Here is a 46,582-nt window from a genome sequence, read left to right as displayed (position 1 = left end):
ACATCGTTGGGTTTTACAACAACGAACGGCTGCACTCGAAACTGGGATATCTGCCACCGACCGTTTACGAGCGGGCGATGGCGTCAAAACCACCTATCGAGGTGTCCGGAATTAGTTGACCACTGCAGTACGCCGACGTGAAATATCGAGTCGAATTCAGATTCTGAAACAGATCAAAAGCCCCTCACCCTAGCCTTCTCCCTGAGGGAGAGGGGACTGACCGAGGTGTTTGGGAGAGCTACGCCGACGTGAAAGACCGAGTCGAATTCAGACTCTAAAACAGATCAAAAGCCCCTCACCCGCTCCTAACCACTCAACAGGATGAGCGTTAGCTCGGCTGCAGCTTTTGATCTGCTGGCCCCTTCGGCAGGCTGAGTGGAGGGATTTATCCGGGGGTGGGAGCGCAGCGACCGTTTGGCGAAGCCAAACACATCGAGAGGAGGTGCAGCGAAGCAAACCGTAGGCGATGCCCCCCGGATAGATCCCGGAACGAAGGAACCCGAGCCACGGCGAGGGCCGAACGCCGGGGCCCAGCCTTTTGGTTACTTTTTGGCGTCTGAAAAAGTGACCCGCCGTAAGGGCGGAACCGCCAGCCGCAACACCCAAAAAAACGGATATACACACCAAACCCCAAGAACCTGGTCGGCCCACAGGCCGCCAAGTCAATGCGCCGTAACCCTCTGCCGCGCAGCAGAAGCACTCGGCGACAAAGCCAGAGCCAACTGCGTCCGATTATGCATATGCGTCAACCGCAACACCTGCGAAACATAAAGCTTCACCGTGTTCTCGGTAATCCCCAACTCACAGGCAATCTGATAATTGGTCTGCCCCTTGCCCACCAACCGCGCCACATCCAATTGCCGCGGCGACAACTGATTGAAAATCGCCGGCATCTCCTGCGCCTCAGCCTCAGCAGACTCACCACCCAATCCATCGCGAACCACCGACGAAGGACTACGCCGTACCTTGTCCAGATCCTGATAAAGGTCATCAATCGACTCAGACAGATACTGCAACTTCTGATTCAAATGCCCCAGTTGCAGATTCTTCTGCCGTTCCTGCAGAGCCGCCTCCTGTCGCCGCACACCTTCGAGCAATTCATCCAGATCAATCGGCTTCTGATAGTAATCAGCAATCCCGGCACGCAACGCCTTGATCACATCCTGCTTGTCGGCACGCCCGGTGAGCATGATCGCCTCAAAAGCCCGATGCTTGCCCGCCAGTCGCTGCAACGCCTGAATCAACTGAATGCCATCCATGTCCGGCATGTGCAGATCACTCAGCACCAGACCGATTTCCGCGTCCTCAGTGAAACGCTCGATCGCCTGCAGACTCGATTCGCACGGCACACAGCGATAACCGCTACTTTCAAGAAACTCGCACAGCTCCTCAACAATCAACGGCTGATCGTCGACCACGAGGACTTTTACCGCAGACGTAAGCTTGTTCACGTGCTACTCCATGTGCCAGGCCAAAGCTGACCATTCCTGTACTGCCAGCCTTTGGCTGTATAACCAGTTCCTTTGAAAGTAGACGTACTTTCCGACTATGTACATAGGACTAGTGGCGCTTGGCGACTAGTGGATCCAAAGCATGACAAACACGGCCCCCACCAACACGAACGGTGCAAATGGCAGCTTTTTTGACTTATCTGGCGCCAGATATCGCAGACGATCTCTAAGCCCTTGACTCATATGGAGCCAGACTCTTGGCGCCAGCAGCAGCCAGACCACACTGGCAAACCCTGCGCCAATAAACACGCCAAGAATGAACAGACCGTCCGTCGCAAGGCCCAGAGCTGTCATTAATTTCACATCGCCGGCACCCATCCGGCCCATGAAAAAACCCGGAAGGGTCAGCGCCAGAGCGATTAGGCAAGCCCAACCGCCCTGCCCCGCATCAGCGCCCAGCCAAGTGCTGCCGGTCCACAGCAGCCAGATCAGCGCCAGCGCGGCGACGCCGAAGGTCAGCCCATTGGCGATGCGTCGCTGGCGGGCGTCTTGCGCCGCGCACAGCCCCAGCCAGATCAAGAGGACAAAACTGTACATCGGGTAAAAACCGTCCATTTTTGCGGAATGATTCTATGCTGATACTACGCAGTGACAGTCAGGGTAGACGCACTCATGAAAACCGGCTTTCGGAAGTCGCAAAAAGGTGCGGTGGCGATCGAGTTCGCCTTGGTGTTCATCATCTTTTTCGCCGTGTTCTACGGTCTGGTCAGCTACAGCCTGCCGTTGGTGATGATGCAATCGTTCAATCAGGCCACGTCCGAAGCGGTACGCCGCAGTGTCGCGGTCGACCCCAACACGCCCAACTATCCAACGGTCGTGCTTAACACCGCGAATGCCACGCTGACCCAGCAATTGTCCTGGATTCCGCCGGTCTTCAACCTGGTGGTCGGCGTTGATACCAGCAGCCAATACAGCGCGTCAGGCCTGCTGACGGTGCGAGTGGATTATCCAGTCAGCAAGTTGAATCAGGTCATGCCGTTTCTGGTGCTTCCGGTCGTTGGCACAGTGCCTAGTCTGCCCACCTATCTGACCGCCAAATCGAGTCTGCAATTTTGACGTCGGGGGACAAACTGTTCGGGCGCTTGCTCAAACGCACACCACCCGCCGCCCATGAGTTGCCCGACCCTCTCGGCTCACCCGCAACAGGCTTGCACCTGTACCTGAACGATGACGGTGGCGTGCTGCAAATGGCTGGGCCGTTGCGGCATCTGCTGGCGCAGTTCAAGCCTCACGATCACCCTTTACCGCTGAGCACCTACCTGCTGCCGCACAGCACACTGGCCATCGAAGGTCGACCAAGGGAATGGCAGGGGCTGCTGCTTGATCTCGACTTCTTCGGTCTGGGCGAGCAGACCGTGCACCTGCGTGGCTGGGTGCAGCCGCAGGGCGAAGGCTGGCTGATGCAGTTGATCGATATCGCCGACTTGCTGCTCGAACGTCAACAATCGCGTCAGCGGGATGCCTGCCAATTGATTGCCGGGCAGATCAGCGAACAGTTACGCGCGTGCAGCCAGTTGCGTTTGCCAGTGATCGTCAGCGAACAATTGCAACTGATCGCCCAGCGCTGGCATATCCCTTGTGTGGCCCTGGCTTTGCTCGATGACGAGCAACAGGGTTGGCAAATCTATCGCCAGTATCGCGCTCACGATGCGCCGAATCTGTGGCATGACCAGCAGCGTCTGGGCACGCCGCTGGACAGCCTGAACGGTGTCGCGCCACAGCGTGTCGGCGCACACCATGGCCTCGACGAACACTCGCGGGTGCAAGTCCTGTTCGGCAATGCCGAAGGTTTCGCGGTGCCGTATAGCGATGAACGCGGCGTGGTGGCTTGGCTGCTCTGCGGTTTTTACTCCGTGGACAGCGCCGCGCCGTACCTGACCGAGCGCGACTGGATCGCACTGGTCGGTGCACTGGCCGGGCCTTTACTGGGGCGTTTGCGTGAACAGCAACATCACCTGCAACTGGAACGCATCGAAGCGCTGCAAACCCTGCTGGGCACCGGCTGGTGGGAGATCCTTGCAGGCGACAACAACATTCAATTGGCGCCTGCGCTGGCCGCAGCCCTGAAGGTGAACCCTGGCGGATTATCGCTGGAAGACTGGCTGAGGCAAATCCATCCCGCCGACCGTGAAGAGCTGCGCAGCCGTCTGCAAGCCTTGCAGCAACAGGGCGAAGCCCTGACGCTTTCGGTGCGTCTGAGCAGCGATGATCCCGCGCAGGCACCCCTGTGGTATCGCGTGCAGGGCCAAGTGATTGGCAGCGGCGAGTACCGCCGGTTGGTCGGTTTCATGCTCGATATCAGCGACATTCAGAACCAGCACCAACGAGCCGCTGCCGCACATGCACGGCTCGACAATCTGATCGCCAGTTCGCCCGCAGTAATTTACGTCCAGCAGTACCACGAAGGTGCACTGATTCCGGCGTTCTTCAGTGCCAGCCTGCAGCCGTTGCTGGGCTGGAGCCTTGATGATTGCGGGAACGGGGCCTTGGTCGAAATGATCCACCCCGAAGACCGTGACCTGTATTTCGCCCGCAGTCGCCAGCTGTTGCGCGAAGGTTCAGTGCGCGCGCGTTATCGGCTGCGCGATCGTCACGGTGAATATCACTGGCTGCTTGATGAAGCCAAGTTGCTGCGCAATGACCTGGGCCTGCCCGTGGAAGCAGTCGGTCTGTGGCTGGACGTCACCGAGGCGACCCTGGCGGCCGAGCAGGTGAAAAAGAGCGAAGAGCGCTATCGGATTCTGGTGGAGGACTCGCCAGCGATGATCTGTCGTTATCGCCCGGACCTAATCCTGACTTTCGGCAACCGGCCGCTGGCGAGGTATCTGGAATGCACGCCGGAGCAACTGCCGGGGGTCGATCTAGGCAGTTGGATGTCCGAGGAACAACGCGCCGCATTCGTCCAGCGTCTCGGATCACTGACGGCGGAGCAGCCGGTGAGCACCGCAGAAATCAGCCTGCAACTGCCCGGCCGCGAACACGCCTGGTGGGTCTGGTCCGATCGCGGTGTATTCGATGAACACGGCCAATTGATCGAAGTGCAAGCGGTGGGCCGCGACAACACCGAGGTGCGCCGCTCGCAGCAGCAACTCACGCAAAGCGCGAAAATGGCCACCCTTGGCGAAATGGCCACCGGCCTGGCCCATGAAATCAATCAGCCGCTGAACGTCATGCGCATGGCCATCGTCAACGTGCTCAAGCGTCTGGGCAACGGCGATGTGCAGGTCGACTACCTGACCGACAAACTCAACCGCATCGACGCGCAGGTGCAGCGTGCGGCGAAAGTGGTCGATCACATGCGCGTATTCGGCCGGCGCTCGGAGATCGAGCAGCAACTGTTCAACCCGGCCTCGGCCATCGAAGGCACGCTGTCGCTGCTGGCCGAGGGCATGCGCGGCAAAGGCGTGGATTTGCGCATCAGCGAGACCGGGTTCGAGGTCCAGGTGCGCGGCTACGTCGATCAGCTTGAACAGGTGTTGATCAATCTGATGGTCAATGCGCGCGACGCGTTGCTGAGCAAACGCGAGAAGGACTCAAGCTTCAAACCGTGGATCTCAATCTATGCCGAACGCGATGAACAGTGCGTGCGGCTGTGGGTCGAGGACAACGGTGGCGGCATCGATCCGCGTTTGCTGGAGCGGATTTTCGAGCCGTTTTTCACCACCAAACCGATCGGCGTCGGCACCGGGCTGGGGCTGTCGGTGAGCTACGGCATCATCGACAACATGGGTGGCCGGTTGAGCGTGCGCAACTCGGTGGAGGGTGCACGGTTCTGCATCGAGTTGCCGGTTGCCGTGGACGCCTAGATCACCAGATAGGCCTTGCCGGTCTGGCCGCAGGTCATGTTGGCGCCGACGTCGACGTCCATCAGATTGATGCCCAGACCTTTGAGCAGGTTGTTCAGCAGCGGGTCGAGCAATGGGCTGACCAGATTGGTCACCACTGGCAGTAACTTGCTGGTGACATCACTGATCAACGAGGCAACGCCGGTAACAACGGCACCCAATGGATTACTGCCCTGGGGTTTGTAGACGATCAGGTTGATGCCGGCGAGGGTGTTCGACAGGCTGCCAACGATGTTGTTGGTGGGTGCGGCTGACTGAATGCTTGGGGGCAATTTGAGGTTGGCCGGGGTGGCGAATGGCGTGGCGCTGGAGAAGACCAGATCCTGAGTGTTTTGCGCGACGCTGGTGTCGAGCATGATGCCGATGCCTCCCGCGCCGAAAGGGACATGGGTGGCAGGATCACAGGTGCCGAGCAGCAGGATTTTGTGACAGGTGACGATCCCCAGATCGATCAGCGCCAAGGGCGCCACCGTGGGTTCGGCCGCCGAAGAGAAGGCATTGGTCGGATCGATCTTGCCGAGTTTCAAATCAGCGATGGACGTGATGGTATGCGCGGTCAGGCTCTTGGTGCCGGTGGTGCCCGTCGGACAGCTGTAATCGGTGACATAACTCTTGGCGCCACCGGCATCCAGACTGATGTCGATTTGCGGTGATGGCAGCAATTGTGGATCAAGTTGCTCACAACCGGCGCCCAACAGACACAGGACTGAATTGAGCGTACTGACCAGATTCAGACTCAGTAGTGCATTGAGGGTCGGGGTCAAGCCACCGACCAGCCCCAGCACGGCATTGGTCAGCCCGGTGACGCCGCTGAGCACCGGCAGACTGACTGACACCAATGTGCGCACCTGCGCCGTACGCACATAAATCCGGTCCGCCCCGGTCGGGTTGACCTTGGCCCGCGCCGGATCGCCAATCGCAGAAAACTGCGGCGGTTCGATCACTTTCACCCGCACCGTGACATTCGCCAGCCCGAGCACGCTGATCGGCAATGTCGCCGCCACCGCACTCTTGCTATTGGCCAGTTGCACCACGCCCTGAATCAGTTGCAGCAGTTGCAGATTGGCGTCCAGCCCTGCCGCCGTGGTGCCAGTCTGCAGTTGCAGGATGTCGCCGAGTTTGACCGGCGCGGCATTGATTGCCGCGACCTGCAATTGGCCCAGTGCAGTGATCACCTGGGCGGTCGCGCCATTGAGCTGCACCACCGTCGCCGCCGCCTGAATCAGTTGCGTCACGGTCGCCTGGGTGTTGAGCAACTGCGTGTAATTGCCGGCCGCGACGTTGAGATTTATCGCCAGTTGATCAAGGTATTTGAGCAAGTTGATGTCGGTGTTCAGCAGGCCATCCCAGCCCAGAGCCGTGAGATTGACGTTACCGCCCAATAATCCGGAAAACAGTGGATTGAGGATGTTCGACTGCGCCGTATCGATGCTGGCCAGGGTGCTGCGAATATTCAACTGGGCCACCGTCGGCTGCGGTTTGGCGGCCACCGCCGAGGCATTGAGCGTGGTATTGAGACTGACCGGTGTGCCGCTGAACAAGGCCTGTACGCCACCGGCAAAACTGCTGGTCACCGTGCGACTGGCGACGACTTTGACCGCTGCCGCTTGCGTGGCATCCACTGCGAACGTGCGCAGGCCGGTGGCGGCCGTCACCAAGGTGCCGCATGTGGTGGCGAGGGTGTTGCTGGCATCGACGAGGTAGCCATTGCGCACGGCGCTTTGCCCGGCATAACTGGCGGCGCTCAGGCCCGGCAGGCAATTACCGCCACGGCTGACGGCTTCGAGGGCGGCGTTGTCGACCACGCGCTGCAATTTGCGTTGTTCCATGTACAGGCGACCGGTGTCGACCACCAACAGCAGCATCACCACCGCCAGACTGAGGGTGGCCGCCGCCATCAAGCCAATCGCCCCGCGCTGCCGGGCCGGGCTGTTGAATCGCGAACGAGGCGACATGGCGCACTCCTTTGCCGCTAGCTCCATTGGTGCAACTGAGTGTAGACGCGCAATCCCCGGTAGGAGCTGCCGCAGGCTGCGATCTTTTGATCTTGGCCTCTAAAAAGCAAAATCAAAAGATCGCAGCCTTCGGCAGCTCCTACAGGGGTTCGTCGCAGGGCAAAAAATGGGAGCTCAAGAGCTCCCGCTTTTCCTGAACGGATTCAGCGCGGTGGATAGTTGACCAGAATCCGCCCGACCGTCTCGCGGATGGCATTGCTGCGATCCTGCGGATTAGGCTTGCTGGCGAGCATCTGCTCATCACTGCCGCGCCACACCAGTTTGCCGTCCTTGCCGTCGAGCAGGTCGATCTGGATGGTCGCGACCTTGTAGGTGATGTTGCGCGTTTCGTTGTACATCGGTGCGCCCCAGTAGCCGTTCCACGGGCCACCCCAACCGCCGCCGTAGTTGGTTGTTACTTGCTGCTGACGATCCTCGACGATCAAGTAGGTCTGCACACTCAAGTCACCCCTGGCGCCCGCAGCCGCCGGGCGCAAGCCACGCTGATCGAGTTGGTCGGCGACTGCCTGGCGGATGCGCTGTTCGGTCAGGTCGCTTTTGATTCGCGGATCATCGGGGCGATATTGCAGGGCGGGGTCTTTCCAGCTCCAACTGCGATAGGCGGCAAAGTCGCGGCTGGCATCGAAGTCGTGATTGACCTGGTTGGCGGCGCAGGCGGTGAGCAGCGCGGCCATGGCCAGTAGAACGAGACGGCGGAACATGGTTTTTCTCCGGTTGAAGACATGAACCTGCGGCAGCTTCTGATTGGCAGGAAGCTAACCGGGAGGATACGCCGACATGGCCTTTTCCACAGCCTCGCGGATCGAATCGGTGCGATCGATTTCGCTACCCTTGTTCGCGGTTTCAGCACTGGCGCTCCACACCGGTTGCCCCGTGCCGGCATCGAACAGATCGACTTGCACCACCACGACTTGCTCGGAATACGTGCGTACGATCGGCACCGTGTTGTACATGCCATAACCGCGACCATATCGATCATAGCCGCCGTATCCGCCGCCGTAATAACCGTAGTCGTCCTGGACCTGACGCAAGCGGGTTTCCAGACGCAGATTGGCGCTGACCAACAAGTCGGCCGGGCGCTTGTCGTGCAGCGGGCGCAAACCGCGCTGATCGAGGGCATTGCTCACCGCCTCGGCCACTTGCGCCGAATCGGCCCACGCCGTACCCGGCGGCAATTGCCCATTGAGCCAGGCCCAACTGCGATAGCGTCCGTAGTCACGCGGCGGCGCCGGGTACGCGCTGCGGTCGAAGGTGGCGGCGGCCTGGGGCGGTGCAGGCGGCAAGGGCCGCGATTGCGCCACGTACGGGTTGCTGCTTTGGCAGGCAGCCAACCCCAGACAGATCAGCAATAACCCGGATTGAGCTTTCATGTCGCGCTCCGATCAGATCGGCCGGCAGATCCAGTGCAAGTAGCGCCCAAGCCCGGCGAAGCTTGGGTGACGGCGGTGAGCGAGTTCCATCTCGAGCAAATCCGCGAGTTCGGCGCGGGCCTGGAACTCCACCGGCATGTAGTCGTGGAAAACGCGAATCCCGCTCTGGGTTTCGACCTGCCACAGGCCGTCGAGTTGCGTTGCCAATTCCCGTGGGTCCAGCGGTTGTTGCGGGGTCAGGCTCTGCTTTTCCCCGGCCATGCTGTTCTTGCGCATTTTCTTGAAATGGCCTTTGAGCAGGTTGCGGTAGATCAGCGCATCACGGTTGTAGAACGCCAGCGACAACCAGCCACCAGACTTGGTCAACTGATGCAGCACCGGCAGGATCGCGTGGGGTTCGGCGAGCCATTCCAGCACGGCGTGGCAGATCACCAGATCGTACGGTTCAGTAAGTTGCCCGAGCAGTTCCTGCCATGGCGCCTGAATGAACGTCGCGGTTTGCCCGGCTTCAGCGAAACGCTGGCGCGCGCCTTCGAGCATCGGTGCGGCCGGCTCGGTGAAGGTCACATCGTGACCGCGTTCAGCCAGCCACAGCGACATGTGGCCAAGGCCGCCGCCAATGTCGAGCACCCGCAACGGACGACCCGGCAATGCCTCGATAAGATCGGCCTGCAACACCGCGAGGCGAATCGCGCCTTTGGCGCCGCCATAGATTTTTTCGGCGAACCGCGTCGCCAACTGATCGAAATGCCGGTCGCTCATCAGCTGAACCGCCGTTCGCTGTCGGCGAGCTTGGCGCGCACCACTTCATTCATGTCCAACCCCAATTCGCTGCACAGCAGCAACAGATACAGCACGATATCGCCGACTTCCTGCCCGGCGTGGGCGAGTTTGTCCGCCGGCAACTGGCGCGACTGGTCTTCCGTCAGCCACTGGAAGATTTCCACCAGTTCAGACATCTCGACACTGGCCGCCATGGCCAGATTTTTCGGGCTGTGAAATTGCCGCCAGTCATTGCGGTCGCGAATGGCGTGCAGGCGTTCGGTCAGTTCAACAAGGTTCATCGGGCTCTCCTGAAGGCGTATAGCTTCGGGGGGATACCCACCAAAGGCAAGCGGCGCAGGTGATCTGATGTGGGAGCGAGCCTGCTCGCGAATACGGTGTGTCATTCAACCCATCAGTTATCTGATCCACCGTATTCGCGAGCAGGCTCGCTCCCACACAGAATGGGTGCAAACCTTCTATCATGCAGGGAACTCGGCCACCTGCGTTGTGGCCCAAGGCTCAGCTCTTTCATCAGGATGCACACATGCAGGTAGAAAGCTTTTTCGAATGGCTCGGCCAGGCGCTCGGTTCGGTCATCCGCTTTATCGTCGACGGCCTCAGTGGCTTGTTCAACATTCTGAGCAATGCCGGCGGCAACTTTGTCGACGGGCTCGCCAAAACCCTGGGCATGGACACCTCGATCATCAGCATCATCGCGTTGATTGTCGGGTTGATGCTGTTGTGGTCGGCGATCCGCGCGTTCATGAATGCCTCGATCATTGCCGGGATTATCTGGTTGTTGCTGGGGTTGTGGCTATTGAGCTGGATTATTCATTGATCCTGTAAAAGCCCCCTCATATCAGGGGGCTGATCAAATAAAGGATCAATCAATTCAAAGCTGGCAGCACTCAGCTCCCGGATTCTTCGGGCCTGGCTTCTACGGTGTAATGAATATCGATGTCCTCATGTGCGTGAATAACAATTGGAGCGGTGCTGGAATAGGCAAGCAGGCTGTCTCTGAGTATCAGATCGTAAGTCTTGGCATCACGACCGCATTGCAGTCGCTGTGTAGTCAGTTCATAGGGTTTATCGATCTTGTAATAACCCTCCGGAATCGCCTCCAGATCACCGAAAAACAGATTGCCCCCCATTCCGCAGTCTGTCCAAAGATTGCATTCTCCAATAACGGTGATCCTGGCCTGAATCCGTACGACCAGCGTTTGCGCGTCGTCGCGCCTCGGCAGCCAGAAAACATGTTTCCGATCAGGGGCTTTTATCCGGATATTCTCCGGGCGTTCGGAATAGTCCCTGTCGCGCAAAGTTTCCTGAGACACAGGTTCGTGGATGATGTTTCGCTCGTTTTCCATTTCGTTTCCTTACAGCCTGATCATTAGTAAACACAGGCCAATTCAATCCATTAATGTTCCGGACATGCGCCGCAGCGAAATACCCGGCGGTTTTTTTGTTCAACAACCGCTCAACCGCTAATCGCCGCGCGCTTTTTTTCAATCGCGTACGAAATATCAATATGCTCGTGCGCATGAATAACAATGGGTTGTCTGCTCGAATAATCGAACGTGTTATCCGTGAGCACTAACGACACCGTTTCTTCGTGGGTGACCGGGCATCCCTTTCTTGTCGACAGGGTAATCGGCAAATCAAGTCGAAAATATCCCAGCGACTCTTTGTGAAGTCTGCCTGGCAATGTAGTCGTAACGTTGCAATCAACGCTTCTTGTTATCTCAGCCTTGATGAGGACCTCAAGGGATGCTTCATCGCTGCGCTTTTTCAGCCAGATAATGTGCTTGCGATAGGGGGCGCTGACTATCGAGTTCTCTGCGCTTTCGAAAAAACCGGTGGAACGAAGCGCCGTCACAACGGCGTTGACGATGCCAGAGATGATGCTTTCAGAGTGATCCATTGCGCCTTCCAGTAATTTGTTTGACTGCTTGAGGGCGATTGAACCCCGTGTGCAAATCTGGTGTGCGGTACATAGATATACGCGGCATGTTTTTGAGCTGGGCGCATAACCCGATGTGTCGTCGGGGAGCGCCATTGCCGCCCGACGCAGATTTCGGGTGCGGTAAATCCGCGGTGCATCGCTACAATGTCCGCTTCCCCAAGGAGCCTGCATGCCCACTCTGATCGCCGACTGGCGCGACCGCCCGACGCACCGCAAGGTCTGGGCACTCGCCGCGCCCATGATTCTGTCGAATATTTCCGTACCGCTGGTGGCGCTGGTCGACAGCACCGTCATCGGCCACCTGCCCCACGCCCATCAATTGGGCGCGGTGGCAGTCGGCGCCAGCCTCTACACTTTTCTCGCTTGGGCCATGGGTTTTCTGCGCATGGGCACCACCGGGTTTGCCGCACAGGCTGCCGGGCGCAGCGACGGTGCGGCATTACGGCAGATTCTGTTGCAGGGCCTGCTGCTGGCGATGGGACTGGCACTCGTGCTTGGCACGTTGGGTGTGCCGCTGAGCGGCGTCGCGCTGCACTTCATGCAACCGTCGGCGGAGCTGGATCAGCTCACTCGGGACTTTTTCCACACGCGGCTGTTCGGCTTGCCGGCGGCGCTGGCCAGTTATGCGCTGGTCGGCTGGTTCCTCGGCACGCAAAACGCCCGGGCGCCGCTGGCGATTCTGCTGAGCACCAACCTGATCAACATCGTTCTCAATTTGTGGTTCGTCATCGGCCTGGACTGGGGCGTGGTCGGTTCGGCGCGGGCCTCGGTGATCGCCGAGTGGAGCGGCGCCCTGCTCGGCCTGCTGCTGACACGCAAGGCATTGCGGGCGTATCCGGGGCACATTGTCTGGGCGGCGCTGAAGGTCTGGCAGAGCTGGCGCCCGTTGCTGGCGGTCAACCGCGACATCTTCATCCGCAGCCTGGCGCTGCAATCGGTGTTTTTCATGATCACCGTGCAAGGCGCGCGACTGGGTGATTCGACGGTGGCCGCCAACGCGCTGCTGCTCAATGGCTTGCTGTTGACCGCACATGCGCTGGACGGTCTGGCCCATGCCGTCGAAGCTTTGTGCGGACACGCCATCGGCGCCCGTGATCGCCTGGCCCTGCGTCGATCGCTGGTGGTTGCCGGCGGCTGGTCACTGATCGCCAGCCTCGCCTTCGCCACGTTGTTTCTGCTGGCCGGGCACCTGTTCATTGAGATGCAGACCGACATCCAGAGCGTGCGCGACACGGCCTTCGTCTACCTGCCCTACCTCGCAGTGCTGCCGCTGATTGCAGTCTGGAGCTACCTGCTCGACGGCTTGTTCATCGGCGCTACCCGCGCGCGGGAAATGCGCAACGGCATGTTGATCACTGTGGTGCTGTTGATGCCGTTCGCCTGGGCGTTGCAAGGTCTGGGCAATCACGGGCTGTGGATATCTTTTCTGCTGTTCATGGTGTTGCGCAGCCTGACGCTCGGCGCACAAGCCTGGTGGCTCAAACGCAACGATGGCTGGTTCAGTGGCGGCGTTCACTGAGCTGGCGTGTGGGCGATAAACCCGACCACCTGATCGAGCACCGGCGCCAGTTGCCGCAACGGTCGTGACAAGGTCGCAACCAACGTAATGTGATTGGGCCGCGAGTAATACAAGTCCTGCACAGGCCCCCCTGCCTCGCGCAGTTTGCTCGCAAGCCCGCCGGTGTTGCGCGTCGGGTTGACCAGATCATCCTCGGTCGCGGCAATCAGCAGCGCGGGCGGTGCGCCGGGACTGACATGGTTGATCGGCTGCGATTGCGGCGGTGAGTCCGGCCAGAAGAACACCGGGCGCACCTCGGGATTCTTGATCGGCAGAAAGTCGTAAGGCCCGGCGAGACCGATCCAGCCGCGCAAATCCTTGGGCGACATGCCCACCGCCGCGAGCCACTCACCATCCAGCGCAAGCATCGCTGCGTTGTATCCGCCAGAGCTGTGACCCATCACATACAAGCGCTGCGGGTTGCCGGCAAACTCGCGGATATGCGCTTTGGTCCACGCCACCGCCCGCGCGCCGTCCTGCAGAAACAGTGGATAGCGCACCTGTGGATACAAACGGTAATCCGCCACCACCGTGACTATCCCCCGGGACGCCAGCGCTTCACCGACAAAGCGGTAGTCAACGCGCGAGCCACTGTTCCAGCTGCCGCCATAGAAAAACACCACCACCGGCGCGCCCGCCATCGGCTGATGCGGCACATACACATCGAGCTTCTGCCGAGGGTCGTCGCCATACGCGATGCCCATGGTTTTGTCGTAGGTGCTGTCCGGTGTCAGCGCGTTGAGCAACTGCACGGGCGAGCAACCGCTCAGCGCCAGCAGCAACACACTGCCGATCACAGCGCCCACCCCTTGCCGGAAAAACCGTGTCATACGCGCCGAACCTCGCCTCAGGACTGATCGCCGCGCCACTGGCGTCGTACATGGTCAAGCCGCTGCTGTTGGGTCAAACCCACCGGCGGTGGCACCAGCACGGCACGCGGATGCAGCAAGCGTAGCCATAACCAGCCATCGAGCACGGTGCGGTCGCTGAATCCTAGCGCCAGGCCTTGTTGAACATGGGAGGACATCGTCGCGTAATCGGTTCCCAACGATTGGCACCAGCGCCAGATGTGCTGTTCCAGCAAGCAGGTTTGCAAGCGTTCGCGCTGGCGCCGGGTCAGGCTTTCTTCGATGCTCAGCGGTTCGACGGCAAGCCCCGGATTGCGCAACTGCTGCCAGCCCTGGCTGCCAATCGCGCGGTCGGCCCAAGTGCCGCCGAACCAGCGCATCTGACGGATCGGCCCGAGCCAGCGGCTCAATTCAGAGGCGTCGCAAGCGTCGAAAAAATAGCTCGCGGTCTGCCGGTTGTAATAGCTGAGCAACGCCCGATGACTCAATCCGAACGACACTGTGAGCATGCGCTGCAAGTGCCTCAGCAACTGTTGCGCCGAGACCTCACTGCCCAGCAACAGCCCACGCCAGGTGTCCGGATCGCGGTGACACAACGCGGCCAATGCCGGGCAATCGCGCAACTCGATCAACACCGGGCCATGCTCGCTGACCGGTTCAAACTCGGTGCCATCGAACAGCTTGAAGCACCGCACATCGGCAAAGGCCTGGCGCAATACCAGCAAGGCCTGCGGTGCATCCGGGCCATCGAGCAACAGCCACTGCGCCATGGGCTCAAGCGCCGCGCCAGTCATGTTGTGCCGCTCTGTTCAAGGGCGGTGACCAGTCGACAACTGCACACCGGCTCTGCGCAGTGACTGAAACTGCCGCCGCCGGGGATCAGGCACAACAGCAGCAACGGCTCGCCGGACGCCAGCAGTTGCTGCAGGCCTTCACTCACCAAGCTGTCGGGCAGTGGCGGGGCATCGTCAGGCTCGGCGACGGCAAGTGGCGGTTGCAGTACACCGCTGATCATCGGCTGATCCGGATCGCCCTCGAAAAAGCTCACCACCACCTCGACGCCATCGCTCAGCGCCGCAATTGGCGTTTGCGCCACGGATGGCGCGAGCGGTAGCCAACAGTGACTCGGCGCGGCGCCTTCGCCTTGATAGAGCCAATCGAATTGCACCGCCACCGGGCGCTGGCAATCAGGCTGCGGTTCGTCCACCGTCACCACCCACGCCCGTTGCAGGCTGTGCATGCGCGAGGGCGCAGTGGCTGATGCACACGGCACCTGCAACGCACCAAACAAGCGATTGGCATAAGGACGTTCGAGGGAGGGATCGGCGCGATGTTCAATGCGTGTGAGCAACCATGGGCGATTGCATTCGGCGAAAGGATGACCGGCCAATCGCAGCCAATGACCGCTGCGCAACGCCGCCAGCTCACTTTGTCCTTCGGCCTGTTGCTGGCCCGATGAGCTGGCCTGCACGGTCTCTTGCAACTGCCATTGGTGCAAGGTGCGAGAAGCGTTATGCCCATTGTCCTCGCGCTGATACCGCGCGGCACCGGCCAAGGGCAACTGCGCCGGATCATCGGCAAAAACCAGACAATGCCGGTCACGGTCGTGTTCAAAGTAATAGTGAATCCGCGCCTGCGCGCACAAGCGCTGGAGCAGTTGCAGATCGGACTCGCGGTATTGGGTGCAGAACGTCCGGGGCGCGTACTCCCCGCGTAACTCGAAGCGGCGCTGGGCACCGACGATGCCGTGCTCTCTGAGCACCTGTTCGATGATCTGCGGCACCGAACGGCCACTGAAGATTCGTTGGCTGAAGCGCAGCGCGAGGCAACCCAGTTTCGGCCCCAGACGGATCCGGCTCAACCGCAAACCCTGTCCATGATCATGCTCATGCTGGACAAGGCTCTGCAATTGCCCGTGCACACCCTCCCCCGACGGCCCGAAACAGAGGAACGCCGAACGGTAAAGCAGACCGGCGAGATCCAGGTGCGGATCGTCGATCAACACATCGATCTCGAACGCAAAGGATTCGCTGAGGGCTTCGCTACCGGTAAAGGCCAGGACTTCGAAGGGGTCGGACAGGCCCGCTACATCGAGACGAAACGACGACTCGTTGACTGGTTCGAACATGGGCGGATCTCTACAGGAGGGGCGGTCGGGGATTCTCGCCGAGAGCCATGGCCGAGTAGAGAGCTGAAGTACAACTTAGGAAATGACCTACGTGAAAAGCAGACCGGATGACTTTGCTGGCCGGGGATGCCAAGCATTTCGCGAAGATTTTGGGAGATATCCCACCGGGTCATGCGAATTTTCCACCACTTTCGGAAAAAATTCGGACAACCCGGCGAGATCGCCACCTGGCGTCAGGAGGACAGGTAGGAGGAACGGGTCAGGCCCAGACGCAAGGCATCGAGAAATTGCGTGCGCTCGCTGGCACTGATGCGGGCACTGGCGCACTTGTCGCGGTAGTGAGTCATCAGTTCTTCCGGCGACAAGTGCACGTAACGCAGCATGTCTTCGATGGTGTCGTGGGTCTCGATGCCAGCGTGGTACACGCTGCCATCGGCGTTCTGGTAGATGTTCACCGAGTCGGTGTCACCGAACAGGTTGTGCATGTCGCCAAGGATTTCCTGATAGGCGCCAACCAGGAATACGCCCAGCAGGTAGTCTTCGCCTTCATTCAAACCGTGGACCGGCAGGCTGGTTTCGATGCTCTGCTCGTCGACGTACTGGTTGATCTTGCCGTCGGAATCGCAGGTCAGATCCTGCAACACCGCGCGGCGCAGCGGCTCTTCGTCGAGACGGTGCAGCGGGATGATCGGCAGGACCTGATCGATCGCCCAGGTGTCCGGCAGGCTCTGGAATACCGAGAAGTTGCAGATGTACTTGTCGGCCAGTTTGTCGTTGAGTTCGTCGAGCACCTGACGGTGCGAACGCTGACGCGCTTTCAGCGAGTTGTGCAGGCGACGGCAGACAGCGAAGTAGCACTGCTCGGCCAGGGCTTTTTCAGCCAGGGTCAGTTTGCCGTCGGCGTACTGCGCAGCCACATCGCTCATGTAGTGCGTGGCACGCCAGTAGGTTTCGGTGACCATTTCGATGTCGGTCGGGCCGAGCAGATCAACCAGCCACTGCACGGTTTCCGGCAGCGCTTCCTTGTTTTCGATCTGCGGGATTTCGTCGTTGTGCTTCTCGACGTCGGTGACCTGCACGACCAGCATCGCGTGGTGCGCGGTCAGCGAGCGGCCGCTCTCGGAGAAGATGTGCGGGTGCGGCAACGCCTGCGCGTCGCAGAACTCCTTGAGCATGCCGACCACGACACCGGCGTAATCGTCCATGTCGTAGTTGATCGAGCTGGCGTTGCGCGAGTGCGTGCCGTCGTAGTCGACACCGAGACCACCACCGACGTCGATGTGATCAACCGGCAGACCGAGGTTGCGCAGCTCGCCGTAGTAACGGATCGCTTCCTTGAAGCCGTGCTGGTAGTCGGCCAGGTTGGCGATCTGCGAACCCATGTGGAAGTGCAGCAGACGGATGCCCTGATCGAGACCGGCCGCGCGGAAACGCTCGACCACCGACAGCAGTTGCGCCGCCGACAGACCGAACTTGGATTTTTCGCCACCGGTGTCCGCCCACTTCGACGACGCCAGCGACGACAGACGCACGCGCAGGCCGACCTGTGGCTTGACCTTCAGCGAGGCAGCTTCTTCGATCACCAGACCGACTTCGGATTCTTTCTCGATGACGATGAACACGTTGTGACCGAGCTTCTGACCCATCAGCGCCAGACGGATGAACTCACGATCCTTGTAACCGTTGCAGACGATGGTGCCGCCCTTCGGCGCCAGCGCCAGCACGGCCAGCAGCTCAGGCTTGGAGCCGGCTTCCAGGCCGATGGACACGTCCTGGGTGGCAATGATGTTCTCGATCACCGCTTCTTGCTGGTTAACCTTGATCGGGTACAGCGCGGTGTACTTGCTCTGGTATTCCAGACGCTCGATGTTGGCATCGAAGGCGCCGGTCAACTGGCGGACACGGTCTTGCAGGATGTCGGGAAAACGGACCAGCAACGGCAAAGACAAACCGCTCTTGCGCAGTTGGTCGACTTGCTCGAACAGGTCGATAGGCGAGCTGCTCGGGCCGTTCGGACGAACTTCGACGCGACCGGCGTCATTGATCGCGAAATACCCGGCCCCCCAATGGCGAATCCCGTAAACACTGCGGCTGTCCGCAACTGTCCATTGGCTGCCATCGTCTTTGCGTGTGCGTCGTACGGACATCGAAGTCCCCTATAAAGAAGTCATAGTGCGTCGCCTGATCGCAGGCCGGCGCAGTCTAAAGTATGAAAATGACGGTTCGTCAGCGCGGCGGTAGACCTCACTGACTGCGTGGAGTTTAGAAACCGGTCATGAACAGGCTCTGTGAAAACCATGGAGACGACGCCGGATCTGAAGTGTTTCAGCGCCGGATCAAGCCGCAGATGGATTTCACAGAGGCTGCTAGCCGCCGGACTTCTTCGCTTTGAAACCGTGCTTGATCAGCTCAGCCAAGAGTAGCTCGACATGATCGCCCTGGATTTCGATGATGCCGTCTTTCAACGCCCCGCCAGTGCCGCAACGTTTCTTCAACGTTGTCGCCAACTCTTTGAGCGCGTCTTCGGCCAGTGGCACACCGGTGATGGTGGTCACCGTCTTGCCGCCACGGCCCTTGCTCTCGCGACGCACGCGGGCAATGCCGTCACCGGCCGGGATCACGGTTTGTTTGCAGATACAGGCGTCTACCGGCTTACTGCATTCCGGGCAATGACGACCTGCGTCGGTGGAAAATACCAGGCCACCAAGGGCGGCGAAGGATGCGGCTTTTTTGGCCACCGGCAATCCTCTTGGGAGGACAAAGACTGATCGCGACCTTGGGCAAGGTCATCGACCGCGAAGCCCCACTCAGGCAGGGGCAGCGCTACTGCACCGATAAAGCGCCAAATGTAGGAGCTGTCGAGTGAAACGAGGCTGCGATCTTTTGATTTCGACGCCAAAACAAAAAATCAAAAGATCGCAGCCTGCGGCAGCTCCTACAAAAAGCACTCGCGGCGCAGCTTGAAAAGGTCGCGCAGTGTAACGGCAAAAATCCCGATTGCTAAGTGCCAATCGGCGCCAATTTATGTGTTCTTTGCGACGTCGCTTTGCTGCGCCTTCAGATAGCGCTTCAAAGCGGCCAGAGAGTCCGGGCAATAAGGCTTCTGCTCGATTTCCCGCATGACCTGATCGACTGGAATAAAGCGCGCTTCCAGCACTTCTTCAGGTTGCAGGTTCAACGGGCCGTCCCACACCGCAGAAAACGCCGAACACCACAGACGATTGCCAGTGTCTTCGAAGTAGAAATGGTCATGGGCCGTCAACTCTACGCCGCTGACACCCAATTCTTCTTCCAGCTCACGGGCCGCCGACTCGGCGTAGGTCTCGTCCGCCTGCACCATGCCGCCCGCCGCGACATCCCAGTAGCCGGGATAAATCGCCTTGCTCAAGGTGCGCCGGTGCACGCAAAGCTCACCGGCAGAATTGAACAACATGATGTAGGTGCCTCGACCAATCAGCCCACGCTCGCGCAGATCGGCACGGACGAGCGCGCCGAGCAGGTTGTCCTGCTCGTCGACCCAGGCGATCTGTTCGGCATCCGAGGCGGCGCGATGGGCCGCCTCTTTGGCGTTCTGACTCATGAATCAGCCCTGATTGAGCAGTTGACGCAAATCGATCACAGCGGCGTTGGCACGGGAAATATAGTTGGCCATGACCAGCGAGTGGTTGGCCAGCACGCCGAAGCCGCTTCCGTTAAGAATCATAGGACTCCAGACCGGTTCCTGCGAGGCTTCCAGTTCACGGATGATCTGACGCACGCTGACCGTGGCATTCTTCTTCGCCAGCACATCGGCGAAGTCGACCTCGATGGCGCGCAGCAGGTGCGACAGCGCCCAGGCCTGACCACGCGCTTCGTAGAACACGTTGTCGATCTGCATCCACGGAGTCTCGACGACTTCTTCGTCAACCTGTGGTACTTCGCCGATCGCCGGCACTTCGGTTTTCAGCGCGGTATTGAGTTTGACCCGGCCAACGCTGGCCGACAGGCGTTGCGACAACGAACCGAGACGGGTGCCGACATCGCCCAGCCAGTTGTTCAGGTTGTCGGCGCGGGCATAGAACAGCGCGTTTTTCTGGGTTGGATCAGACAGGCGAGCCTGATAGCGGCTCAGCGAGTTGATGCCTTCCTGATATTCCGACTCACTCGACGGCAGGATCCAGCTTTTGTTGTCGAAGTTGAAACGCGGCTCGGCCTTGGCCAGATCGGCATCTTCCGCCGACTGCGATTGCGAACGGGCAAAGTCTTTACGCAGAGCCCGGGTCAGGTCACGCACCTGCACCAGAACGCCGTATTCCCAGCTTGGCGTGTTGTCCATCCACAGGCCCGGCGGGAAGCGGTCGTTGGAAATGTAGCCGCCCGGCTTGTTGAGCAAGGTGCCGGCAACGGTCTTCAGGGTTTCGACGGTGGTGTAGCCGATCACCATCTGCTTGCCTTCTTTCTCGGCCGCCACTTGAGCGTTTTGCGCGACCGGAAACAGCGCCGGCTCCTGGCTCCAGTACCAGCCCAGGCCAATGGTCACCAGCAGATAGAGGCCGATCAGCGTGGCCAAAGCTCGGCTGAACAGCACCCCACCGACATAGCTGCGGGCGGCCGACTTGGGCTCGGCGGCACGTTCAGGCGCGCTGCCCGCGCGGTTTTTCCAGTCCAGCATGGCGATATCCTTTCAATCACTTGGGTTCAACGGTTCGACCACAACCATACAACAACGTGCCAAGGCCGGGCACCCGCGCGTAAAGATAAGCCGCAATTCGTATGGGCGAATGACGCTTCGACGATGACTAAGGGAATCCCCGATGCCCACGCTTCAGCCCATTGGCTTGAAAACCATCGCAAAGGTCACTCAGCGCTCGGGTAAAAGCACGACAGCGTGGTCATCCTGATCACCCTGTTTAGTCAGGGAGTGCCCGGTCTACGGGGACTTGTCAGACGCCAAGGTCAAAAACAAAACCGTCCGGTCAGAAACTGAATAGTGACGCATTGCAGATTATTGACGTACGACACTCGTGTAAGGGAAAAGAGGTGCTAGCATAGAGCCACCAGTCGATCTCAGCATGCAGCCTAACTAGTAGTCAGGATATGACCGAGCCAGAAGACCCCAGCCGTGAGCGTCTCAAGCACCACTTTGCCCAGCGGGTAATTCATCAGGCACGTCAGATACTTGAGATATGGCAGCGCCTGCAACGCAGTGAGTGGTCCACTGTCGACCTCGCCGAACTGAGCGAGGCCAACCTGCGCCTGCTGCGTTTTGCCGAGCGCTTCGAACAGCCCGAACACACTCAACTGGCGCGGCACATCAGCCAGTCGCTGGAAGCGGTGGACGCCAACCGCGGACGCCTCAGCAGCGGCCTGATCACCGACCTCAATCGCTTGATGCAGCGCTTGTCGCGTACCGGCCTGCGCCATGGCGACCAACTCGACCAGACTTTTTTGCCGCCTCTGCGCAAACCGATCTACGTAATGCTGCAGGACTACGACCGCGCCGAGCGTCTGGCCAAGCAACTGGAATTTTTCGGCCTGAGCGCGCAGGCGCTGGACAGTGTTTCAGCCTTTCGCTCCTCAATGGTCGAACGTCTGCCAGCAGCGATCGTCATGGACGTGGACTTCAGCGGCGCCGGCATCGGTCTGAAGCTCGCCGCCGAAGCCCAGGTCGGGCTGGAAGAGCCGCTACCGCTGCTGTTCTTCAGCCTGCACGAAACCGACACGCCGACGCGTCTCGCCGCCGTGCGTGCCGGTGGCCAGGAGTTCCTCACCGGCACTCTCGAAGCATCGAGTCTGCTGGAAAAAATTGAGGTCCTCACCTGCGTCGCCCAGTACGAACCTTATAAAGTGTTGATCATCGACGACTCACGCGCGCAAGCCCTGCACACCGAACGCCTGCTCAACAGCGCCGGGATCGTCACGCGCACCTTGATCGAACCGATTCAGGCGATGGCCGAGCTGGCCGATTTCCAGCCGGACCTGATCATCCTCGACATGTACATGCCGGCCTGCACCGGCACCGAACTGGCCAAAGTGATTCGCCACAATGATCGCTACGTCAGCGTGCCGATCATTTATCTGTCGGCCGAAGACGATCTGGACAAGCAACTCGACGCCATGAGCGAAGGCGGCGATGACTTCCTGACCAAACCGATCAAGCCGCGCCACCTGATCACTACCGTGCGCAACCGCGCCGCCCGCGCGCGCAATCTGAAAGCACGGATGGTCCGCGACAGCCTTACCGGCCTGTACAACCACACGCATATTCTGCAACTGCTCGAGGATTGCTCATTCCGCGCCCGCCGCGAGAACAAGCCGCTGAGCTTTGCCATGCTCGACATCGACCACTTCAAACGGGTCAACGACAGTCACGGCCACCCGATGGGCGACCGTGTGATCAAGAGCCTCGCGCTGTTTCTGAAGCAGCGTTTGCGCAAAACCGATTTCATTGGCCGATACGGCGGCGAAGAATTCGCCATCGTCATGCCCGACACTGATATAGAAGCCGCGCACAAAGTGCTCGACGAAATCCGCCAGCGCTTCGCCGAAATCCATTATCCGGCGCAGCCGCAGGATTTGTGGTGCACCTTCAGTGCCGGCGTGGTGGAAATGCACGATGACTGCGACAGCCTGATGATGGCCAGTCAGGCCGACGAAGCGCTGTACCGGGCCAAGGGGGCCGGGCGCAACCGGGTGCAGACCGCGCGCGACTCAAAGCAAAGTGCCACTTTTTCATCAGATTCCACTGATTCGGTCATAACCCTGTAACAGAACCGCAATAAATTCAGGCGCTTACCATTTCTGCCGTTGGTAGCCGTCATGCGCCTGAAGTTGCTCACCAATCTCAATACGCTGCTGCTGGTCGCCGTGTGCCTGGCACTCGGCGCTACGCTGTGGTGGTCGCAAAAAGCCCTCGAACGCCCGTATCTGTTGATGGAGCGTTATCTTGGGCTGTCGCAACAATTTCAGAACGAGGTGGCACGCAACGTTGAGGACTACCTCGGCAGCGGTGATGCCCTGCGCCTGAGCAGCGCCAGCCAGGCCATCGATAGCCTGCGCAAAGAACTCGATGAGTTGCCGCCGGCGCTGGCTGAAACGCTGCGCCCGAGCCTGTCGGGCCTGGATGAGTTCAGCAAAACCGACTTGCTCGCGGCCGGCAAACTGGCGGGTGATCCGCAGGCGTTGCTATTGCAGGCCGAGCGCGAATTGAGCGCCAGCCTCGATCAGTTCAGCACCTACGCCAACGGTAATCCGGCTTATCTGGCGCCGTTGCTCATCGCCTCTCAGCACTTGGGCAAACTGTCACTGGCGCGGGGCAAACTGGTCAGCAGCGGGCGCAGCGAACTGGCGGCCGATGTTGAGCGCGAAGTCACCAGTATTCGCTCGCAGGCTCAAGCGCTTGATGCCCTGCCGCTGCTCGGCGTCGTCGCCAACAATGAATCGGGCAGCGACGACTTCGCGGCGATGATGGGCATCGAGAACAGTGAAAAAACCGTCGCCGAAGATGCCGGGGTCGGCCTCAAGCGTGAACTCAACAGTTTGTTGGCCCGCTACCCGGCGGAGCTTGCGCGCACTCGCGACCAGATCCAGAAACGCGCCGACCTCAGCGCCGCCACTCACCAGAAAATCGCCGCCGTACAGCAAGCCATCGCCGGACTAGAGCCGGTGGTACGCGCCCAGCACGGCCAGATCCAGGGCGAAGTGCGCTTGATGCAAGGCGTGATGATCGGCCTGATTCTGCTGATCGCGTTGCTGATCGATACCTTGCAGCGCCGGCTCTCGCGCACCCTGACCAATCTGGCGCCGGCGCTGTCGACCTGGGCCGAAGGCGATTTCAGCCGCGATATTCAGTTGGGCAAGACCAACCGCGAAATGCACGACATCGAAGCCTCGCTAAACCGCTTACGTGCCTATCTGGTGGATCTGGTCGGGACGATTCGTGGCAACGCCGAACAAGTCGCGGGCAGCAGCCGCACCCTCGCCGAACTGAGCAACGACTTGCACAGCGGGGCTGAACATCAGGCCGGCGATACCGCGCTGATCCGCGATTCCCTCGGCGAACTTGAAGCGACAATCCAGCAAGTTGCCGGTGATGCACAACAGGCAGCAGAGGCCAGCCGTCACGCCGGACTGGCCGTTGTGCATGGCCAGACCGTGATCGGCCAGAGCCTGACCGGCCTGCACGCGCTGGTCGGTGAAGTTCAGGGCAACGCGCAGATGATCGAGCATTTGGCCGAAGAGTCGGCAACCATTGGCGGCGTGTTGACGGTGATCCGCTCGATTGCCGACCAGACCAACCTGCTGGCGCTGAACGCGGCGATTGAAGCGGCGCGCGCCGGGGAAATGGGCCGTGGTTTTGCCGTGGTGGCCGAGGAAGTGCGCTCGCTGGCACAACGCACCGCCGGTGCTACAGCGGAAATTCAGACGCTGATCGCCGGCCTGCAAACAGCGGCGCGGCAATCGGTCGAAGGCATGCGCGCACAGGTCGAACACGCCGAAGCCACAGCCAACCAGGCGCAAGCAGCGGATGGTGCGCTGGATAAAATCGTCGCCGCGATCCAGACCATCTCCGAGACGGCGATCCGCATTGCCGATGTCACTGCGCAACAGAGCGGCGCTGTCAGCGAGATTCGCGATCACAGTGAGCGGATTCATCAGTTGGGTGGGGATAACTTGCTGCGGATCGGCCAAGGTCGCGAACAGGGCGAGAACTTGCTGGTTCTTGGCGGGCAACTGCATACAGCCGTTCAGGCCTTTCGTGTCTGACAAAGATCCCTGTAGGAGCTGCCGAAGGCTGCGATCTTTTGATCTTGCTTCTAAAAATCAAAAGATCGCAGCCTTCGGCAGCTCCTACAAGGATTGCCGCAAATGACCGGATCAAATCACTTGGTCACATATTTCGCGCAAACATCGGCCATCGTGCTGGCTATTGCATAGAACTGGACAGTCACAAAGTCTTTGCGGCATAGTCGCCGGGTTCTGACGATTGCTCACTCATAACAAGGACTACGCAGATGGCAACCCTCCTGGTGCTGCACGGCCCCAACCTGAACCTGCTCGGCACCCGCGAACCCGGCACTTACGGTTCAACGACCCTGGCGCAGATCAATCAGGATCTGGAGCGCCGCGCCCGTGAAGCCGGCCATCACCTGCTGTATCTGCAAAGCAATGCCGAGTACGAATTGATCGACCGCATCCACGCTGCGCGCGGCGAAGGCGTCGATTTCATTCTGATCAATCCGGCGGCTTTTACGCATACAAGTGTCGCATTACGTGACGCGTTGCTGGGAGTGAGCATCCCATTCATCGAAGTGCATTTGTCCAACGTGCACAAACGCGAACCTTTCCGCCATCACTCTTACTTCTCCGATGTAGCGGTGGGAGTGATCTGCGGCCTTGGCGCCAGCGGTTACCGACTGGCCCTGGAGGCTGCACTAGAACAGCTTGAAACACAGGCAACGACTTGAACTACAAGCGTTAAGCGCCCCTGACCGACCCTTGGGAGTTGATGATTCATGGATATCCGTAAAGTTAAGAAACTGATCGAATTGCTGGAAGAGTCCGGCATCGACGAGCTCGAGATCAAGGAAGGCGAAGAGTCCGTACGCATCAGCCGTCACAGCAAGACCCCGGCTCAGCAGTACTACGCGCCGGCGCCGATGCAAGCGCCGGCTGCCGCACCTGTTGCTGCTGCTCCGGTGGCTGCCGCCGCCCCGGCTGCCGCTGCTGCTCCAGCGCTGAACGGCACCGTTGCCCGTTCGCCGATGGTCGGCACGTTCTACCGTAAATCTTCGCCAACCTCGCCGTCCTTCGTTGAAGTCGGCCAGACCGTGAAGAAAGGCGACACTCTGTGCATCGTCGAAGCCATGAAGATGATGAACCACATCGAAGCTGAAACCAGCGGTGTGATCGAGTCCATCCTCGTCGAAGACGGCCAGCCGGTTGAGTACGACCAACCGCTGTTCACCATCGTTTGAACTGCGGAGAGCCTTTGATGACTGCGAAGTTGGAAAAAGTTCTGATCGCTAACCGCGGTGAGATCGCCCTGCGGATTCTGCGTGCCTGCAAAGAGATGGGCATCAAGACCGTCGCCGTTTACTCCAAGGCCGACAAAGAGCTGATGCACCTGGGTCTGGCAGACGAATCCGTCTGCATCGGCCCGGCTTCTGCCGCGCACTCTTACCTGCACATCCCGGCCATCATCGCTGCCGCTGAAGTGACTGGCGCTACCGCCATTCACCCAGGCTACGGTTTCCTCGCGGAAAACGCCGATTTTGCCGAGCAGGTCGAGAACTCCGGCTTCGCTTTCATCGGCCCGAAAGCCGAAACCATCCGCCTGATGGGCGACAAGGTTTCGGCCAAGCACGCGATGATCGAAGCAGGCGTGCCAACCGTTCCAGGTTCCGACGGCCCACTGCCGGAAGACGAAGAAACGGCGCTGCGCATCGGTCGTGAAGTCGGCTACCCGGTGATCATCAAAGCCGCTGGCGGCGGTGGTGGTCGCGGCATGCGTGTGGTGCACAAGGAAGAAGACCTGATCGCCTTCGCCAAACTGACCCGCACCGAAGCTGGCGCGGCGTTCGGCAACCCGATGGTGTATCTGGAAAAATTCCTCACCAACCCGCGTCACGTCGAAGTGCAAGTGCTGTCCGACGGCCAGGGTCATGCGATCCATCTGGGCGACCGCGATTGCTCGCTGCAACGTCGTCACCAGAAAGTTCTCGAAGAGGCGCCGGCACCGGGCATCGACGAGAAGGCACGCGAAGAAGTGCTGGCACGCTGCGTCAAGGCGTGCATCGACATCGGCTACCGTGGCGCCGGTACTTTCGAGTTCCTCTACGAGAACGGTCGTTTCTACTTCATCGAAATGAACACCCGTGTTCAGGTGGAGCACCCGGTTTCGGAAATGGTCACCGGTATCGACATCGTCAAGGAGATGCTCAGCATCGCCGCTGGCAACAAGCTGTCGTTCACGCAGGATGACGTGGTGATCCGCGGTCACTCGCTGGAATGCCGGATCAACGCTGAAGACCCGAAAACCTTCATGCCGAGCCCGGGCACGGTCAAGCATTTCCACGCCCCAGGCGGCAACGGCGTTCGCGTCGATTCGCACCTGTACAGTGGCTATGCGGTTCCGCCGAACTACGACTCGCTGATCGGCAAGCTGATCACTTACGGTGCCACCCGCGACGAAGCCATGGCCCGCATGCGCAATGCCCTGGACGAAATCGTGGTTGACGGGATCAAGACCAACATCCCGCTGCACCGTGATCTGGTTCGTGACGAAGGCTTCTGCAAGGGTGGTGTGAACATTCACTACCTCGAGCACAAGCTGGCTGGCGAGAAGCACTAAGCTTCAGCCCGCACCTGACAAAGCCGCCTTCGGGCGGCTTTGTTGTTTCTGCTGCAAAGTCAAAAGATCGCAGCCTGCGGCAGCTCCTGCCTTGGAATGCGAACTCCTGTAGGAGCTGCCGCAGGTTGCGATCTTTTGATCTTCAACCATGTTCGTGTTCTGCCGCGCGCTCGCGTAAACTTGCGCGCTTCTCGCCGGCCGCTAGGCTGCAATCAATATTTTTCAAAGGTGCCCGCCATGCCTTGGCTGCAAGTACGTCTCGCCATCAGCCCGGAACAAGCCGAAACCTACGAAGACGCTTTCCTTGAAGTGGGCGCCGTGTCGGTGACCTTCATGGACGCCGAAGACCAGCCGATCTTCGAGCCGGAACTCAATACCACTCCGCTTTGGGCGCACACGCACCTGCTGGCGCTGTTCGAAGGCGGTACCGAACCGGCACCGGTTCTGGCCCATCTGGAACTGCTGACCGGCAGCCCGCTGCCCGAGCATCACAGCGAAGTCATCGAAGATCAGGACTGGGAACGCAGCTGGATGGACGGTTTTGAGCCGATGCGTTTCGGCCAGCGCCTGTGGATCGTGCCGAGCTGGCACGCTGCGCCGGAACCTGATGCGGTCAACCTGCTGCTCGATCCAGGTCTGGCCTTCGGCACCGGCACGCACCCGACCACCGCGCTCTGCCTGGAATGGCTCGACGGTCAGGACCTGAAAGACTGCAACGTGCTCGACTTCGGTTGCGGCTCGGGGATTCTGGCGATCGCCGCACTGCTGCTCGGCGCCAAGGAAGCGGTCGGCACTGACATCGACGTGCAGGCGCTGGAAGCTTCGCGCGACAACGCCGGGCGCAATAACATTGCCGATGAGCTGTTCCCGCTGTACTTGCCGGAAGATCTGCCGCAAGTTCAAGCCGATGTACTGGTCGCCAACATTCTTGCCGGCCCGCTGGTTTCGCTGGCGCCGCAACTGTCCGGGCTGGTCAAGTCCGGTGGACGCCTGGCGCTGTCGGGCATCCTCGCTGAGCAGGGTGACGAAGTGGCTGCAGCTTACGCGCAGGACTTTGATCTCGACCCGATCGCCAATCGCGATGGCTGGGTGCGCATCACTGGCCGTCGGCGCTAATATGTCCGCCTGCATAATCCGGATCGCCGCATGACCGACAGTTTCGTCACCCAGTGCCCGCATTGCCAAACCAGTTTCCGCGTCAGCCATGCTCAATTGAGCGTGGCCCGCGGGGTGGTTCGCTGCGGCTCCTGCCTGCAAGTGTTCAACGCCGCCAAACAGCTGCTGGAACAACACGCCGGCAAGGACGCGGTGACGCCGGTTGCACCACCGCTCGCCGAGCTGCCTGTCGAGGCGTCGCCGAGCATTGCCGCGCCGCCTGTTGTCGAGCCACCCGCCATTGAACCTGCGGCACCGCGTGCCATCAGCCAGAAACAATGGAGCGCCTCGGCGCTTGATCTCGACAGCCTCGATCTGGACGAAGAACTGGCCCGTCTCGAACAACGGGAAATCCAGCCCGCCACCGAACTCGGCCGCCCGCGCGAAGAGTCCCTGAGCGCCCGACGCGACAGCCCCGAGCCCGATGATGCCGCGTGGCCTGGCAGCCTGTTCAGCGAACCCGCCGATGAGCGGATCCCTGAGCCGGACGACGAACCACAAGCCGACGACATTGAACCGCTCACCTCCGAGCGCACCGAGCCTTCGCTGTCGCTGGAACCGGTGGATGTGGATGACGAGCCGGCGATTCCGCATCTGCGCTTGCACGACCCGATCGACCCGAATGCCCGCCGCGAACGCTTGTCGGCCAGCGACGAGGTCGATGACGACGATTTGCCATCGATCGAACCGCTGCGCAAAAAGCGCGAGCGCGCAGAGCCCGGCGTACGTGCCGAAGTCCTGCAGGACCTGACCGACGACCCACTGCAACTGGACTGGCAGAAACGCCGCTCACCGTGGGGACGCCGCTTGCTTTGGCTGTTGTTGGTCCTGCTGGCGGCAGGTGGACTGGCTGCCCAGTACATCTCCTATCATTTCGATGAACTGGCTCGACAGGATCAATACCGCCCGTGGTTTCAGCAAATCTGCCCGCAGATCGGCTGCACGGTGCCGTCGAAGGTCGACATCGCCCGGATCAAGAGCAGCAACCTGGTGGTGCGCAGTCACCCGGAGTTCAACGGTGCACTGGTGGTCGACGCGATCATTTATAACCGCGCGACGTTCTCTCAGCCCTTTCCATTACTGGAACTGCGCTTCGCCGACCTCAACGGTCACCTGATCGCCAGTCGTCGTTTCAAACCCGGCGAGTACCTTAGAGGAGATCTCGAAGGTCTGGCCGAAATGCCGCCGCAGACGCCGATCCATATTGCGCTGGATATTCTCGATCCCGGCCCCAAAGCGGTGAATTACAGCCTGAGTTTCCACTCACCCGAGTGAATCCCTGCATGGCTTTCGAATTGACGGCGGTTTTCTGACTTTGCCAGCCACGACCAAACCGGCGGCGATAACAGAATAACTGTTCAGATTTTGTTCAATTCAGCCTTTATCCAGTCATCGAGAGCGGGTATCATGCCAACCCTTTTTCGAACTCTCATGATCCGGCCCCACCTCAGGGAAGTCCTATGTCGGCGGTACGCATCGGCCCATACACATTGCAGAACGGCTTGATTCTCGCCCCGATGGCGGGCGTCACCGATCAGCCCTTTCGTCAGCTGTGCAAGCGTTTGGGCGCAGGGCTTGTAGTCTCGGAAATGGTCACCAGTGACATGAGCCTGTGGAACACCCGCAAGTCGCGCATGCGCATGATCCACGAGGGCGATCCCGAGCCACGCTCGGTACAGATCGCCGGTGGTGATGCACAGATGCTGGCGGACGCAGCGCGGGCCAACGTCGAACTGGGCGCACAGATTATTGATATCAACATGGGTTGCCCGGCAAAGAAGGTCTGCAACAAGGCCGCCGGTTCCGCGTTGTTGAAAGACGAAGCACTGGTCACCGAGATCCTGCAGGCCGTTGTGGCTGCGGTTGATGTGCCGGTCACCTTGAAGATCCGCACCGGCTGGGATCGCGACAACAAGAACGGCCTGACCGTGGCGAAGATCGCCGAGCAGGCCGGGATCACCGCGCTGGCAGTGCACGGCCGCACTCGCGCCGATCTGTACAAGGGTGAAGCCGAGTACGACACGATTGCCGCGATCAAGCAGGCCGTGTCGATCCCGGTGTTCGCCAATGGCGATATCGATTCGCCGGAGAAGGCCCGTTACGTGCTTGACGCGACCGGTGCCGATGGCCTGTTGGTAGGCCGCGCCGCCCAAGGGCGGCCATGGATTTTTCGCGAGATCGAACACTTCCTGCGTACCGGCGAGAAATTGCCGGCGCCGGAGCTGATCGAAGTGGAACACATACTGCTGGAGCATCTGGCCGCACTTCACGCTTTCTATGGGGACGTGATGGGCGTGCGCATTGCGCGCAAGCATGTGGGCTGGTATCTCGCAACCTTGCCGGGCGCCAGGGAGTTTCGCGCCCACTTCAATCGTTTGGATGGTACGGAAACACAATGCGCCAATGTTCGGGAGTTCTTCGCCGAGCATTACAAGAGCCTGACAGGGGACGAAGAAGGGGTGGCCGCATGACGATGATGACCGAGACTTTAGTGAGTGGAACAGCACCCGTGAGCGACAACGTGAATTTGAAACAGCACCTCAATACCCCGAGCGAAGAAGGCCAGACCCTTCGCGGGAGTGTCGAGAAGGCGCTGCACAATTATTTCGCCCACCTTGAGGGCGCGTCCGTCACGGATGTGTACAACCTGGTGCTCTCCGAAGTCGAGGCTCCCCTGCTCGAAAGCGTGATGAACTACGTCAAGGGCAACCAGACCAAGGCCAGTGAGCTGCTGGGACTTAACCGCGGCACGCTGCGCAAGAAACTCAAGCAGTACGATCTGCTGTAAGCATTCAATCAAACCAGAAAGGCGCCCGCGTAAAAAACGGTCGCCTTTTTTGCTGACTTCCTTTGCTTTTGATGGAAATTGAGATGACCGACCAGACTACCCGCCTGCCGATCCGCCGCGCCTTGATCAGCGTTTCCGACAAGACCGGGATCCTCGAATTCGCCAAGGAGCTTGAAGCCCTGGGCGTCGAGATCCTCTCCACCGGCGGGACGTTCAAGCTGCTGCGCGACAACGGTGTTGCCGCAGTGGAAGTCGCGGATTACACCGGTTTCGCCGAGATGATGGACGGTCGGGTGAAAACCCTGCACCCGAAAATCCACGGCGGCATCCTCGGTCGTCGCGGTATCGACGATGCAATCATGAGCGAGCACGGCATCAAGCCGATCGATCTGGTTGCCGTTAACCTCTATCCGTTCGAAGCCACCATCAACAAGCCAGGCTGCGACCTGCCGACCGCCATCGAGAACATCGACATCGGCGGCCCGACCATGGTCCGTTCGGCAGCGAAAAACCATAAAGACGTAGCAATCGTGGTAAATGCCAGCGATTACGCCAGCGTGCTCGAAGGCCTCAAGGCCGGTGGCTTGACCTACGCTCAGCGTTTCGACCTGATGCTCAAGGCCTTCGAACACACCGCCGCCTACGACGGCATGATCGCCAACTACATGGGCACCGTGAACCAGGCCGCTGAAACCCTGAGCACTGAAGGCCGCAGCGAATTCCCGCGCACCTTCAACAGCCAGTTCATCAAGGCCCAGGAAATGCGCTACGGCGAGAACCCGCACCAGAGCGCGGCGTTCTACGTGGAAGCCAAGCCTGCCGAAGTCGGCATCGCCACCGCGACCCAACTGCAAGGCAAAGAGCTGTCGTACAACAACGTGGCCGACACCGACGCCGCGCTGGAATGCGTGAAGAGCTTCGTCAAGCCAGCCTGCGTGATCGTCAAGCACGCCAACCCGTGCGGCGTGGCAGTCAGCCCGGACGCTGACGGCGGCATCCGTCAGGCCTACGAACTGGCTTACGCGACTGACACCGAATCTGCGTTCGGCGGCATCATTGCCTTCAACCGTGAACTGGATGCCGAGACCGCCAAAGCGATCGTCGAGCGTCAGTTCGTGGAAGTGATCATCGCCCCGAGCGTCAGCGAAGAAGCCCGCGCCATTGTTGCGGCGAAAGCCAACGTACGTCTGCTGGCCTGCGGCGAGTGGTCGGCTGACCGCGCTGCAGCGTGGGACTACAAGCGCGTCAACGGCGGCCTGCTGGTACAGAGCCGCGACATCGGCATGATCAGCGCCGATGACCTGAAAGTCGTGACCAAACGTGCGCCGACCGAACAGGAGATCCACGACCTGATCTTCGCCTGGAAAGTCGCCAAGTACGTTAAGTCCAACGCCATCGTCTATGCCAAGAACCGTCAGACCATCGGTGTCGGCGCAGGCCAGATGAGCCGCGTAAACTCGGCACGTATCGCCGCAATCAAGGCTGAGCACGCCGGTCTGCAAGTGGCCGGTTCGGTGATGGCATCGGACGCGTTCTTCCCGTTCCGTGACGGTCTGGACAACGCGGCCAAGGTCGGCATCACTGCGGTGATCCAGCCGGGTGGCTCGATGCGTGATGCTGAAGTGATTGCTGCTGCTGACGAAGCCGGTATCGCGATGGTGTTCACCGGCATGCGCCACTTCCGTCACTGATTATTGCTTGATCGTACCCACGCTCTGCGTGGGCACGCAGCCCGGGACGCTCCGCGTCCCTCGGACGCAGAGCGTCCGTAGAGGCATTCCCACGCAGAGCGTGGGAACGATCAGCCCCCACAGAATTAGCGTCATCCGAGGTTTTTGAAATGAATGTTTTGATCATTGGCAGCGGTGGCCGTGAACACGCCCTGGCCTGGAAAGTGGCTCAGGATCCGCGCGTGCAGAAGGTTTTTGTCGCTCCGGGCAACGCTGGCACCGCCATTGAAGCCAAGTGCGAAAACGTCGCCATCGACGTGCTGGCCCTTGAGCAACTGGCCGACTTCGCCGAGAAAAACGTTGCCCTGACCATCGTCGGCCCGGAAGTGCCGCTGGTGGCTGGCGTCGTTGACCTGTTCCGCTCCCGTGGCCTGGACTGCTTCGGTCCGACCGCCGGCGCTGCGCAACTGGAAGGTTCGAAAGCCTTCACCAAGGATTTCCTCGCCCGTCACAAGATCCCGACTGCCGACTACCAGAACTTCACCGAGATCGAGCCAGCCCTGGCTTATCTGCGTGAAAAAGGCGCACCGATCGTGATCAAGGCCGATGGCCTGGCCGCCGGTAAAGGCGTGATCGTCGCCATGACCCTGGCTGAAGCCGAAGACGCCGTGCGTGACATGCTCGCCGGCAACGCTTTTGGTGACGCTGGTTCGCGCGTGGTCATCGAAGAATTCCTCGACGGCGAAGAAGCTTCGTTCATCGTCATGGTCGACGGCAAAAACGTTTTGCCGATGGCCACCAGCCAGGACCACAAACGTGTTGGCGACGGCGACAGCGGCCCGAACACTGGCGGCATGGGTGCCTACTCCCCTGCCCCGGTGGTCACCGCCGACGTGCACAAGCGCGTGATGGATCTGGTGATCTGGCCGACCGTGCGCGGCATGGCTGAGGAAGGCAACGTCTACACTGGCTTCCTCTACGCCGGTCTGATGATCGACAAAGCCGGCAACCCGAAAGTCATCGAGTTCAACTGCCGCTTCGGCGATCCGGAAACCCAACCGGTGATGCTGCGTCTGCAGTCGAGCCTGGTGCTGCTGGTTGAAGCGGCGCTGGCGCAAGCGCTGGACAAGGTCGAAGCCCAATGGGATCCACGCCCGAGCGTCGGCATCGTGCTGGCCGCTGGCGGCTACCCGGGCGACCACGCCAAGGGCGCAGCGATCAACGGTCTCGATGCTGCGGCGAAGCTGGAAGGCAAAGTCTTCCACGCCGGCACGGCACTGAAAGACGGCAACGTCGTCACTGCCGGCGGTCGCGTGCTCTGCGCCACCGCAATGGGCGCCAGCGTCGGTGAAGCGCAGCAGCAAGCCTACAAGCTCGCGGCCGCCATCGACTGGGAAGGCTGCTTCTACCGCAAGGACATTGGCTACCGCGCCATTGCCCGTGAACGTGGCGAAACCCAGGAATAAGCTGTCGATCAAGTCCGGCGAGGGATACCGTTCCTCGCCGGGCTGTTCCGCCGCCGCGCATCGTTATATTCTGGCATCAACCTACGAAGGGATTTCGCCGTGCGCTGGCTCAGGATTGCCATAAGCTTCACCGTCACGTTGCTGACCTTGCTCTGCATGCTTCCGGCCCAGGCCGCGCAAGGCAGTGGCTGGTCGGTATTGCTCGACGATCAAGGCAATCTGCAACTGAGTGATATCCGCTCCGCTCGCTACACCAATCAATTCAGCCCCATCGACCTTGACCGCCTCACCGCGTCCGAACCCGATGGCGCCTTGTGGCTGCGTTTCAGGCTGGCACCGGGCAAGCACGAGCAAGTGCTGCGCATCTTTGCCCCCGACCTGTCACAGCTCAATCTCTACGTACTCGACGGCGACAAGCTGATCGAGCAACGCAACACCGGCACCGACCAGCCGCAGGCCGAACGGCCGTTGCCGAGCAGCGACTTCATGTTGCCGTTGCCGCAGAGCGACAAACCCCTCGACGTGTATCTGCGCCTGGTGTCCGACCATCAGTTGCGCCCGCACGTCACCCTGCAATCGGCGGTGATGAGCGCGGCCAATCACAATCAGACGCTGGTCTTCGGTTTACTGTTCGGCTGCCTCGGCATGCTGCTGTTGCACAATCTGGTGCGCTACGCCTATTCCCGCTCGCGCAGCAGCTTATGGCTGGCGGTCTGCGAAGGCCTGCTGGGCCTGAGCCTGTTGCTGCTGCTCAACCTCGCCGGTCCCTGGCTGCCGAACTGGCATGCGGTGCAGACGCCGGGCGCCTATCTGGCGTTGCTGCTGACGGCGCCGGCCGGGCTGATGTTCGCCTATCGCTTCTTCGCCCCGCTCGGCCCGCATCCGCTGAACAAACTGTTGCTGGGCGACATTCTGTTTATCGTGACCTGCAGCCTGTTGCTGCTGTTCGTCAACACCCTGCCGCTGAACATCATCACTTATGCACTGGTGGCGCTGGCCGGCCTGAGCATGTTGTTCGTCGCGTTCTATCACTGGCAGAAGGGTTACCGCCCGGCGCGTTTGTTCGTCGCGGCGATGGTGGTGTTCAACATCGGCACGCTGATCATTCTTCCGGCCTTGCTGGGGCTGACATTGGTCTCGCCGCAAGGCTTGATCATGACCCTGATGGCATTCATCTGCATCAGCGGCCTGCTGATGAGCATCGCCCTCGGTGAGCGTCAGCGCAGCATCACCGAAAGCCGTTTCAGCGTCAGCCGCGACCTCGCCGCAAGCAATGCCGAGATCAACGCCAAAGCCGAATTCCTCGCCAAGATCAGCCACGAAATCCGCACGCCGATGAACGGCGTGCTCGGCATGACTGAACTGCTGCTGGGCACGCCACTGTCGGTCAAGCAACGCGATTACGTGCAGACCATCCACAGCGCCGGCAACGAACTGCTGACGTTGATCAACGAGATCCTCGACATTTCCAAGCTTGAATCCGGGCAGATCGAACTGGACGACGTGCAGTTCGACCTTAATGCCTTGATCGATGACTGCCTGAGCATTTACCGCGCCAAGGCCGAACAGCAGAACGTCGAACTGATCAGCTTCATCCAGCCGCAAGTGCCGCGAGTGATCAGCGGTGACCCGACACGTCTGCGTCAGACGCTGCTGAGCCTGCTGGAAAACGCTCTGAAGAAAACCGATGAAGGTGAAGTGCTGATCGTCGTCGCGCTCGACGAACGCAGCAGCAAGCCACGCCTGCGCATCGCTGTGCAGGACAGCGGCCAACCGATGGATCAGGAAGAACGCGACGCGCTGATGCACGCCGAACTGCACAGCAAGCACTTCCTCTCGGCGAATCGCTTGGGCGGCAATCTCGGTCTGGTCATCGCGCGGCAACTGATTCGTTTGATGCAGGGCGAATTCGGCATCAAGAGCGGCGCCAATCAGGGCAGCACCTTATGGTTGACCCTGCCGCTGGATCCGGATCGCCTCGAACACCCGACCTCCGATCTCGACAGCCCATTGCAAGGCGCACGAGTGTTGGTGGTCGACGACAACGACACCTGTCGCAAAGTGCTGGTGCAGCAATGCAGCGCGTGGGGGCTGAATGTCAGCGCCGTGCCTTCCGGCAAGGAAGCGTTGGCCCTGTTGCGCACCAAGGCGCACCTGCGCGATTACTTTGATGTGGTGTTGCTCGATCAGAACATGCCAGGCATGACCGGCATGCAGCTCGCGGCCAAGATCAAGGAAGACCCGAGCCTGAACCACGACATTCTGCTGATCATGCTCACCGGCATCAGCAATGCGCCGAGCAAGATCATCGCGCGCAACTCGGGGATCAAACGCATCCTCGCCAAACCGGTGGCCGGCTACACCCTCAAGACTACGCTGGCCGACGAACTCAACCAGCGCAACAAAGGCCAAGTGGTGTTCCAGCCGCAAGTGGTCACCCCAGCCACGGCTGCCAAAGTGCCGAGCGACTTCCGCATCCTCGTTGCCGAAGACAATACGATTTCGACCAAAGTGATTCGCGGCATGCTCGGCAAGCTCAACCTGCAACCGGACACCGCCGCCAACGGCGAAGAAGCCCTGCAAGCGATGAAAGCCCAGCGTTACGACCTGGTGCTGATGGACTGCGAAATGCCGATTCTCGATGGCTTCTCGGCGACCCAGCAACTGCGCGCGTGGGAAGTCAGCAACCAACGCATCCGCACGCCGATCGTGGCATTGACGGCGCACATTCTCGCCGAACACAAGGAGCGCGCGCGTCAGGCCGGGATGGATGGGCACATGTCCAAGCCGGTCGAGTTGTCGCAATTGCGCGAGCTGATCGAGCACTGGGTTGCCCAGCGAGATCAGCAGAATCGGACGGCGTCGACCTTCTGAGCAGGATCGTATTGTTATTCGATCAGATCTCCAGGCCATCAAGGTATTTGAGTGAGCCGGTGATGACGGAGTTTTTCACCTTTTCGCGAAACTGTGCGTAATGCAGCGTGTTGAATGTAATGGCAGCAATTTGTTCAACGCTGTTGTGGATGAGTGTTTCATCCTCGCTGAACAAAAACCCGCTGGCCTCTCTCTCGATCTGGAACTGGCGGTGATAGATGCCCATTTCCACTTTGTTCGGGCCACTCATCACGCAGGGGATCATTTGAAAATATCCGACATTGGCACGCAGGCTCGTGGACTCGAACAGCCTGAGTGCCAATGCGTCACGCTCCATCACCTGCAGCGCACGCCGCATAGGTTCGCAGAACTGCTCACCCAATACCGCCGCGATACGCTGCGTTGCCTGACCGGCCATCAGATTATTGCGCGACGGCGTCAAGGTTTGCGGTTTCGGCACGTCCCATCCGACAAATTTCAGGACATTCCTGTAGTACTCGAACCAGTCCCCCGATAGTCCGTCCTCGAACGCCGCGCGTGTTGCTCTTTGCGCATAGGCTGTGCTCATGTAGATGTCGTCTCGATGGGTCGCAGGCAGGCCACCGGCAAACGCCACGACACTGCCGCCCACCACCGCAGCCTGCGGTGTAATCAAGTCCTTCATGCCGTAATCTCCTTGGGCAGATTCAGCACTGCCACGCTGTCCGCAAGTTTGTCCCTGACTTTCCTGGCAATCGCCTCACGCGCGCCGCTGTAGCGAATTTCCGACAGACTTGCCCGGGCGTGATGCACATGGACCAAGCCTTGAACCTCTTCGCACTGATACAACTGTTGAAATGGATTTTGGCTTAACTCGAGTGACGCCTCGAACTCAACAAACGCGCTTGCTATCGAATCGGCAGCATTCGCGACAATTACCAGTAGATGTACCTTCGCCAACGGCGGCGGCATGCTGTCCGACTCGGCCGTAGCCGATATTTTCATGAAACTGCGCAATCGCTGGATGGCGAGTTCGTCGCCCGGTATTTGTGCCATTCGCTGCAGAACAACACCCATTATTCGGGTTTCAGACATGGCATCATTGCTTAACGCTGTATTGAAAAACTCCAGCGCGGACTGACTTCCGGGATTGCTGACCTGCCATGTCTGCTTCGACTTCTGATGGCGCAACCAGAAATCATCAAGGACACTCACGTACGTGCCGTACCAATCCGGGGACAGGGATTTTTCACGTTTCTTATTGGCAACCAGTTGCGCCAGCAAAATCGAATTGACCAGATCGCTATAAACTTCCAGCCGTTCACCATCGGGAATAATCACCACACAAGCCCCGACAATCAAAACTAAACACTCATCATCCATGTTAGGCCTCCGTAATAAAAAAGGGCAGTCGCCATGACTGCCCTTCTTCTGTCAATCAGATTTCATACTCTTCGATTTTCGATACCACGTTCAGACCCAGCTTAGTCCTGATGGCCATGCGCGCCTTATCAGCAACTTCGGTATTCTTGGCAAAGATCGTTTCACCGGTGTACAACTTCACATTGCGAATATCCACATCGACAAACATAACTTTAGTAGAAGTATTGCGACGCAGAAAACGCACAGCGCCGACGGCCATGATGGCTTCACCATTAACTTCGGTACAGACGCCAGCGGTGATGCCGCCAACGCCGTGGTTCAGCAGATTGCGCTCATACAGAGTCAATGCGGTGTCGCGTTTTTTCAGAGCGGCGATGGCGTCGCCCGCCGTCTTCAGCATCAGCGCAGTTGCAGGACCAGGCACCGCAAGACCCGCTACCACCGAGCCGAGAATTTCCAGGACCAGTTTATCCATCCGTACGCTGGTGCCCGCAACTTCCAGATCGTTGTAGTACTTGGTAACAGGCGTCCAGCCTGAGTTGGTCATGACCTCGCGAAACAGCAGATACCACTCCAGGCCCTGGCTTTCGAGCGGGAATTTCTTGTTGGCTACAAGTGTCGCGAAAAGAAAGGCATTTTGTGCGTCGGTCCGATTGTCATCCGTCAGATGAGCAGAAAATGCCAAAAGACCCTCGCCAACAACTGCCGCCTTTGTCGGCGCTTCCACGGCGTCACCCGAATTAAGGGTCAGGGCAACACCACGACCTTGAATAGTTGGAACCTCATCAATTTCATATTGCTGCAAAGCACTAATGCAGTTGGCGACATAGAGTTGTTGCATTACTGGGTTATTCACTTTCAATTCCTTATCATCATTTAAGCAAGCCTTCATTAACTTGCGAAAACGACCATAACCAAAGACACCAACACCCCACAAACAAAAACATGTAACACTACTTACCAAAGCAATAAAAACACAACTAACAAACAACTAAACCAATAACAATCAGCGCTATAAAAGTCGATACCCCAACCCCGCAAAGCGCTGATAGACTCCATCCCCACTCTCCTTCCCAGCGAGACATGACCATGCTCCACGTGTTGTTCAGCGTTTACCTGAAGATGCTGGTGCTCTACAGCCCGTTCTTCGTGCTGTCCTGTTTTATCAGTCTGACCCGCGGTTATTCGCGCAAGGAGCAACGGCGGCTGGCCTGGAAGGTCGCGGTGGCGACGCTGGTCTCCAGCGTCCTGCTGTATTTGTTCGGACGGGTGATTTTCGATGTGTTCGGCATCACCGTGGATGCGTTTCGCATCGGCGCCGGCAGTGTGCTGTTCATTTCGGCGCTGGGCATGGCGCAGGGCAAACCGGCGGTACAAGCCGACAACGTGCAGCAGGACGTCACCATTGTGCCGCTGACCATCCCGTTGACGGTTGGCCCCGGCACAATCGGTGCCTTGCTGGTGATGGGTGTCAGCCAGCCGCATTGGGACGACAAGCTCACCGCGATCATCAGTATCGCGCTGGCCAGCTTCACCGTGGGCGTGGTGCTCTACCTGTCCAATCGTATTGAGCGGATTCTGGGGGATCAGGGATTGCAGATCGTCAGTCGTTTAATGGGATTGTTTGTCTGCGCCCTGGCGGCGCAGATCATTTTTACCGGGATCAAAGGCTATTTGGTGCCCTGAAACCGGCCCCCGAGTGCGCCGGCCAAAATTAAAACGCCGCGAACGACAACGTTCGCGGCGTTTTGGTTTTCAGACGAATTCACCGGTCAGAGCAAATGGTCAGCCAGCACCGCCAGGCTGGCAGTTGCGTCATTGCCCTGCACGCTCGCCAAAGCCTTGAAGCATTGTTCGAGTGCGAACACGTACTGACGGCCAGCGATTTTGACAGCCAGTTCGCATGAACCCTGCTCCTCGATCCCGCGTACGATCAGACTGTGGCCATTGTCCGGATCGGCCAGTACCAGGTGGCCATCGATCCGCGACATCAGCCAATGCCCACACTCGGGCATATCCAGCACCAACAAGCCAGGTTCCGTCTCCTGCTCCGCGGATGGGCGCCGCACATCGACAACGATGCAATCGAGTCGCTGCCAGGTTGCGGCCGATATCCGATAACCCTCCGTGCGCGAACCGAAGGTCAGAATCAACAGTTCGACGCTGTCCGCAAGCAATGGCTGTACCTCGGTGAGGTCATCACTCACTTCCAGCACCATGACCTCCTCGTCACGGAGGGCGTAGCTACCCGGCAACCAGACGCCATCGACCGTTCCGGCGCTGAAGATCAATGGGTCAATCGGGTCGAACAGCAGCGGATTGGCCGCATCACGCGTACCAAGGAACGTAGCCCATTTTCCATCGTCCCGAGCAGACACCTCGAATAGTCGATCAAGCTTCGGCACGTAGTATTGGTAGCGATTGCCGGTATTTTCAACGGGAAGAAACGCGGCATGGTCTTGCCCGTCCAGCAGCTTTTTTAAACGCTCCTGCAATTGCACAGACGTCTGGCCCGAGACGTATGACCAGCGGTTTTCCATGCCGACAATGCGCGCCGGCTGCTGATCCTGCAGTTGCAGCGTCACACCTTCGCGGGTACGCCCGAGCAGCCCGTCGCCATGCGGCAGCACTTCGCAAAACGCCCACGATGACCATACTCGCTCGGCCTGTGGCAACGCTTGGCGATGCAGCAACACGCTGCCGTTGCCGAACGCCGCGTGCATCTGCTCGAGAGCAACCAGCGTCTGGCGCCACAGCTGCCCGGAAGTAATATCAAGCAACCAAACTGCTTGCCGGTCGGGCGTTAGCCCCAGCAACGTAAGCTCGTGGCTGCCCATGGCGTCCATCAACACAAGTTTTTCGTCAATACACCACACTGGCAGAAACGTCTGACCCGCTTGGGCACGCAAGCCGATGATTGCAAACGCGGCGCTGCTGTATTCCATGGCAAGCGCCGGTAATGCCGTCAGCCAGTCGGGGTTTTGCTGCAGCCAACGCTGGCCGAGGCCGACAAATTTCAGCACAGGTCTATCAAGCTCGGACAGCCAGTTGTCGTCCTTGGCGCCGAGGTCGACTTCGAACATTCGCCCATCGTCTTGGGTGGCCAGGAAGCTTTCGCCAACGCGCGTAACATCGATCACACCTTTCGCAAGCGCCTTGTGCCATGGCACGTTGTCACGCAGTTCTATGCCATGACTGAGCATTTGACTTTGCCGGCTGTAAAACAGCAGCGCAGCGGCGGGATCAGAGGCTCGAGGCATCAGCATCACCCTGTCCGCGTCACTGTCGGTGTCTGCTGGGAAGTACCTGTCGTGATGCGCGGCAATCCATGCCCGCTCAAGCAACTGATCGAAGGACCAGGCACGGGCGTGAATGTATGGCGCGTAGGTCCAGGTGCTGATGGGCGAAGCCATACCGAGTGTCTCGTCTGCGTAGGGACGGCGTTGTTTCTGGCGATGGCGGAAAAACGCGATTCTCGTGCCCTCCTCGGGCTTGAGGAAAGATTTTTCCAGACCGGGCGACCACATGTGGATGTCCGTCAGGGTCACTTCGCGGTCGGTCAGATGAAACTCCAGTGTCGTGCGCACATTCATGGACTTTTGTTCTAGCAACTGCTGCGAGACTCGCAGAGTGCCGTCCGCCAGTTGCCCGAAAGCGCTGATTTTCGTACCGGGCTCCACACTCAATAACCGATAACGATGCACGACCAGGCCGCTGATCACAGCCACGCGCCAGACCGTGGCATGCTCGGGATGATAAAACCACGCATGAGCAGCGCTGGCGGCGCCCAGCATCAGGCCGTCGTTGACTTCGCGCGGCAGCTCGCGCGCGTACAACAAGCGTTTTCGAGCGACATCGTAAAAAGCGGTTGTGCGCACAGCGTGGCTGGCCGGATTGAACGGCACCCTGAACCGGTGAAGCGTGACGTAACCAGTGCCCAGACGCCCTTCATTGTCTCGCTGGCGCAGATGGGCAAGGACATCACGCGGATTGTCTTTAGCATCGTTGAGGGTGATGGAAAGCAGGCGCAGCGACTGACGTTGCCAGTCCAGTTGAAACAACTCTCCCCCGGCCAGTTCGATCAGCCCCTCGAAGGCCGACAGCACGATACCGTCGACCGTTAGTTGACGCCCCGCCAGGTATGTCTGCAGGGCGCCGTCGTCCATCGTGGATACGTCATCAAAGCAGACCTGCTCAATGCTGGCCCAAGGAGCATGCACCAGCCATTGCGTCGCTCCATTGAATTTCACGGTTTTCAGTCCCGGGGTCAGACGGAGCTGGCAGCGGTCTGACGTGGCGCTGATTTCGTAGGACAGCTTGTGCTGGCACTCCATCGGCAAGGTCGGCACCGCTAGTTGGCGCACCTGCTCGTCCAGCACCACGCTGATCGTTGTCGCTTTATAGACCGGATGCAGTTTGTAGAGGATGTGTTTGAAAGAGGGTGTGCTGTGCAGATAAAAACGCCGGTTGCCCTGCTCGTCGTATTCCAGCTTGTCCGCCGCACTGTCGCGCAATTGCGGATAGCGTGTGTGGATGCGCTTATCCAGATGTCTCGTCAGCGTATCGCCCAGTGCCGCGAACGGATTGAAGTACGAGTAAAGGTCTGGCTCAGGCATTTCACTGGCGTTACGAGGCTCGACCTGCTCTCCCGGCAGAGGCTCGTACACATAGCCCGCGCCTCCCAGTTGATATTCGTAGCCGTAATAGCAGAGTGGTGTGCAAGGCAGCACCACGGTATGCAGTGAAGCGGCCCCGTGGATATTCAGCGCTGCGCTCTCGGGGAGACCGAAAGCCTGGCGGATATTGAGGGAACGGTGTATCTGCTGCGGGTCATCGTTGTATTTCGGCAATTCGAGTGCGCCGCCGCCCCATGGATAAAAGCGCTGGCTGTCAAAGCTAACCCGCCTGTCCTGCAGATCCAGATGGGTGATCACGGCTTCTGGCGGGAACTGCAATACACCCTCTGCGACAGTGAAAGCGCCCGGTTTGTAAGCGTTGTGGATGGCACGCAAATGATTGCCGACCGCTGTTGCCTTGTCGGCAATCTGCCCAAGATTGCTGGCGATGGCCGTGGCACCGATGCCGATGCCGAGTAACGGCACAGACAGAAAAGCCGCCGCTGCGCCAACCGTTCCGCCTGCCGCCAATGCAGCAACATCCAATCCCAACGCTATTGTGTTGAACGCCAGAGACGTGGAGAACTGCGAGCGCTGCTCGTAATTTTGCGCCAGTGACAGGTTATGGATGTCGAAGCCGATGTTGACCAGCGAAAACGCAAAACCAACGCCGGTTGCCCCGCGACCGAGCACACGGCCGGACAACGACGATTGGCGCAGGACCAACGCCTGTTCACTGGCCACCACGTGCCGCACCAGGTTGATCATCTGTGCGGTGTCGCTGAGCACGCCAAAACCCAACTGCGCATAGCTGACGTAAACCTGGACTTGAAGCGCAATCGACAAGGCTGGCAACTGATCCCCGGCCTGGTATTCACGATGGCGCAGTTCGCTGATCAGCGTCTGGATCGCAAAGGCGAAACTCAAGCGGCTGCCTCCATCAGCCTCGGCCGGGCCACTGGGTTTGCCTGCCTTCACGCTCTGATGCAGATGCTGCTTGAGCTGAGTGAAGCGCGGGTCGGCCGTGCTCACGGTTCGCACTTGATGCGGATTCTGTGCATCGACCAACGTCAGCGAAAAGTCACCGTCCGCCTGAGGTGTGAGCGTTTCCAGCAACGGCAGATATTCACGCCCCAACGAGTGCTCACTGCGCAACTGCTGCATGGCCTGAGCAAACGCCTGCGCCCAATAGCGCGCATCCACTTGCGCCAGGCTGGCACCCATCCGCGCGTTTTCACTGAGCGAACGCTGGCGCGCCACGGCCTGCTTTGCCCAGACTGGGCCACTGCGTGAATCACGCGAAGGAATGCGCAAAAAACTGTCCAGGGGCAAACCCGTCGATAGCGTGCGGGCCGCCATTGCCTCAGTGTTCAACTCGATCACGTTGAATCGCGCCCCGGCCATGTCGCCCAGACCGTAGAGCCTGGCCAGTGCACTGTCGCCAGCGCTCATATAACGCTCAACGCCAAGTTTCACCTGCGCGCTTTCGGCGAACGCATAAATGGCAAAGTTCGGATCATAGAACCGGTAGACGAATTGACCTCCTGCCTGCGTTTTGGCCACCAGCAGGGCGTGATCGCCGGTGTCGAGCAACAGGACGGTGGCTGCACTTTTCGCCTCCAGTGTCTGTATGACCGAGTCCAGACTCTGCAAGCCACGGGAGTCACCAATGGCACTGGCAGGCAAGGCTCGCAGTTCATTCAACGCACTGAGCAATGCCTGTGAACTGGGTTGCTGGTGGTTGATGTTGGCCGTGGCAACATGTCCCACCAGTGTCCGTTCGGCCGACTCACCGGCAGCCACCGCTGCGCCCATCAGCAACGCCAGCGGATAACACCGGCGCCCCGGATCACTGGGCGTGTGCATCAGCAAATCCTGCGACAGCTGCCGGGCCGAGGTCGCGCCGGCCTCGAAGAATATCTCGCGCACCTGCGCACTGCGCTGGAGAATCCGCGAGCGGAACTCGCCTTGCGCCGTGTGATTGATCTGCCCGATACGTTCGCCCCATTGGCGCAAGGTCAAGGGTTCAAACAGTGCCTGAACCTTGAGTTCGCGGGCTGTCAGGACGTCATGCGCTTGTCCACGCGCCAGCCCGGCCTCGAAGTCGGGCGACTGCCGCTGGCGCAGGGCTTTTTCAACCGCATCATAGCGAGCGAAAGTACCGTCGCCGTCAGTCTCGACAGCAAGGTCGCGCACGGTTTGCCAGACGCTGGCAAAGCTCGCGTCGTCCAGACTTGTCGCGCCGAAAATCCCCCCGAGCATGACGCGCACCAACGGGCTGAGTTGTTCCAGCGGCAGAGAATCATGGGCGATGCGGCTGAGCAGTTCATTGAGGTTGCTTGAGGATTCGGCGCCCTGGGAAACGGGCAGCTCGCGCACAGGTTGCGCAAGGATCAACTGACGATTTTCAAAGCCGATGGAAAAGGCTTTGGTGAAGCTGATGTCACCGCTGAGTTTGTCCCTCATGGCTCGCACAAAGGGTTCGCCCAGATCATCCATCAATTGTTGCAGGACCGACGTCAGCAGCACCGCTTTACCGCCGACTACGGGCCAGCCTTGTTTAAACGTCAGCGTCTGTTGCGGCTGAAGCAGATCCGCCAGTTGCCCGGTATAGCGTGATTTGAGTTTGCCGGTTTTCCACTTTTCCTGCTCTTTGGCCAGCCATTGCTCGGCGTCATCATTGACGGTCCAACCGGAGATCGCTTCCTCCTCGGTCTGCACGTTGTAACCCTCGGCCAGTCGCAAGCGCTCCTGAACCGTAACCTCGTTGTGCGGCAGGAGGTGAGTCTCGACGTAATTTTTCAGCCCGGTCACCGCTGCACCGGGTCCGGTAAGCGCAATAGTGCCGCGCGATCCGACGCGAATACCATCACGGTAGTAGCTTAAAATCGCCTCGCTCAACTTACCCAGAAAATCCTGCAGCGTGCGCGTCAGTTGCCCCTGCTCGATTTTCTCGTTCATGACGTTTTCTATGACATCGAGCAATCGTTCAGTCTGTGACCAGTCTACCGACGACGCGATGGCCGCCTGCTCAACGGCCTGCAGGCAGTCATAGTTGAAGCGGATCAATTGCATGACCGCGAGCGTCATCTCGCTTTGCGGCTGTGCCAGCAGATAAGCGTTCATCTCTCTGCTGAATTGCGTGCCCATTCGCAGACCGTGTTGCGGGCTGACGACTTCACGCGGTGCGACAAATATATGCTTGACGCCGGGCTTGCTGCGGGCAAAGACCAGCAGTGCCTCGCGATGTGCGGCAGGCAAAGTGTCCGTGTGATCGGCGTAGCGCAGGCGGTCGCGACCGGGCATCAACGTTTCA

General features: G+C 59.7%; 37 protein-coding genes (1 of these 37 cut by a window edge). 17 read left to right on the top strand and 20 right to left on the bottom strand.

All coding sequences use genetic code 11. The annotated features are described in order from the left end of the window. Positions 1-662 precede the first annotated feature (662 nt). Together CKW38_RS19115 and CKW38_RS19110 are read right to left on the bottom strand one after the other, a co-directional pair. Entirely contained in the window at positions 663-1,451 is a 789-nt protein-coding gene (locus tag CKW38_RS19115; RefSeq protein WP_095113552.1) for a response regulator transcription factor, read from the bottom strand. A 126-nt stretch (positions 1,452-1,577) separates the two neighbouring features. Next, complete coding sequence (locus tag CKW38_RS19110) at positions 1,578-2,048, bottom strand: prepilin peptidase (RefSeq protein ID WP_176472353.1); 471 nt, start codon at positions 2,046-2,048, stop codon at positions 1,578-1,580. Between the two features lie 75 nt (positions 2,049-2,123). Between CKW38_RS19110 and CKW38_RS19105 the strand changes: the two genes are divergently transcribed. Both CKW38_RS19105 and CKW38_RS19100 read left to right on the top strand, forming a co-directional pair. Beyond that, complete coding sequence (locus tag CKW38_RS19105; RefSeq protein ID WP_095113551.1) at positions 2,124-2,567, top strand: TadE/TadG family type IV pilus assembly protein; 444 nt, start codon at positions 2,124-2,126, stop codon at positions 2,565-2,567. After that, positions 2,564-5,317 carry a PAS domain-containing sensor histidine kinase gene (locus CKW38_RS19100; RefSeq protein WP_095113550.1) on the top strand — a complete coding sequence of 918 codons (2,754 nt, stop codon included), beginning with the start codon at positions 2,564-2,566 and terminating at the stop codon, positions 5,315-5,317. Before CKW38_RS19105 ends, CKW38_RS19100 begins: the two co-directional genes overlap by 4 nt. On the opposite strand, the gene CKW38_RS19095 is transcribed toward CKW38_RS19100, so the two are convergent. The 5 genes from CKW38_RS19095 to CKW38_RS19075 form a co-directional block, all read right to left on the bottom strand. Continuing rightward, positions 5,314-7,311 carry a pilus assembly protein TadG-related protein gene (locus tag CKW38_RS19095; RefSeq protein WP_007914629.1) on the bottom strand — a complete coding sequence of 666 codons (1,998 nt, stop codon included), beginning with the start codon at positions 7,309-7,311 and terminating at the stop codon, positions 5,314-5,316. The genes CKW38_RS19100 and CKW38_RS19095 overlap by 4 nt on opposite strands. Before the next feature lie 203 nt (positions 7,312-7,514). Next, on the bottom strand, positions 7,515-8,072 hold the full coding sequence (locus tag CKW38_RS19090) for a DUF4136 domain-containing protein (protein ID WP_095113549.1): 558 nt from the start codon (positions 8,070-8,072) through the stop codon (positions 7,515-7,517). A 54-nt stretch (positions 8,073-8,126) separates the two neighbouring features. After that, the gene (locus CKW38_RS19085; protein WP_007914627.1) at positions 8,127-8,741 is read right to left on the bottom strand and encodes a DUF4136 domain-containing protein; all 615 of its coding nucleotides are present in this window, start codon (positions 8,739-8,741) and stop codon (positions 8,127-8,129) included. A gap of 12 nt (positions 8,742-8,753) precedes the next feature. After that, the gene (locus CKW38_RS19080) at positions 8,754-9,503 is read right to left on the bottom strand and encodes a methyltransferase (protein WP_007914626.1); all 750 of its coding nucleotides are present in this window, start codon (positions 9,501-9,503) and stop codon (positions 8,754-8,756) included. Then, the gene (locus CKW38_RS19075; protein ID WP_007914625.1) at positions 9,503-9,805 is read right to left on the bottom strand and encodes a MazG-like family protein; all 303 of its coding nucleotides are present in this window, start codon (positions 9,803-9,805) and stop codon (positions 9,503-9,505) included. The genes CKW38_RS19080 and CKW38_RS19075 overlap by 1 nt, the downstream gene beginning before the upstream one ends. Before the next feature lie 245 nt (positions 9,806-10,050). Here CKW38_RS19075 and CKW38_RS19070 point away from each other — a divergent pair, with 245 nt between their 5' ends. Continuing rightward, the gene (locus CKW38_RS19070) at positions 10,051-10,344 is read left to right on the top strand and encodes a hypothetical protein (protein WP_007914623.1); all 294 of its coding nucleotides are present in this window, start codon (positions 10,051-10,053) and stop codon (positions 10,342-10,344) included. Positions 10,345-10,414: 70 nt separating this feature from the next. Here CKW38_RS19070 and CKW38_RS19065 read toward each other — a convergent pair whose 3' ends face one another. Next, the gene (locus CKW38_RS19065; protein WP_095113548.1) at positions 10,415-10,873 is read right to left on the bottom strand and encodes an ecotin family protein; all 459 of its coding nucleotides are present in this window, start codon (positions 10,871-10,873) and stop codon (positions 10,415-10,417) included. A 110-nt stretch (positions 10,874-10,983) separates the two neighbouring features. Then, positions 10,984-11,427, bottom strand: a complete 444-nt coding sequence (locus tag CKW38_RS19060; protein ID WP_095113547.1) for an ecotin family protein — start codon at positions 11,425-11,427, stop codon at positions 10,984-10,986. A 211-nt stretch (positions 11,428-11,638) separates the two neighbouring features. Between CKW38_RS19060 and CKW38_RS19055 the strand changes: the two genes are divergently transcribed. After that, complete coding sequence (locus CKW38_RS19055; protein ID WP_007914620.1) at positions 11,639-12,988, top strand: MATE family efflux transporter; 1,350 nt, start codon at positions 11,639-11,641, stop codon at positions 12,986-12,988. Here the strand turns inward: CKW38_RS19055 and CKW38_RS19050 are convergent. The 7 genes from CKW38_RS19050 to CKW38_RS19020 all read right to left on the bottom strand — a co-directional run bounded on the left by CKW38_RS19050 (position 12,982) and on the right by CKW38_RS19020 (position 20,654). Further along, entirely contained in the window at positions 12,982-13,857 is an 876-nt protein-coding gene (locus tag CKW38_RS19050) for an alpha/beta hydrolase (RefSeq protein WP_095113546.1), read from the bottom strand. The genes CKW38_RS19055 and CKW38_RS19050 overlap by 7 nt on opposite strands. A gap of 17 nt (positions 13,858-13,874) precedes the next feature. Then, positions 13,875-14,669: a DUF4123 domain-containing protein gene (locus CKW38_RS19045; RefSeq protein WP_095113545.1), complete on the bottom strand. Its 795-nt coding sequence runs from the start codon at positions 14,667-14,669 to the stop codon at positions 13,875-13,877. Further along, positions 14,666-16,003 (bottom strand): type VI secretion system Vgr family protein, encoded by a 1,338-nt coding sequence (locus CKW38_RS19040; RefSeq protein ID WP_095113544.1) that lies wholly within the window; start codon positions 16,001-16,003, stop codon positions 14,666-14,668. The genes CKW38_RS19045 and CKW38_RS19040 overlap by 4 nt, the downstream gene beginning before the upstream one ends. Before the next feature lie 233 nt (positions 16,004-16,236). Next, positions 16,237-18,150 carry an arginine decarboxylase gene (gene speA / locus CKW38_RS19035; protein ID WP_007914615.1) on the bottom strand — a complete coding sequence of 638 codons (1,914 nt, stop codon included), beginning with the start codon at positions 18,148-18,150 and terminating at the stop codon, positions 16,237-16,239. Between the two features lie 219 nt (positions 18,151-18,369). Continuing rightward, positions 18,370-18,741 carry a translation initiation factor Sui1 gene (locus CKW38_RS19030; RefSeq protein ID WP_007914613.1) on the bottom strand — a complete coding sequence of 124 codons (372 nt, stop codon included), beginning with the start codon at positions 18,739-18,741 and terminating at the stop codon, positions 18,370-18,372. A 284-nt stretch (positions 18,742-19,025) separates the two neighbouring features. Further along, positions 19,026-19,583 (bottom strand): NUDIX hydrolase, encoded by a 558-nt coding sequence (locus CKW38_RS19025; RefSeq protein WP_007914611.1) that lies wholly within the window; start codon positions 19,581-19,583, stop codon positions 19,026-19,028. A gap of 3 nt (positions 19,584-19,586) precedes the next feature. Beyond that, positions 19,587-20,654: a DUF2333 family protein gene (locus tag CKW38_RS19020; RefSeq protein ID WP_007914608.1), complete on the bottom strand. Its 1,068-nt coding sequence runs from the start codon at positions 20,652-20,654 to the stop codon at positions 19,587-19,589. Between the two features lie 425 nt (positions 20,655-21,079). On the opposite strand from CKW38_RS19020, the gene gcbA reads away from it, so the two are divergent. The 12 genes from gcbA to CKW38_RS18960 all read left to right on the top strand — a co-directional run bounded on the left by gcbA (position 21,080) and on the right by CKW38_RS18960 (position 37,288). After that, positions 21,080-22,750: a diguanylate cyclase GcbA gene (gene gcbA / locus CKW38_RS19015; RefSeq protein WP_007914606.1), complete on the top strand. Its 1,671-nt coding sequence runs from the start codon at positions 21,080-21,082 to the stop codon at positions 22,748-22,750. 51 nt (positions 22,751-22,801) lie between these two features. After that, positions 22,802-24,748 carry a methyl-accepting chemotaxis protein gene (locus CKW38_RS19010; RefSeq protein WP_095113543.1) on the top strand — a complete coding sequence of 649 codons (1,947 nt, stop codon included), beginning with the start codon at positions 22,802-22,804 and terminating at the stop codon, positions 24,746-24,748. Between the two features lie 248 nt (positions 24,749-24,996). Next, positions 24,997-25,449 carry a type II 3-dehydroquinate dehydratase gene (gene aroQ, locus CKW38_RS19005; RefSeq protein WP_007914604.1) on the top strand — a complete coding sequence of 151 codons (453 nt, stop codon included), beginning with the start codon at positions 24,997-24,999 and terminating at the stop codon, positions 25,447-25,449. A 48-nt stretch (positions 25,450-25,497) separates the two neighbouring features. Beyond that, on the top strand, positions 25,498-25,959 hold the full coding sequence (gene accB, locus CKW38_RS19000) for an acetyl-CoA carboxylase biotin carboxyl carrier protein (protein WP_007914603.1): 462 nt from the start codon (positions 25,498-25,500) through the stop codon (positions 25,957-25,959). 17 nt (positions 25,960-25,976) lie between these two features. Then, positions 25,977-27,335, top strand: a complete 1,359-nt coding sequence (gene accC, locus CKW38_RS18995; RefSeq protein ID WP_007914602.1) for an acetyl-CoA carboxylase biotin carboxylase subunit — start codon at positions 25,977-25,979, stop codon at positions 27,333-27,335. Between the two features lie 237 nt (positions 27,336-27,572). Then, complete coding sequence (prmA, locus tag CKW38_RS18990) at positions 27,573-28,451, top strand: 50S ribosomal protein L11 methyltransferase (protein WP_007914600.1); 879 nt, start codon at positions 27,573-27,575, stop codon at positions 28,449-28,451. Positions 28,452-28,481: 30 nt separating this feature from the next. After that, positions 28,482-29,765: a DUF3426 domain-containing protein gene (locus CKW38_RS18985; protein WP_007914599.1), complete on the top strand. Its 1,284-nt coding sequence runs from the start codon at positions 28,482-28,484 to the stop codon at positions 29,763-29,765. 185 nt (positions 29,766-29,950) lie between these two features. Next, positions 29,951-30,961, top strand: coding sequence for a tRNA dihydrouridine synthase DusB (gene dusB / locus CKW38_RS18980; protein WP_007914598.1), 1,011 nt, complete (start codon positions 29,951-29,953; stop codon positions 30,959-30,961). Then, positions 30,958-31,278 (top strand): DNA-binding transcriptional regulator Fis, encoded by a 321-nt coding sequence (fis, locus tag CKW38_RS18975; RefSeq protein ID WP_003221275.1) that lies wholly within the window; start codon positions 30,958-30,960, stop codon positions 31,276-31,278. The genes dusB and fis overlap by 4 nt, the downstream gene beginning before the upstream one ends. An 83-nt stretch (positions 31,279-31,361) precedes the next feature. After that, on the top strand, positions 31,362-32,969 hold the full coding sequence (gene purH / locus CKW38_RS18970; RefSeq protein ID WP_095113542.1) for a bifunctional phosphoribosylaminoimidazolecarboxamide formyltransferase/IMP cyclohydrolase: 1,608 nt from the start codon (positions 31,362-31,364) through the stop codon (positions 32,967-32,969). 149 nt (positions 32,970-33,118) lie between these two features. Then, positions 33,119-34,414, top strand: coding sequence for a phosphoribosylamine--glycine ligase (purD, locus tag CKW38_RS18965; RefSeq protein WP_095113541.1), 1,296 nt, complete (start codon positions 33,119-33,121; stop codon positions 34,412-34,414). 99 nt (positions 34,415-34,513) lie between these two features. Beyond that, positions 34,514-37,288 carry a hybrid sensor histidine kinase/response regulator gene (locus CKW38_RS18960; protein ID WP_007914583.1) on the top strand — a complete coding sequence of 925 codons (2,775 nt, stop codon included), beginning with the start codon at positions 34,514-34,516 and terminating at the stop codon, positions 37,286-37,288. A gap of 22 nt (positions 37,289-37,310) precedes the next feature. Here CKW38_RS18960 and CKW38_RS18955 read toward each other — a convergent pair whose 3' ends face one another. From CKW38_RS18955 to CKW38_RS18945, 3 genes are read right to left on the bottom strand one after another with little or no spacing between them, the layout of a single operon-like run. Further along, positions 37,311-37,952, bottom strand: coding sequence for a hypothetical protein (locus tag CKW38_RS18955; protein ID WP_095113540.1), 642 nt, complete (start codon positions 37,950-37,952; stop codon positions 37,311-37,313). Continuing rightward, positions 37,949-38,650 carry a hypothetical protein gene (locus CKW38_RS18950; RefSeq protein ID WP_095113539.1) on the bottom strand — a complete coding sequence of 234 codons (702 nt, stop codon included), beginning with the start codon at positions 38,648-38,650 and terminating at the stop codon, positions 37,949-37,951. The genes CKW38_RS18955 and CKW38_RS18950 overlap by 4 nt, the downstream gene beginning before the upstream one ends. 55 nt (positions 38,651-38,705) lie before the next feature. Further along, entirely contained in the window at positions 38,706-39,506 is an 801-nt protein-coding gene (locus CKW38_RS18945; RefSeq protein WP_007914578.1) for a hypothetical protein, read from the bottom strand. Positions 39,507-39,739: 233 nt separating this feature from the next. On the opposite strand from CKW38_RS18945, the gene CKW38_RS18940 reads away from it, so the two are divergent. After that, a complete protein-coding gene (locus tag CKW38_RS18940) occupies positions 39,740-40,336 on the top strand; it encodes a MarC family protein (protein WP_007914577.1) in 597 nt (198 codons plus the stop codon). An 86-nt stretch (positions 40,337-40,422) separates the two neighbouring features. On the opposite strand, the gene CKW38_RS18935 is transcribed toward CKW38_RS18940, so the two are convergent. Next, positions 40,423-46,582, bottom strand: the 3' portion of a protein-coding gene (locus tag CKW38_RS18935) for a TcdA/TcdB pore-forming domain-containing protein (protein WP_095113538.1). The gene runs 1,001 nt beyond the window's last position; the window shows 6,160 of its 7,161 coding nt (coding positions 1,002-7,161); its start codon lies beyond the right edge, outside the window; it ends in the stop codon at positions 40,423-40,425.

The sequence above is a fragment of the Pseudomonas sp. Irchel 3H7 genome (assembly GCF_900187605.1).
GTDB lineage: Bacteria > Pseudomonadota > Gammaproteobacteria > Pseudomonadales > Pseudomonadaceae > Aquipseudomonas.
The sequence above is the reverse complement of the archived record's forward strand: the minus strand, read 5'-3'. Positions and strand labels throughout refer to the sequence as shown.

Coding starts and splice junctions, on each gene's coding strand:
- CKW38_RS19080 (WP_007914626.1), bottom strand. CDS start 9,503: ATGAGCGACCGGCATTTCGATCAGTTGGCGACGCGGTTCGCCGAAAAA.
- accB (WP_007914603.1), top strand. CDS start 25,498: ATGGATATCCGTAAAGTTAAGAAACTGATCGAATTGCTGGAAGAGTCC.
- CKW38_RS19055 (WP_007914620.1), top strand. CDS start 11,639: ATGCCCACTCTGATCGCCGACTGGCGCGACCGCCCGACGCACCGCAAG.
- prmA (WP_007914600.1), top strand. CDS start 27,573: ATGCCTTGGCTGCAAGTACGTCTCGCCATCAGCCCGGAACAAGCCGAA.
- CKW38_RS19065 (WP_095113548.1), bottom strand. CDS start 10,873: ATGGAAAACGAGCGAAACATCATCCACGAACCTGTGTCTCAGGAAACT.
- fis (WP_003221275.1), top strand. CDS start 30,958: ATGACGATGATGACCGAGACTTTAGTGAGTGGAACAGCACCCGTGAGC.
- CKW38_RS18950 (WP_095113539.1), bottom strand. CDS start 38,650: ATGGATGATGAGTGTTTAGTTTTGATTGTCGGGGCTTGTGTGGTGATT.
- CKW38_RS19110 (WP_176472353.1), bottom strand. CDS start 2,048: ATGTACAGTTTTGTCCTCTTGATCTGGCTGGGGCTGTGCGCGGCGCAA.
- CKW38_RS19025 (WP_007914611.1), bottom strand. CDS start 19,583: ATGAGTCAGAACGCCAAAGAGGCGGCCCATCGCGCCGCCTCGGATGCC.
- purD (WP_095113541.1), top strand. CDS start 33,119: ATGAATGTTTTGATCATTGGCAGCGGTGGCCGTGAACACGCCCTGGCC.
- speA (WP_007914615.1), bottom strand. CDS start 18,150: ATGTCCGTACGACGCACACGCAAAGACGATGGCAGCCAATGGACAGTT.
- CKW38_RS19020 (WP_007914608.1), bottom strand. CDS start 20,654: ATGCTGGACTGGAAAAACCGCGCGGGCAGCGCGCCTGAACGTGCCGCC.
- CKW38_RS18955 (WP_095113540.1), bottom strand. CDS start 37,952: ATGAAGGACTTGATTACACCGCAGGCTGCGGTGGTGGGCGGCAGTGTC.
- CKW38_RS19050 (WP_095113546.1), bottom strand. CDS start 13,857: ATGACACGGTTTTTCCGGCAAGGGGTGGGCGCTGTGATCGGCAGTGTG.
- purH (WP_095113542.1), top strand. CDS start 31,362: ATGACCGACCAGACTACCCGCCTGCCGATCCGCCGCGCCTTGATCAGC.
- CKW38_RS19090 (WP_095113549.1), bottom strand. CDS start 8,072: ATGTTCCGCCGTCTCGTTCTACTGGCCATGGCCGCGCTGCTCACCGCC.
- CKW38_RS19010 (WP_095113543.1), top strand. CDS start 22,802: ATGCGCCTGAAGTTGCTCACCAATCTCAATACGCTGCTGCTGGTCGCC.
- CKW38_RS19045 (WP_095113545.1), bottom strand. CDS start 14,669: ATGACTGGCGCGGCGCTTGAGCCCATGGCGCAGTGGCTGTTGCTCGAT.
- CKW38_RS18940 (WP_007914577.1), top strand. CDS start 39,740: ATGCTCCACGTGTTGTTCAGCGTTTACCTGAAGATGCTGGTGCTCTAC.
- CKW38_RS19105 (WP_095113551.1), top strand. CDS start 2,124: ATGAAAACCGGCTTTCGGAAGTCGCAAAAAGGTGCGGTGGCGATCGAG.
- accC (WP_007914602.1), top strand. CDS start 25,977: ATGACTGCGAAGTTGGAAAAAGTTCTGATCGCTAACCGCGGTGAGATC.
- CKW38_RS19085 (WP_007914627.1), bottom strand. CDS start 8,741: ATGAAAGCTCAATCCGGGTTATTGCTGATCTGTCTGGGGTTGGCTGCC.
- aroQ (WP_007914604.1), top strand. CDS start 24,997: ATGGCAACCCTCCTGGTGCTGCACGGCCCCAACCTGAACCTGCTCGGC.
- CKW38_RS19095 (WP_007914629.1), bottom strand. CDS start 7,311: ATGTCGCCTCGTTCGCGATTCAACAGCCCGGCCCGGCAGCGCGGGGCG.
- CKW38_RS19040 (WP_095113544.1), bottom strand. CDS start 16,003: ATGTTCGAACCAGTCAACGAGTCGTCGTTTCGTCTCGATGTAGCGGGC.
- dusB (WP_007914598.1), top strand. CDS start 29,951: ATGTCGGCGGTACGCATCGGCCCATACACATTGCAGAACGGCTTGATT.
- CKW38_RS19060 (WP_095113547.1), bottom strand. CDS start 11,427: ATGGATCACTCTGAAAGCATCATCTCTGGCATCGTCAACGCCGTTGTG.
- CKW38_RS19075 (WP_007914625.1), bottom strand. CDS start 9,805: ATGAACCTTGTTGAACTGACCGAACGCCTGCACGCCATTCGCGACCGC.
- gcbA (WP_007914606.1), top strand. CDS start 21,080: ATGACCGAGCCAGAAGACCCCAGCCGTGAGCGTCTCAAGCACCACTTT.
- CKW38_RS18985 (WP_007914599.1), top strand. CDS start 28,482: ATGACCGACAGTTTCGTCACCCAGTGCCCGCATTGCCAAACCAGTTTC.
- CKW38_RS19070 (WP_007914623.1), top strand. CDS start 10,051: ATGCAGGTAGAAAGCTTTTTCGAATGGCTCGGCCAGGCGCTCGGTTCG.